Annotated in this window: 50 protein-coding genes, 1 tRNA gene and 4 pseudogenes (1 of these 55 only partly in view); 29 read left to right on the top strand and 26 right to left on the bottom strand. The window is 70.2% G+C overall.

Features of this window, described 5'->3' with window-relative positions:
* Positions 1–967, top strand: the 3' portion of a protein-coding gene (locus tag BLW32_RS01800) for an NAD-dependent epimerase/dehydratase family protein (RefSeq protein ID WP_068740427.1). The gene continues 50 nt to the left of window position 1, outside the view; only the last 967 of its 1,017 coding nucleotides appear in the window; its start codon lies beyond the left edge, outside the window; its stop codon occupies positions 965–967.
* A gap of 11 nt (positions 968–978) precedes the next feature.
* On the opposite strand, the gene rfbC is transcribed toward BLW32_RS01800, so the two are convergent.
* Positions 979–1,533, bottom strand: a complete 555-nt coding sequence (rfbC, locus tag BLW32_RS01795; protein WP_068526558.1) for a dTDP-4-dehydrorhamnose 3,5-epimerase — start codon at positions 1,531–1,533, stop codon at positions 979–981.
* A gap of 14 nt (positions 1,534–1,547) precedes the next feature.
* Here rfbC and BLW32_RS01790 point away from each other — a divergent pair, with 14 nt between their 5' ends.
* From BLW32_RS01790 to BLW32_RS01780, 3 genes are read left to right on the top strand one after another with little or no spacing between them, the layout of a single operon-like run.
* Complete coding sequence (locus BLW32_RS01790; RefSeq protein ID WP_068740425.1) at positions 1,548–2,660, top strand: class I SAM-dependent methyltransferase; 1,113 nt, start codon at positions 1,548–1,550, stop codon at positions 2,658–2,660.
* On the top strand, positions 2,657–4,009 hold the full coding sequence (locus tag BLW32_RS01785) for a glutamate-1-semialdehyde 2,1-aminomutase (protein WP_068740422.1): 1,353 nt from the start codon (positions 2,657–2,659) through the stop codon (positions 4,007–4,009). Before BLW32_RS01790 ends, BLW32_RS01785 begins: the two co-directional genes overlap by 4 nt.
* Positions 4,006–5,103 (top strand): glycosyltransferase family 4 protein, encoded by a 1,098-nt coding sequence (locus tag BLW32_RS01780; RefSeq protein WP_068740420.1) that lies wholly within the window; start codon positions 4,006–4,008, stop codon positions 5,101–5,103. Before BLW32_RS01785 ends, BLW32_RS01780 begins: the two co-directional genes overlap by 4 nt.
* Here BLW32_RS01780 and BLW32_RS01775 read toward each other — a convergent pair.
* From BLW32_RS01775 to BLW32_RS01765, 3 genes are read right to left on the bottom strand one after another with little or no spacing between them, the layout of a single operon-like run.
* Positions 5,069–6,097 (bottom strand): glycosyltransferase family 4 protein, encoded by a 1,029-nt coding sequence (locus BLW32_RS01775; RefSeq protein WP_068741193.1) that lies wholly within the window; start codon positions 6,095–6,097, stop codon positions 5,069–5,071. The two genes, BLW32_RS01780 and BLW32_RS01775, sit on opposite strands and share 35 nt — an antisense overlap.
* Before the next feature lie 8 nt (positions 6,098–6,105).
* Entirely contained in the window at positions 6,106–8,079 is a 1,974-nt protein-coding gene (locus BLW32_RS01770; protein ID WP_068740418.1) for a glycosyltransferase, read from the bottom strand.
* Positions 8,079–9,476 (bottom strand): flippase, encoded by a 1,398-nt coding sequence (locus BLW32_RS01765; protein ID WP_082791242.1) that lies wholly within the window; start codon positions 9,474–9,476, stop codon positions 8,079–8,081. Before BLW32_RS01765 ends, BLW32_RS01770 begins: the two co-directional genes overlap by 1 nt.
* Positions 9,477–9,694: 218 nt before the next feature.
* Between BLW32_RS01765 and BLW32_RS01760 the strand changes: the two genes are divergently transcribed.
* Positions 9,695–10,642, top strand: coding sequence for a glycosyltransferase family 4 protein (locus BLW32_RS01760; RefSeq protein ID WP_231857309.1), 948 nt, complete (start codon positions 9,695–9,697; stop codon positions 10,640–10,642).
* Here BLW32_RS01760 and BLW32_RS01755 read toward each other — a convergent pair.
* Positions 10,602–11,399, bottom strand: a complete 798-nt coding sequence (locus tag BLW32_RS01755) for a WecB/TagA/CpsF family glycosyltransferase (RefSeq protein ID WP_068740417.1) — start codon at positions 11,397–11,399, stop codon at positions 10,602–10,604. The genes BLW32_RS01760 and BLW32_RS01755 overlap by 41 nt on opposite strands.
* 273 nt (positions 11,400–11,672) lie before the next feature.
* Between BLW32_RS01755 and BLW32_RS01750 the strand changes: the two genes are divergently transcribed.
* From BLW32_RS01750 to BLW32_RS01725, 6 genes are all read left to right on the top strand, one after another.
* The gene (locus tag BLW32_RS01750) at positions 11,673–13,229 is read left to right on the top strand and encodes an O-antigen ligase family protein (protein ID WP_139286017.1); all 1,557 of its coding nucleotides are present in this window, start codon (positions 11,673–11,675) and stop codon (positions 13,227–13,229) included.
* Between the two features lie 1,302 nt (positions 13,230–14,531).
* Entirely contained in the window at positions 14,532–15,170 is a 639-nt protein-coding gene (locus BLW32_RS01745) for a hypothetical protein (protein WP_068740407.1), read from the top strand.
* Positions 15,167–16,087 (top strand): glycoside hydrolase family 5 protein, encoded by a 921-nt coding sequence (locus tag BLW32_RS01740; protein ID WP_139286016.1) that lies wholly within the window; start codon positions 15,167–15,169, stop codon positions 16,085–16,087. Before BLW32_RS01745 ends, BLW32_RS01740 begins: the two co-directional genes overlap by 4 nt.
* A 29-nt stretch (positions 16,088–16,116) precedes the next feature.
* Positions 16,117–16,944: a heparin lyase I family protein gene (locus BLW32_RS01735; protein WP_068740402.1), complete on the top strand. Its 828-nt coding sequence runs from the start codon at positions 16,117–16,119 to the stop codon at positions 16,942–16,944.
* A 155-nt stretch (positions 16,945–17,099) separates the two neighbouring features.
* On the top strand, positions 17,100–18,143 hold the full coding sequence (locus tag BLW32_RS01730) for a Wzz/FepE/Etk N-terminal domain-containing protein (RefSeq protein WP_068740401.1): 1,044 nt from the start codon (positions 17,100–17,102) through the stop codon (positions 18,141–18,143).
* Between the two features lie 114 nt (positions 18,144–18,257).
* On the top strand, positions 18,258–19,361 hold the full coding sequence (locus tag BLW32_RS01725) for a GGDEF domain-containing protein (protein ID WP_068740399.1): 1,104 nt from the start codon (positions 18,258–18,260) through the stop codon (positions 19,359–19,361).
* 35 nt (positions 19,362–19,396) lie between these two features.
* Here the strand turns inward: BLW32_RS01725 and BLW32_RS01720 are convergent, their stop codons facing one another.
* From BLW32_RS01720 to BLW32_RS01710, 3 genes are all read right to left on the bottom strand, one after another.
* Entirely contained in the window at positions 19,397–20,377 is a 981-nt protein-coding gene (locus BLW32_RS01720; protein ID WP_068740397.1) for an NAD(P)H-dependent flavin oxidoreductase, read from the bottom strand.
* 179 nt (positions 20,378–20,556) lie between these two features.
* A complete protein-coding gene (locus BLW32_RS01715) occupies positions 20,557–21,468 on the bottom strand; it encodes a metal-dependent hydrolase (protein ID WP_068526546.1) in 912 nt (303 codons plus the stop codon).
* 98 nt (positions 21,469–21,566) lie between these two features.
* Positions 21,567–21,896 (bottom strand): hypothetical protein, encoded by a 330-nt coding sequence (locus BLW32_RS01710; RefSeq protein ID WP_068740395.1) that lies wholly within the window; start codon positions 21,894–21,896, stop codon positions 21,567–21,569.
* A 403-nt stretch (positions 21,897–22,299) separates the two neighbouring features.
* On the opposite strand from BLW32_RS01710, the gene BLW32_RS01705 reads away from it, so the two are divergent.
* Entirely contained in the window at positions 22,300–23,613 is a 1,314-nt protein-coding gene (locus BLW32_RS01705; RefSeq protein WP_068740393.1) for an MFS transporter, read from the top strand.
* Positions 23,610–24,587 (top strand): alpha/beta hydrolase, encoded by a 978-nt coding sequence (locus BLW32_RS01700; protein WP_068741190.1) that lies wholly within the window; start codon positions 23,610–23,612, stop codon positions 24,585–24,587. The genes BLW32_RS01705 and BLW32_RS01700 overlap by 4 nt, the downstream gene beginning before the upstream one ends.
* Before the next feature lie 12 nt (positions 24,588–24,599).
* Here BLW32_RS01700 and BLW32_RS01695 read toward each other — a convergent pair whose 3' ends face one another.
* Positions 24,600–25,130: an FAS1-like dehydratase domain-containing protein gene (locus BLW32_RS01695; protein WP_225536075.1), complete on the bottom strand. Its 531-nt coding sequence runs from the start codon at positions 25,128–25,130 to the stop codon at positions 24,600–24,602.
* 195 nt (positions 25,131–25,325) lie between these two features.
* Between BLW32_RS01695 and BLW32_RS01690 the strand changes: the two genes are divergently transcribed.
* Positions 25,326–26,288, top strand: coding sequence for a cyclopropane mycolic acid synthase family methyltransferase (locus BLW32_RS01690; RefSeq protein ID WP_068740391.1), 963 nt, complete (start codon positions 25,326–25,328; stop codon positions 26,286–26,288).
* 60 nt (positions 26,289–26,348) lie between these two features.
* On the opposite strand, the gene BLW32_RS01685 is transcribed toward BLW32_RS01690, so the two are convergent.
* Both BLW32_RS01685 and BLW32_RS01680 read right to left on the bottom strand, forming a co-directional pair.
* Entirely contained in the window at positions 26,349–26,930 is a 582-nt protein-coding gene (locus BLW32_RS01685) for a TetR/AcrR family transcriptional regulator (protein WP_170181054.1), read from the bottom strand.
* Between the two features lie 249 nt (positions 26,931–27,179).
* Positions 27,180–27,262, bottom strand: a tRNA-Leu gene (locus tag BLW32_RS01680).
* 212 nt (positions 27,263–27,474) lie between these two features.
* Between BLW32_RS01680 and BLW32_RS01675 the strand changes: the two genes are divergently transcribed.
* From BLW32_RS01675 to pknB, 7 genes are all read left to right on the top strand, one after another.
* The gene (locus tag BLW32_RS01675; RefSeq protein ID WP_068740385.1) at positions 27,475–28,611 is read left to right on the top strand and encodes an FHA domain-containing protein; all 1,137 of its coding nucleotides are present in this window, start codon (positions 27,475–27,477) and stop codon (positions 28,609–28,611) included.
* Positions 28,612–28,706: 95 nt separating this feature from the next.
* Complete coding sequence (locus tag BLW32_RS01670; RefSeq protein ID WP_068526518.1) at positions 28,707–29,171, top strand: FHA domain-containing protein FhaB/FipA; 465 nt, start codon at positions 28,707–28,709, stop codon at positions 29,169–29,171.
* A complete protein-coding gene (locus tag BLW32_RS01665) occupies positions 29,168–30,622 on the top strand; it encodes a PP2C family protein-serine/threonine phosphatase (protein ID WP_068526517.1) in 1,455 nt (484 codons plus the stop codon). Before BLW32_RS01670 ends, BLW32_RS01665 begins: the two co-directional genes overlap by 4 nt.
* Positions 30,619–32,040 (top strand): FtsW/RodA/SpoVE family cell cycle protein, encoded by a 1,422-nt coding sequence (locus tag BLW32_RS01660; RefSeq protein ID WP_068740382.1) that lies wholly within the window; start codon positions 30,619–30,621, stop codon positions 32,038–32,040. Before BLW32_RS01665 ends, BLW32_RS01660 begins: the two co-directional genes overlap by 4 nt.
* Positions 32,037–33,551: a peptidoglycan D,D-transpeptidase FtsI family protein gene (locus tag BLW32_RS01655; RefSeq protein WP_068526515.1), complete on the top strand. Its 1,515-nt coding sequence runs from the start codon at positions 32,037–32,039 to the stop codon at positions 33,549–33,551. The genes BLW32_RS01660 and BLW32_RS01655 overlap by 4 nt, the downstream gene beginning before the upstream one ends.
* Positions 33,551–34,993 carry a serine/threonine-protein kinase gene (locus tag BLW32_RS01650; RefSeq protein WP_068740377.1) on the top strand — a complete coding sequence of 481 codons (1,443 nt, stop codon included), beginning with the start codon at positions 33,551–33,553 and terminating at the stop codon, positions 34,991–34,993. Before BLW32_RS01655 ends, BLW32_RS01650 begins: the two co-directional genes overlap by 1 nt.
* Before the next feature lie 18 nt (positions 34,994–35,011).
* Positions 35,012–37,003 carry a Stk1 family PASTA domain-containing Ser/Thr kinase gene (gene pknB / locus BLW32_RS01645; RefSeq protein WP_068740375.1) on the top strand — a complete coding sequence of 664 codons (1,992 nt, stop codon included), beginning with the start codon at positions 35,012–35,014 and terminating at the stop codon, positions 37,001–37,003.
* Between the two features lie 46 nt (positions 37,004–37,049).
* Here pknB and BLW32_RS01640 read toward each other — a convergent pair whose 3' ends face one another.
* Positions 37,050–37,691, bottom strand: coding sequence for an aminodeoxychorismate/anthranilate synthase component II (locus BLW32_RS01640; protein ID WP_068740373.1), 642 nt, complete (start codon positions 37,689–37,691; stop codon positions 37,050–37,052).
* A gap of 81 nt (positions 37,692–37,772) precedes the next feature.
* On the opposite strand from BLW32_RS01640, the gene crgA reads away from it, so the two are divergent.
* Together crgA and BLW32_RS01630 are read left to right on the top strand one after the other, a co-directional pair.
* Positions 37,773–38,066 carry a cell division protein CrgA gene (gene crgA / locus BLW32_RS01635; RefSeq protein WP_068526287.1) on the top strand — a complete coding sequence of 98 codons (294 nt, stop codon included), beginning with the start codon at positions 37,773–37,775 and terminating at the stop codon, positions 38,064–38,066.
* A gap of 54 nt (positions 38,067–38,120) precedes the next feature.
* Positions 38,121–38,525, top strand: coding sequence for a PH domain-containing protein (locus tag BLW32_RS01630; protein WP_139286015.1), 405 nt, complete (start codon positions 38,121–38,123; stop codon positions 38,523–38,525).
* A gap of 1 nt (position 38,526) precedes the next feature.
* Here the strand turns inward: BLW32_RS01630 and BLW32_RS01625 are convergent, their stop codons facing one another.
* Both BLW32_RS01625 and BLW32_RS01620 read right to left on the bottom strand, forming a co-directional pair.
* On the bottom strand, positions 38,527–39,015 hold the full coding sequence (locus BLW32_RS01625) for a C40 family peptidase (RefSeq protein WP_068526285.1): 489 nt from the start codon (positions 39,013–39,015) through the stop codon (positions 38,527–38,529).
* 345 nt (positions 39,016–39,360) lie between these two features.
* Positions 39,361–39,894, bottom strand: a complete 534-nt coding sequence (locus tag BLW32_RS01620; RefSeq protein ID WP_068740369.1) for a peptidylprolyl isomerase — start codon at positions 39,892–39,894, stop codon at positions 39,361–39,363.
* Between the two features lie 102 nt (positions 39,895–39,996).
* On the opposite strand from BLW32_RS01620, the gene BLW32_RS01615 reads away from it, so the two are divergent.
* On the top strand, positions 39,997–40,515 hold the full coding sequence (locus BLW32_RS01615; RefSeq protein WP_068526283.1) for a hypothetical protein: 519 nt from the start codon (positions 39,997–39,999) through the stop codon (positions 40,513–40,515).
* A gap of 2 nt (positions 40,516–40,517) precedes the next feature.
* Here BLW32_RS01615 and BLW32_RS27340 read toward each other — a convergent pair whose 3' ends face one another.
* The 9 genes from BLW32_RS27340 to BLW32_RS01580 form a co-directional block, all read right to left on the bottom strand.
* Complete coding sequence (locus tag BLW32_RS27340; protein ID WP_156486381.1) at positions 40,518–40,691, bottom strand: hypothetical protein; 174 nt, start codon at positions 40,689–40,691, stop codon at positions 40,518–40,520.
* Positions 40,692–40,793: 102 nt separating this feature from the next.
* Entirely contained in the window at positions 40,794–41,549 is a 756-nt protein-coding gene (locus tag BLW32_RS01610) for a CbtA family protein (RefSeq protein ID WP_068740367.1), read from the bottom strand.
* An 11-nt stretch (positions 41,550–41,560) separates the two neighbouring features.
* Positions 41,561–41,773, bottom strand: a complete 213-nt coding sequence (locus BLW32_RS01605; protein ID WP_068526281.1) for a CbtB domain-containing protein — start codon at positions 41,771–41,773, stop codon at positions 41,561–41,563.
* A 165-nt stretch (positions 41,774–41,938) separates the two neighbouring features.
* Positions 41,939–42,934 carry a CNNM domain-containing protein gene (locus BLW32_RS01600; protein ID WP_068740364.1) on the bottom strand — a complete coding sequence of 332 codons (996 nt, stop codon included), beginning with the start codon at positions 42,932–42,934 and terminating at the stop codon, positions 41,939–41,941.
* Entirely contained in the window at positions 42,927–44,282 is a 1,356-nt protein-coding gene (locus tag BLW32_RS01595; RefSeq protein WP_068740362.1) for a hemolysin family protein, read from the bottom strand. Before BLW32_RS01595 ends, BLW32_RS01600 begins: the two co-directional genes overlap by 8 nt.
* 285 nt (positions 44,283–44,567) lie before the next feature.
* Positions 44,568–45,029 carry a DUF6262 family protein gene (locus tag BLW32_RS26620; RefSeq protein WP_220270942.1) on the bottom strand — a complete coding sequence of 154 codons (462 nt, stop codon included), beginning with the start codon at positions 45,027–45,029 and terminating at the stop codon, positions 44,568–44,570.
* Positions 45,026–47,026 carry a tyrosine-type recombinase/integrase gene (locus BLW32_RS01590; protein WP_223120764.1) on the bottom strand — a complete coding sequence of 667 codons (2,001 nt, stop codon included), beginning with the start codon at positions 47,024–47,026 and terminating at the stop codon, positions 45,026–45,028. The genes BLW32_RS26620 and BLW32_RS01590 overlap by 4 nt, the downstream gene beginning before the upstream one ends.
* A complete protein-coding gene (locus BLW32_RS01585; RefSeq protein WP_225536077.1) occupies positions 47,013–48,068 on the bottom strand; it encodes a tyrosine-type recombinase/integrase in 1,056 nt (351 codons plus the stop codon). Before BLW32_RS01585 ends, BLW32_RS01590 begins: the two co-directional genes overlap by 14 nt.
* A 65-nt stretch (positions 48,069–48,133) precedes the next feature.
* The gene (locus BLW32_RS01580; RefSeq protein WP_225536078.1) at positions 48,134–48,862 is read right to left on the bottom strand and encodes a hypothetical protein; all 729 of its coding nucleotides are present in this window, start codon (positions 48,860–48,862) and stop codon (positions 48,134–48,136) included.
* Between the two features lie 276 nt (positions 48,863–49,138).
* Between BLW32_RS01580 and BLW32_RS01575 the strand changes: the two genes are divergently transcribed.
* Together BLW32_RS01575 and BLW32_RS01570 are read left to right on the top strand one after the other, a co-directional pair.
* Entirely contained in the window at positions 49,139–50,239 is a 1,101-nt protein-coding gene (locus BLW32_RS01575; protein ID WP_225536079.1) for an ImmA/IrrE family metallo-endopeptidase, read from the top strand.
* 20 nt (positions 50,240–50,259) lie between these two features.
* Positions 50,260–50,607, top strand: coding sequence for a hypothetical protein (locus tag BLW32_RS01570; RefSeq protein ID WP_068526275.1), 348 nt, complete (start codon positions 50,260–50,262; stop codon positions 50,605–50,607).
* Positions 50,608–50,715: 108 nt separating this feature from the next.
* Here the strand turns inward: BLW32_RS01570 and BLW32_RS01565 are convergent.
* Positions 50,716–53,719: pseudogene (locus tag BLW32_RS01565) on the bottom strand (MMPL/RND family transporter).
* Positions 53,720–53,830: 111 nt separating this feature from the next.
* Positions 53,831–54,445 carry a TetR/AcrR family transcriptional regulator gene (locus BLW32_RS01560; RefSeq protein ID WP_068526274.1) on the bottom strand — a complete coding sequence of 205 codons (615 nt, stop codon included), beginning with the start codon at positions 54,443–54,445 and terminating at the stop codon, positions 53,831–53,833.
* Between the two features lie 93 nt (positions 54,446–54,538).
* Between BLW32_RS01560 and BLW32_RS01555 the strand changes: the two genes are divergently transcribed.
* A complete protein-coding gene (locus BLW32_RS01555; protein WP_068526273.1) occupies positions 54,539–55,015 on the top strand; it encodes a PaaI family thioesterase in 477 nt (158 codons plus the stop codon).
* 5 nt (positions 55,016–55,020) lie between these two features.
* Here BLW32_RS01555 and BLW32_RS01550 read toward each other — a convergent pair.
* Positions 55,021–56,044, bottom strand: a pseudogene (locus BLW32_RS01550) (AraC family transcriptional regulator).
* A 99-nt stretch (positions 56,045–56,143) separates the two neighbouring features.
* On the opposite strand from BLW32_RS01550, the pseudogene BLW32_RS01545 reads away from it, so the two are divergent.
* Together BLW32_RS01545 and BLW32_RS01540 are read left to right on the top strand one after the other, a co-directional pair.
* Positions 56,144–56,463, top strand: a pseudogene (locus BLW32_RS01545) (2Fe-2S iron-sulfur cluster-binding protein).
* Positions 56,464–56,489: 26 nt separating this feature from the next.
* Positions 56,490–57,468: pseudogene (locus BLW32_RS01540) on the top strand (cytochrome P450 family protein); the annotation flags it as partial.

Here is a 57,468-nt window from a genome sequence, read left to right as displayed (position 1 = left end):
GCCGATCCTGCGCGCGGCGGGCCACGAGGTGACCGGACTCGACTCCGGGCTCTTCGCCGACCGCGTGCTCGGGCCGGCCGTGGCCGACCCGCCGACGCTCACCACGGACCTGCGCGACGTGACCGCGGCGGAGCTGGAGGGCTTCGACGCGGTGATCCACCTCGCCGCCCTGTCCAACGACCCGCTGGGCTCGCTGGCGCCCGAGATCACCTACGACATCAACCACGCCGCGTCGAGCCGGCTCGCGCGGCTGTCCAAGGAGGCGGGCGTCTCCCGGTTCCTGTACGCCTCCACGTGTTCCGTGTACGGCGCGGCCGGCGACGGCCTCGTCGACGAGGACGCGCCGCTCAACCCCATCACGCCCTACGCGATCAGCAAGGTGCGCGTGGAGGACGACGCCGCGGAGCTCGCGGACGCCGACTTCACCCCCGTGTTCCTGCGCAACGCCACGGCGTTCGGCTTCTCGCCGCGGCTCCGCGCGGACATCGTGCTGAACAACCTGATGGGCTACGCGGTGCTCACGGGCGAGGTCCTGGTGCTCTCCGACGGGACGCCGTGGCGCCCCCTGGTGCACGCACAGGACATCGCGCACGCCTTCGCCACGTGCCTCACCGCGCCGAAGGAGACGGTCTCGGCGCGCGCCTACAACGTCGGCACCGAGCGCAACAACGTGACCGTCGCCGAGATCGCGCAGGCCGTGGTCGACGTCGTGCCCGGCGCCGCGGTCCGGATCACCGGCGAGGCGGGGAACGACCCCCGCTCGTACCGGGTCGACTTCTCCCGTGCCCGCGAGGAACTGGGCTTCGAGGCGCAGTGGACGGTCGCGGACGGCGCGGCCGAACTGCACAAGGCCTACACCGAGTTCGGGCTCACCGAGCGCGCCTTCCACGACGACTTCACCCGGCTCGCGGTGCTCAAGGAGCTGCAGGCCGGGGGCGCCATCGACGCCTCGATGCGCCGGCGATGACCGGGTCCGGGTCAGCCCAGGCGGGAGCGCAGGTCGGCCCAGGAGCCGGCCGCGCGGTCCCGCGCCGAGACGATCGACGCGGCCAGCGGCCACTGCAGCGCGAGCTCCGGGTCGGCGTGGTGCACCGCGAGGTCCTCGGACGGGTCGTGCGGGCGGTCGATCCGGTAGCAGACGTCCGCCACGTCGGTCAGCGCCTGGAAGCCGTGCAGGAAGCCCGGCGGCACGTACAGCGTGCGGAAGGCCTCGTCGTCCAGGCGGAAGGCCTGGCTCCGGCCGAAGGTCGGCGAGTACGGTCGCGCATCCACCAGGACGTCGTGCACGGCGCCGTGCGCGCAGCGCACGAGCTTCGCCTCCCCGCGGCCCGAGCGGCCGTGCATCCCGCGGAGCACGCCCCGCATCGAGCGCGACTGCGAATCCTGCACGAATCGTGCGGCGGCGCCCGGCTCCCCCAGGTGCGCGTCGAAGATCTCCGCGTCGAAGGTGCGCGTGAACAGGCCCCGGTCGTCGGCGTGCGGGGTGGGAACCAGCAGCAGGACGTCGGCCAGGTCGGTCTGCTCGATGCGCATGAGGACATGCTGCCATGAGACACGCACGCGCGTGCCGCGCCTGCGGCTCCGTCAAACTCACCCGGGTGCTCGACCTGGGCCGCGTCCCCGCGGCGGATCACTTCCCGCCCGCCGGGTCCCCGGTCGACCCCGGCGAGTCCGCGCATCCACTCGCGATGGACCTGTGTGCCGCATGCGGCCTCGCACAGCTCGCCGACGACGACACCGTCACCGACGAGCCCCGGGGCGTGGAACCGCGCGCGCTGCGCGAGCAGGCCGCCGACGCGGTGGCCCGCGTCGCCGAGGCCGGCCTCCTCCGCGGCACGACGGTGCGCGAGTTCGGCAGCCCGCACGGCGGCACGTGGCTGCCGCTGCTCGCCGACCGCGGCTTCCGCGAAACCGACTCGGCCACCGTCGGTGCCGACGTCGTTCTCGACAGCTTCGGGATCATGCACGAGCCCGACCAGCGGGCGGCCTTCGCCGCTCGCGCCGCGGCCGTCGCGCCCGGCGGCGTGCTGCTGCTGCAGTACCAGCCGCTCGGCGGCATTGTCGACCAGCTGCAGTGGACCGCCCTGCGGCACGGCCACTTCGGCTACTACACGCTGACCGCCCTGCTGCGGCTGCTCGCCGCCGCGGGCCTGGAGCCGGTGCGCGCCTTCGAGTTCGACCTGTACGGCGGCACCGTGCTGCTCGCGGTGCGGCACTCCGGCGCGGCCGACGTCGTGCCCGGCGCGGGCGCCGCCGATCCCACCGTCCGCCGGATCCTCGCCGCGGAGGCCGCCGCCGGCCTCGGCACGCCCCGGGGCCTGCGCACGCTCAGTGCCGCGCCCGCCGACCAGGCGCGCGCGCTGCGGGAATGGGCGCAGGGGCACGCCGCCGCCGGCCGCACCGTCGCGGCCTACGGCGCCGCCTCGCGGGCCGTGGCGCTGTTCGCGCTGGCCGGCCTGGACGCGGGCCTCGTGTCCTGCGTCGCCGACGCGTCACCGTCGAAACAGGGTCGCCGCATGCCCGGCACCGACATCCCGATCGTTCCGCCCCAGCACCTGACCACGCTCGACGGCCCCGTCCTGCTGACCCTGCCCGACCTGCACGACGAGGTGCTCGAGGCCTGGCCGGCCCTCCGCGGAAGACTGGTGAACCAACCATGACCGGACCCGACTTCACCCGCTCGCGGGACCTGCAGGACCGCCTGCACCGACTGGTGCCCGGCGGCGCGCACACCTACGCCCGCGGCGCCGACCAGTACCCCGAGTTCATGCCGCCCGTGCTCACGCGCGGCCGCGGCGCACGCGTCTGGGACGCGGACGGCAACGAGTACGTCGAGTACGGGATGGGGCTGCGGGCCGTGACCCTGGGCCACGCCTACCCGCCGGTCGTCGAGGCCGTGCGCGCGTGCCTCGACGACGGTCTCAGCTTCAGCCGGCCCACGACGACGGAACTCGATGCCGCCGAGGACTTCCTCGCGATGGTGCCCACCGCCGACATGGTGAAGTTCGGCAAGAACGGCTCCGACGCGACCACCGCGGCCCTGCGCCTCGCGCGCGCCGCCACCGGCCGCGACCTCGTGGCGGTGTGCGACCAGCCCTTCTTCTCCGTCGACGACTGGTTCATCGGCGCGACCGACATGGCGGCCGGGATCCCCTCCGCGATCAGCGATCTCACGGTCCGCTTCGCCTACAACGACGCCGATTCGCTGCGGGCCCGGTTCGCCGAGCATCCCGGCCGCATCGCCGCCGTCTTCCTCGAGGCCGCCACGGCCCTCGCGGAGCCCGAACCCGGCTTCCTGGAGGCGGTGCGGGCCCTGTGCGACGAGCACGGCGCGGTGCTGGTCTTCGACGAGATGATCACCGGCTTCCGCTGGTCGCCGCACGGCGCGCAGTCCGTGTACGGCGTCACGCCCGACCTGTCGTGCTGGGGCAAGGCGATGGGCAACGGCTTCCCCATCGCCGCGCTCGCCGGGAAGCGCGAGCTCATGGAGCTCGGCGGCCTCAACACCGACGCCGAGCGGGTGTTCCTGCTGTCCACGACGCACGGCCCGGAGTCGGTCTCGCTCACCGCGTTCCGCGCCGTCGCGCGGGCCTACCGCGAGGGCGATCCGGTGGGCGCGATGGAGCGCGCCGGGCGCCGGCTGGCCGACGGGGTGAACGCCGCGGCGGACGCCGCGGGGGTCGGCAACGCGGTGCGCGCGATCGGCCGCCCGTCGTGCCTGGTCTTCACGACCCGCGACACCGACGGTGCGCCGTCGCAGGCCTACCGGACCCTGTTCCTGCAGGAGCTGATGCGGCGCGGCGTGCTCGGACAGTCCTTCGTGATCTCCGCCGCGCACACCGACGCCGACGTCGACCACACCGTCGACGCGGTGGCGCAGGCCCTCGTGCCGTACCGGAAGGCACTGGAGGCGGGCACCGTCGACGGGCTGCTCGAGGGCCGTCCCGTCGCGCCGGCCCTGCGCCGGACCGCGGCGCCGCGGCGCCTGCCCGGCGGGGCACCGTCGTGACGACGCCGATCCGCGTCCTCGTCGTGGGCCCCCCGCCCCCCGGTCCCCTGAGCCGGGGCGGCATGGCCACCGTGGTCGGTCACATGGCGGCGCAGCCCGATCCGGCCATCGACGTGCGCCTGGTCGCCACGTACGTGGACGGCACCGTCGGGCAGCGCCTGCGAACCGGTCTCGGCGGCATGGCGCGGAGCACCGCGGCCGTGCTCCGCGGCGACGTCGACGTGGTGCACGTGCACCTCTCGCACGGCGGCAGCGTCGTGCGCAAGGCCCCCGTGCTGTGGGCGGCGCGCCTGCGCGGCGTCCCCGCGGTCGTGCACGGCCACAGCTTCGACTTCGGCGGCTGGGTCACCCGGCTCCCGGCCCCCGCGCGGACCCTCGTGCGGGCGGCCCTGCCCGCGGACCGCTGGTTGGTGCTGGGGACGGGCCTCGCCACGGAGTACGCGGCCGCCCTGGGCCTCGCGCCCGAGACGGTCGAGGTGCTCTACAACCCCGTGCCGCCCCTCCCGGCCCGGCCCGCCGAGGGCCTCGCGGCCGACGGCGCGGACGAAAGCATCGTCCGCGCGGTCGCGCTCGGGCGGCTCGGCGTCCGGAAGGGCAGCTACGACCTCGTCGCGGCGGTCGCCGCGCTGCCGCCCGACGTCCGGTCACGGCTGCACCTGACCCTGGCCGGCGACGGCGAGGTGGACGAGGTGCGCGCCGCGGTCGCGGCGGCCGGCGTCGAGGAGGCGGTGACGGTCCGCGGTTGGGTGGACCCGGCCGGGCGCGACGCGCTGCTCGCCGCATCGCAGGTCTTCGCGCTGCCCAGCTACGACGAGGGCCTGCCGATGGCGCTGCTGGAGGCGATGGCCGCCGGCCTCGCGCCGCTGACCACCCCCGTGGGCGCGATCCCCGACGCGATCACCGACGGCGACGACGGGCTCCTCGTACCGCCGGGGGACGTCCCCGCGCTGGCCACCGCGCTCACGCGGTTGGTCGAGGATCCGGTGCTGCTATCCCACCTCGCTGTCGGGGCCCGTTCCCGTGCGGCCGATTTCGACCTCGTGGAGTGGCATGCCAGGCTCAGCGCGCTGTGGTCCGCGCTCGCGCGGCGATGACTCGCTCCACCTCCGCCGCGAGCGATCTCGCCGACACCGGGGCCGCGAAAACGCGGTCGTAGTGATCGCGGGCGGCGCGCCCCCGCGCCGCCGCGGCACCGGGATCCGCCAGCGCGTCGAACGCGAGCGCGAGGCCCTCGACGTCGTCCACACCCACCGGATGCTCCCCGGGGGGCTGGAACTCCGGCAACGCGCCCTCGGGCGAAACGATGGGCGTCACGCCCAGTTGCATCGCCAGCACCTGGACTCCGCTCTGCGTGGCCCTTCGGTAGTGCACCACCGACGCCTTCGCGCGTGCCATGGGAGCGATCACGTCGGCGTACGCGTACGGCCCACGATGCCATCGCACCGCCTTCCCGACGCGCCGATCGGGACCATCGCCGATCAACACGAGTTCGTCGCCGCGCCAACCCGGCCCGGCGACGTGGCGCTCCCACGCCGCGAGCGTCACGTCGAGATTCTTGTACTCGGTGAGCCGCCCGACGGCGACGAAGTCCCTGCGATCCGACGCCGCCACCACCGGGGGTACGGCCGCGTCGTCGAGATCGCTGGTCAGCGGCACGACCGCGTTCGCGGATACCGCATCGGCCACGTAATCGCTGAAACAGACCGTGGAGGCGGCGGTTCCGTTCCACCGCCCGAACAGCCGGCGTTCCCACCCGGGTAGTTCCTCGTCGGCGCCGTGCGGCCGGTCGTCGTGGACCAGGTTCACCCGCGGAGCACCTCCGGCGAGCGCGATCCACCGCGGATCGCGCACCAACTCGGTGATCACGACGTCGGGCCGGAACGACCGGACCGCGCGCAGCTCCCGGACGAACGCGGGCCAGGTCGACGGGGTCTTCGGGCGCGGATCGAGGACCCGCTCGTAGGCCCGCTGCACGTCCGACTCCGGATGCTGGTCGGAGGTGACGAGCACGACCTCGAAGCCGGCGTCGATCAGGCGCTCGCAGTACACCCGTGCGAGCGGCCGCATCCACGGCGAGAGCCACAGCACCCGCACCGTCACGGCCGCACCGCCGTGAACGCCGCCTCGTAGGCGTCGGCCATCGCCTCGACCGTGTAGTGCTCGCGCATCCGCTCGAATCCGCGGTCGCCGAGCGCGGCCCACTCCTCCGGCCGTGCCAGCAGTTCACGCAGGGCCTCCCGCCATCCCTCGACGGTCACGTCGTGCACCAGGGCGCCTACGGCACCGTCGTCGAGCATGTCCGGGACGGCGCAGACGGCGGACGCCACCACCGGTAGGCGCCGGGCCATCGCCTCGAGGATCACCATCGGGAACGCCTCGGAGCCGCTCGGGACGCACGCCAGGTCGGCCTCGGCGAAGGCGTGCTCGGGCCCGGGCGACCAGCCCCGCCACCGCACCCGCCCCGCCAGCCCAGGTGGGGTGAGTGCCTCGAGCCGCTCGCGGTCGGGACCGTCGCCGAAGATGTCGAGCTCCCAGGGCAGGTCCTCCAGCCCGGCCAGCGCCTCCACCAACAGGTGCGGATTCTTGTGCTCGACGATGCGGGACAACATCACCAGGCGCGGCACGTGGCCGACACGGGGACGCGGCGGCACCTCGTCGAGATCCGCTCGCCGCGCCACACCGTTGGGCGCGACGAAGTGCCTGCGGCCCAACGTCCGATGCGCCGTCGCCTCCGCCCAGTGCGCCGGAGAGAGCGCCACGAAACCGTCCGCACGCCGCATCGCGGCGGCCAGCGGAGCGGAGTACGTGGGCCCGTCCGGCTCCGGCGGGATGTGTGCCCCCACCAACCACGTCCGATCCCGGCCCCCGGCCCGCCAGAGGGTGGCGAAGCCGGTTTCGGTGTTGGTGTCGCCGCTGATCAGGATGGTCGGGCCGGCAGGTAGGTCCAACAACGGCCCCCACCATGGCTGGCGTACCACGCGCACGCCCGCCGGGGCCTCCTCGATCAGCGGACCGAAGCGCTGCAGGCAGACGACGGTCACGTCGTAGCCGCGGCGCTGCAGCTCCCCCGCCAGCACGAGGTGGTGCCGCTCGGCCCCTCCGAAGACCAGCCGGTTCACCGTGAAGACGATGCTCGGCCGCTCGCTGCGCGGGATCGCTGCCCGGCTCGCGCGCTTGCTGCGCTGCACCCGGTCGAGCAGCGAATCCCCCAGCAGGAAGACGCCGGCCGCGCGGGCACCCGCGGCATGCTCGATGTTGAGGGCCATGTTCGCACGCAACAGGTCGGCCGAGCGCCGCCAGGCGACCGCGTCGTCGCGGACCGTACCGTGCCCCGAATGCTCGACGCCCGCATCGCCGGTCAACTCCAGCGACCAGCCCGCGTCGAGGGCGCGCCGCTGCCAGTCGGTCTCCTCGCCGTAGAGGAAGAACTCCTCGTCGAACGGACCCAACGCATCCCAGGCGTCGCGGCTGATGGCCAAACACGCGCCCGTCAGGTAGCCGTCGACCCGCTCCGGCGCTGCCGGGTACAGGTCCGAGATCGGCGTGCGGCGCAGCGCCTCGGCGTACCCGGCGCGGGAGACGAGGCCCCGCAGCACGCCCCGGCGGCGGTGCGCGACGTCCCACGGGCGGCCACGCCCCGTCGTGTCGTGCACATCGTGGACCGCGGGGGCCGCCGCCGCCACCCCGGGCCGCCGCAGCGCGGCGCGGGTCTCCTCGAGTCCGCCGCGGAGCAGGGCGTCGGGGTTGAGCAGCAACAGGTCGTGGTCCGGAGCGAGGGCCGCGAGCCGGTTGACCGCCGCGGCGAAGCCCAGGTTGCGACCGTCACCGTGCCAGGCGACAGCCGGGAACGCCTCTCGCACGTCGGCCATCCCCGGATAGTCGGGACCCGAGTTGTCCCAGACGAGCACCGGAACACCCGGCAGGTGCTTCGCGACGGCGGCGAGGCACTCGGCGACATCGCCCGGCACGCGGTAGGCGACGATCAAGACCGCCGGATCACGGTGCGTCGGCGTCGCCGGCGGCGGCGACTGCCGGAGCCCCCCTGCCAGGTACAGGCGTTCTGCAGTCATCACGGGTTTCCTCCCTCGGAGCTGAGCAGTCCACGCGCGTCGTTCAGGCGCACCGGCCCGAGCAGCAGGTTCACCGCCACGTAGACGACCGCCGCCAGCGCGCCGGTCAGGAGGACCGGAAGAGAATTCCCGACGAGGCACACCGCCGCCGCCGCCGCGACGGGCGGCGCCAATCGCACCAGGAACAACCAGGGCGTGCGATACGGTGTGCGGCCGGTCAAGCGCCACGTCGCGACCGCCAGGCCGAAGAACTCGCTCGCGACGAGAGAAGCCGCGGCGCCCTTCGCGCCGAACTGGGGGATCAACGCGACGTTCAATCCGATGTTGAGCACCAGGCTGACGATGTTGAGCCGCAGGAGGAAGACCTGGTCGTGCGCGGCGAACAGTCCCTGGCTGAGCGTGCCGGTGACCAATCGGATCGCGACGGCGACGAACAAGAGCCCCAACGTGCTACCACCGGCGGCGACGAAGTCCTCCGATCCGAGGAGCCGGACCAGCTCCGGCGCGAGCAGCACGCCCACGACCGCCAGGGGCATGGACACGAACAGCATGGCCTGGATGCTGCGCTCGGTGAACCGGGCGAAGCGCTCACGGTCGGTGGCGAAGAGGTTGGTCATCGTCGAGAGCGTCGACCAGAGGAAGACGCTGGAGATCACCGTCGCGTTGAAGGCGACCGTGTACGCGAGGTTGTAGGCGCCCGTCTCCTCCTTGGTACTCAGCACCGAGAGCAGGACGCCGTCCGAACGCCAGTACAGCGCCGCGATGATCAGGACGCCGGTCTGCGGCAGGCTCTCGCGGACGAGCTCCCAGCTCTCGCGGACCGAGAAGATCGGCCGGATGTCGACGATACGACGGGCGACGCCCCCCTGGATGACCAGCACCACTAGCGGCGGGACCAGTTGGACCACGGCGTACCAATACAGGTCGGCCCCGACGTGCACCAGCACGAAGGTCAGGCCGAAGGACAGCAGGCGGCCGACGAGATCAGACAGCGCGACCGCGCCGAAGCGGACGTCCGTCACGAACACCGGCTGCACGCAGCTGCTCAGCGTTGTGAGCACGAGGCTGCCGCTGATGATCGCGATCATCACCACGACGAGCGGATCGTCGCGGTACAGGAGCCAACCGGTGAGCGCCGCGGCCGCGCCGAGCGGAAGGCAGTAGGTCAGCGAGAATCCCGCATTGACCCGCACCAGGCGCGACAGGTCGCCCGTACCGCTCGTCACGCGGCGCACGATCACCGAGCCGATACCGAGTTCGGTGAGGCTGCTCCACAGGCCGATGAACATGATCGCGGCGGACAGCTGCCCGTAGGGTCCGGGGCCGAGCGACCGCGTTGTCAGGGCAACGGTGCCGATCGACGCGACCAGGCCAAGGATCCGAGCGACGAACTGCATACTGAACGCCCGAGCGATGCGCCCGCCCGAGGCACGCCCACGCAAGCTCAGTTCACCCTCGGCGCCGATCGCAACACCCTCGGCGCTAGTCTCGTCGGCGAGAGGGGGTTCCGATGCGAGTAGTGGTTCCGTTGGCCGGTGGCCTGTCACCGGCCGACTGGGCGGATCGCCATCGCTCCGGCGAGGTTCCCGATCGCTCACCGTACGGCCTCGATCGGATGGCGGATCACGGCATCGAGCTGCGGTTCAGCTCGACGAACCCGGCCGACGAGCCGTGGCCCGTCCGACGGCTGGCGCAGTCGGTCCGACATCGGACCGGTGGGTACGAGCTCGTCGAGGCGATGCGCGCGAAGCCGAAGGTGCCGGCAGACGCGGTCCTCGCGTACGACGAGCGCACGGGCGTACCCGCCTTGCTGAGCGGGGACATACCGGTCGCCGCCGGCGTCGGCTGGCTGACGACGCGCGCGGCCGCCGGTCGGGTGCACGGCGCGCTCGCGCGACGCGCGCTGCCCCGCGCCCGCACGGTGTGGGCGCAGTGCTCGGCGGTCCTTCCGCTCATGGCGAGCGAGTGGGGCGTGGCCCCCGAACGACTGCACTTCGTCCCCCTCGGGATCGACACGGACTTCTACTCGGAGCAACCGCAGGCCTCCGCACCGCACACCGTGATGAGCGCCGGTGAGGACCGCTTCCGCGACCACGCGACCCTGGTCCGCGGCGTGGCGGCCGTGCGGAGCCGGATCCCCGACGTCCGGCTGGAATTGGCGTCCAGCCTCCCGGTGGATGCGACCGACGGCCTCGTCACCGTGCACACCGAACGACTGAACGGCCGGATCCGCGAACTCTACGCGCGCGCCGGCATCGTGGCGATCGCGCTGCACCCGACGGTCACCGGTTCCGGCCTGACCGTCGTGCTCGAAGCGATGGCCAGCGGCCGACCCCTCGTCGTCACCGACAACCCCGGAGTCGCGGACTACGTTCAGCACGGCGAGACCGGCCTGCTGGTGCCACCCGGGGATGTCGATGCCTTCGCCGCGGCCATCGAAGTGCTCGCTCGCGACGACGACATGCGGATCGAGATGGGACGACGCGCCGCTGTCGTCGCCAGGACCCGGTTCACGAGTGAGATCATGGCGCGCCACCTGGCTGAGATGCTGCGGGCCATGTGACTTCGGTCAGTCGGGCCCGCCGCAGGCGCAGAAGCGCGGGCGGCCCCTGGACCAGGTAACGCCGCGCCAGTCGGCGCGGTTCCTGGAGAAGCCGATAGAGCCACTCGGCACCCGCGCGCTGCCACCGTTCCGGCGCCCGCACCACCATTCCGGCCATGAAGTCGGCGGCGGCGCCGAACGGAAGCAGCACCGCGGCACCGGTGTGCGGGCCCGCCTCGTCGATCCACCGTTCCTGGCGGGGCTTCCCGAGCCCGACGATCAGCACCGTCGGAGACGCCGACCGAACCTCGGCCACGATCCGTTCCGCGACGTCCCGGTCGTCGAGCTCCGCGCGCTCCGGCGCCCAGAAGCCCACCACCGCCAGCGTCGGATACTCCTCCCGCAGCACGGGGCGCAGGCGATCGTGCATCTCCGGCGTACCGCCGACGAACCCCACCCGCCAACCACGCTCTGCAGCGCGGGCGATCACCTGCGGCAACAAGTCGGCTCCGGTGACCCGGGGCCAGTCACAGCGCGCGAGCATGGCACCGCGGCGGGCGATGGGGGCCCCGTCCGCGACCGACAGCCAGTCCACGTCGCCGCCGAGGCGCCGGCCACCTGGACCGAAGTGGTGCAGATGGTCGACGTTGACCGAGCACACACCCAGCGGGCGCGTACCGCCCTCGGCGATGCGTCGTTCGATCCGATCGAGGACGTCCGCGCCGCTCACACACACGATCGGGGAGTCATCCACGAGCAGCGCGGGGCGCGTGCTCATTCCGCCCCTCCTGCGCAGAGGGGGACGACGGGCGCCGAGGCGGACCATCGGTCGATCGCAGCGCACCTCGTCGAGCACCGGCGCGCGCACACAGGATTGGGGCTCACAAGTTCATAGTATGGTGAATCCCTAGATCGCTGTAATTGCAACCTCACATCATCTCGATCGGGTCGGCAGATACGGCCGGATCCGATGGAACGGGGTACCGATGAGCGCAGTGCACTTCCCCGGTCGACGCGCGTGACCGCCGCGCCGACCGCGCCGGAACGGACGGTGAGGAACCGCGGCGACCTGGGCGCCACGGTGGTCTTGGCTATCGTCGCCGGCGCCCTGGTCTTTCAGGCCGTCCAGGATCCGAGCATGTTCAAGTACGCCCTGGCGGGGTGTGCGATCCTCGTCGTCACCCTGGTGCATCCGCGCTGGTACATCTACCTCACGATCGTCTTCGCGTTCTTCACGTTCCCCGCCGCAGTGGCCTTCGGCCGCGATCTCGGGCTCTTCACGATCCTCCCGTACGAAGTCGCGGCGATCATCGCCCTTCTCGTGCTGCTCCGCGACCGCGTCCAGGTACGGCCGATCGACGTGATCCCCGCTCTCTGTTTCCTCGGGATGGTGGCGGCAGCCGCGTTCCACGGCCACGATGTGGGGAACGACTCCTTCCGCATCGCCCGCGAGGTGCAGTTCCTCTTCGACACCGTCCTCGGCTATTTCTACGGTCTCGTGGTCGTCCGCGCCGGCCTCGTGTCGAAGCTCGCCAAGGTGTGTGTCCCCGTGCTGTGGGGCTCCGCGGCCATGATCGCCATCGCCTCCGTGACCGGCCTCGTCCTCGAGGGACGGGCGGACGACCTGGCGAAGGAGAACGCCGCCGAATCGGGCATCCGATACATCACGAACGTCCAGATGGCCGCCACCGCGGTCCTCTGCGTCGGGGCGGCGTGCTTCCTCCTGAAGCTGCCTGGACGGCGGTTCTTCCTCTGGGCGATCCCGCCGACATTGTTCATCATCCTGATGTCGTTCAGTCGCAACACGATCATCGGACTCGCGGTCACCCTGGCGGTCTGCGTCGTGTTCGGCGGGACGCTGCGCACCCTGCCGCGCGCCGCCGCACTCGCGGCGGGCGGAACGCTGGGGATCGTCGGTGCCACCTCGGCGCTGTTGTTCCTCGGACAGGGAACTCCGGTCGGGAAATGGCTTTCCACCACCGTCGAGAGCTTCCAAGGGCGCGTTCTCGGAGGCGTTTCGGCCCAGTACCTGGCCACGGACAACTCCCTGAACGACCGGCTCGTGGAGAACTCGAATCTCATGAGCAACTTCACCAAGGAGCCGTGGTTCGGGCACGGCGCCGGGTTCGCCTACAAGTCGCACTTCGGCACGCCCCGTAACTTCGTCCCCGCGCCCGACAGCTCCTACGCCCACAACTTCTACCTGTGGTGGCTGGTCAAGGCAGGCGTCATCGGGATGGTGTTCTTCGTCGCCTTCGCCCTGATCCCCCTGTACCGGGCACTCCGTTCCCGACGCCGGCCGGCGATCGCGGCGGCCGCGATCTCCACCGCACTGATGGCGATCTCCGTCGTCGCGCCGCTGCCGCTCGATCCCGCGAACTCCCTGTTGTTCGGCATGGCCCTCGGTGCGGCCGCGGGGTACTCCGCAGTCCCCCGGACTGCCGTCCCCCCCGGGATACCGCCGGAGGCTAAGCGGCTTCCTCCGGCTCCCGACGTGCTCGCCGCGATCGGTAGCGGTCCAGCAGCCACACCACAACCAGAACGACGCCGATCGCCGCTTCGATCAGGAGGATCGCGTCGAGGGGCTGGCGGAACCTCGTCCGAGTGAAGAAGAGGGCCATGAACGGACCGTTCGCGACGAACAGTCCGACGACCAACCACTCGACGGGCTGTACCGACAGTCGCCGGTGGAGACCGAACCGGACGCTCGTCGCCGCGATCAGCACGACGAAGGCCAGTACCACGAGCGCGATCCGCGCCGTGCTGTCCGTGCCCTCGACAGCGGTCGTGGGGGCGTTGTACGGCGAGAAGTAGTTGACCGTTTTCGCCACGTAAAGGCGCAGGGCAGCGACCGGATCGCTCAGGATCCAGTCGATCGCCGACTGCCGGAGGTAGGCGTCTCGGTCCGGTTCGCTCATACCCACGGCGGCCTCGAGGTACCGGTCGATGTCCACGTCCACGCCGGAGTCACCCGTCGCCGACGGGTTGTTCCCGATCAGTAGGTTCTGCCCACCGCTCGTGCTGATCAGCACCGGCGTGCCGAACCTGACGGTGTTGAACGCGGTCCACGCGAGGACGGGCAGAGCGGCCGCCGCGCCACCGATCGCCGCGAATCGCACCCTGTTCCCCTTCTGGCGGACCAGGATCCATGCGCCGACGACCAGGGCGGTGAGCGCCATCGTCGGCACGGAGAGCACCTCGACGGCCATCAGCAGACCGACGGCCGCGCACGCCAGGACCGACAGGGGCGCACCGTCCTGTGCACGCGTCGCGAGAAGGACGAGGAGCGCGAGGCCTGCGGTCGCGAGCGCCTGCGGGTACAGCGTGGTCGCCGTGTACGCGTCGATGGGGTACAGCAGTACCGCGGGTGCCGCGAGCGCGCCGAGCGGACGACCCGAGATCCGGACGGCGGCGACGCCGGCCGCCGCCGCCGCGATCACCAGGAGGATCGCGGGCACGACCGGCAGGAGCCACGTCGGCAGCCCCACCGCCAGGAAAGCGGCAAGCAGCAGCGGCCAGGCGGGAGGCCGGTACGCCGACTCGGCGCCGTACAACCGGTACCCCTGTCCGTCGACGATCCCCTGCGCGATACCGACGTACTCCTTCTCATCGCCGTACCGCAACGGGGTACCAACGCGTATTGCATACGCGACGAGGACCAGCGCCAGGACCAGGAATCCGATCCCCGCCACGCGCTGGGACGGGCTCAGGCGTGACAACGCACTACGTCTGCTGGTCATCGGGCTCCCTCCGGCTACTATTGCAGCTGCATCATCGCAGTGTGGTCCGGCGACCCCTCCCCCGAGGGCCGCTTCGCGCTCACGCCCGGTCTCGCCGGCCCGACGACGGCCCGGCGGCGCGGCGGCGGCGAACGACTCCGCCGGTGGCGCCACGACGAGGAAGCGAGCAGATGGAGTCGAAGAAGCAGGCCGGTACCTCCGCGACGCCCGCAACCCGCGGCAGCGGAGGGCGTTCCGGCGCGAACCGCAGGCAGGTACTGGTGGGATCCGCCGCTACTCTCGCCGGAGCGACCGCCGCCGGACTGGTGGGCTACCGATTCGGCGACACGGAGGACGAGGCCTCGGTAGCCGTGGGTGATCGGCAGTTCGTCGCGGTGTCCGCGTTCGAGGGCACCACGCGCGTCGTCGACGGATGGCCCGCCCTCACCTTCGGTCCGGACTCGGAGACCAACGCCATCGCGACGGTGGGGCTTCCCGAGGGCGCAGCACTGGTCAGTGTCGACCTCGTGTGGATCGCCCCCCAGCCGGGGCCCGGTTCCGTGCGGTGGACGGCGGGCATGATCCGCGCCGAGCGCACGGTCCCGCTGGGCGAGCAGTCGAACCGCACCTGGCTCGCCGCGGTGGCCGCGGTGAAGGAGCCCGCGGGTGCCGTGATGACCACGCGGATCGGCGAGTATCCCGTCAGTCCGGACATGCCCGCTGTACGCCTGATGGTGACGCGGGAGGCCGCGGCCGCCGAGGACGACTTCCGCGGTCCGGTCCATCTCCTCGGTGTGACCATCACGGTGGTGAAGACGTCTTTTACGTGACCCCGGCAGGCGTGGCGATTCCGCCGTCGCTGCGCCTGCGCGGGGTGAACATCAATCCGAGCTTCTTCTCCGGCGTCGCCGCCGACGAGGTGTGGAGCGAGTTCTGGCGGCGTTGGGACTACGAGACCTGGATCAGACCGATGATCGATGACGCGGCGTCGATCGGGGCGAACGCGATCCGCGTGTTCGGCAACACCGCCGTCGTGTCATCGGGCGCCATCACCCTCGACGAGTACCTGCGCAGGTGGAAGCAGGTCCTCGACCACGCGACCGGCGCCGGCATGTACATACTGCCCTGCGGGGGCGACCTCTCTCACTGGGGACCGGACACGACGCGCTCCGCTGCGGAGCGCATCTACCGCGCGTGGGCCCGGGAGCTGCGGCGCTACCCCCGGGTGATCGGCATCGACGTCACCAACGAGGCGAACGACCAGAGCCGCACGCGGACCACCCTCGGCTACGACCAGCCCGAGCCGTGGCTGGACACGGTGCACCGGCTCGGCGACATCGCGCGGAGCGCATCGGGCAAGCCCGTCACCCACTCGCGGAGCGTCCGGTCCAAGTTCGAGTGGCGGAGCGGCTCCGTCGCGACCGACGCGCTCAGCGACTTCCTCAGCATCCACTGCTACTACGCACCCGCACCCGAGGACCCGGACGTCCTGCGTACGACGCCGTGGGGTGCGGGCAAGGACGTCGTCATCGGGGAGTTCGGCACGGACGCCGGCGCCCCGCGGGCGGTCTGGGAGGAGCGGTTCGCCGCCGTCGCGCGGCTCACCACCGGCTCGCCCACGCGTGTGGGCTCCTTCCTCTGGCCCACCTACGACGCGACCCCGGACGCGTCAGCCCCCTTCCACTCGCCCGGCGCCCCCCGGCCGGCGGTAGCGACGGCGTTCCGCACGCTCCCCCTCGACCGATGAAACGCGATCCCCAACGAGGTAGCACTGACATGGTTCCCCCCCTCCGCGTCCGCAACGTCCGCCGCCGGCTGTCGTGCCTGTCCCTGTGCATCGCGGCGACGGTCCTCGCCGGTTGCGGCGATGCCGCCCCGGCACCGCTGTGGAGCGGCGACTTCGAGACCGGGTCGCTGTCGGAGTTCGCCGCTCCCACCCCTGGGACGGAACGCCAACCGACACCGACGCTCGAGTCCGGCACCGTCGCCGCAGGACGCAACGCCGTCGCGTTCACGCTGGAGGGCGACCAGACGGCCACCTCGCTCCTTCCCGGGACCAACAAGACCGCCTCCCTGGCGGAGGGGGACGACCTGTGGTTCTCCTGGTACCTGCAGCTCGACCGCGACTTCCCGCAGGCCCCGGAGGGATTCCAGATCCTGTCGGAGTGGAAGAACTCGGGCCTGGGCACGGCGCCCCTCGCCTTGGTCATCGACCCGTCGGGCACGTTCAAGGCGCAGGGCGGCTTCGGCCACCCGGACGGGAATCGCGCCTCCGCCGTCGACCTGGGAACCGCCCGCCGCGGCGCATGGATCGCATGGACCTGGCACGTGGTCTTCTCCACCGATCCGCAACGAGCGCGGGTGTCGATCTGGATGGACGACCAGGAGGTCGCGAAGGACTGGCAGCCACTCGGTGGCACGCTGTACCCGGCGACGAACGCGCGGGGAGAGAATCCGAACAAGGCCGACGGTCCGTTCAGCACGTGGCGGATCGGCTACTTCCGGCCGACCGCGGTCGAGACCAAGGGCACGGTCTACTTCGACGCGCTGCGGGTGGGTACCAGCCGGGAGTCCGTGAAGCTTCCCACGCTCAACTCCCGCTGAGGTGCACACAGCCTCCGGCGCCAAGGGGGCAGCTCACAGCCTACGCAGATGCAAATATCATTCACCCTCTGTATCATGACCATGTTCCGGCGCAAAGACACATGCCGGTACCGCCCGGGCTCCGTTTCCGGGAACCCGTACCGAAAGGCCGCCAGGTGAAACTCACTGATCTGCCCCGCGTCGCTCGCGATCACTGGATCCTCGTGACGGTGACCGTGATCGTTGCTCTCGCGGTCGGCGTGGGCGCCTCCCTCGCGACGCCGCGGGAGTACCGCGCCGCGACCCAGCTGTACATCTCGGCAGGCCAGGACACGTCGGGCCAGGAGGCCTACAACGGCGTCGTCATGTCCCAGCAGCAGGTCGCGTCGTACGCGATCCTCATCGCGAGCGAGGAGACGGCCTCTCGCGCCCTGCGATCGATCGGCTCGAACGAGAATCCGGCCGAGCTGGCCAGTCGGATCACCACGTCGTACATTCCGGAGACCGTGATCCTCAACGTCTCCGTGACGGACTCGGACGCCAAGCACGCCGCCGACCTGATCAACGCGGTATCCCGATCCTTCGTCAAGTATCTCGACGAGCTCAACCAATCGTCGGCCAAGGACATCAAGGCGTCGCGCGCGACGCTGGTGCGGCAGGCTGACCCGCCCGCTGCGCCGGAGAGCAGGTACGTCGCGCGTAACGGCGCACTCGCTCTCGTGCTGGGGCTCCTCCTCGGCCTCGGCTTCGCCTACGCCCGCGAGTCGTTCCGCCGGGGGCCGAGCCCCGCCGTGCCCGCACCTTCCGCCGACGATGCACCCACCTCGCCCATCGCCGCTACCGGCGCTGAAGCGGCCGCCCGAGGCACGCCGCGCCTGGTCGCCGTCGTCGCTGCGCCCGACGAAGCCCCGTCGACCGACTCCCCGCTCGCCCGGATCACGCGCAACGTGCCCGTGGGGCCGGTCGCAATGCCGGCCCTCCGCCCAGGGGATCGTGAATCGAGCCGCGCGATGACCCGGTGGCGCGATCGAGTCGAAGAGGTGCCGGAGGAGGACGAGCTCCCCTTGCCCGTCCTCGAGGAGAAGTCATCGGACGATGCGCCCGACGAGGTCGCGAACTCCGCCGCTCCCGACACCGCCGACAGCGAAGAGACGGCGGCCGACGAGACAGGCGCCGAGAACGAGGAACGAGATCTCGGGAACGCTCGCAAGGCTTTGTGATCCTGCGCGGCGGATGCGGCATGCGCGGGGACCCGAGATCGGCCCGGCAAGGCGCCCGCCGATCGGGACCAGGACCTAGGAGTTCGCCCGGCGGATCGCTATCCTGACCGCATCGTGAACGCCCGCCCCCACCTCCGCACCCGGCTGCCCGCGCTCGTCTCCGCATGGTGGTACGACGGCCCCACCTACGACGAGCGGATCTCCTATCTCCGCAACCGCTCGCTTCTCGGCATGGTGCGCGCGGTGGTCAGCATCTGCGCGTTCCTGCTCGGGCTGATGTCGTTCGCGCTGATGCTCGGCATCGAGCCGCTGACCACACCGATCGTCGTGCGCCTGATCGTCTGCGGCGTCGTGGCCGTCGGCTGGGCGGTGCGCTGGCAGGTGGGCCCGATCCCCACGGCGCGGGAGGCGGCGATCTTCGTCGGCACGGCGATCATCGCGATCTACGCGGCCACGTCGGCCCAGACCGACCCCGTGGCCGCCGCGCTGGGGATCGCGAGCCTGGCGATGATCGCGACCTTCGGCGCGCTCATCCTCTCGACCCGGGCCTTCGTCCTGAACTCCCTGCTCGTCGCGGCCGCCATCGCCGCGTCGGCGCCGCCGGTCGCCGCGGAGCACGGCGCGCTCCTGACGACGATCGGGACGGGGATCCTCGTCGGCGCCACCATCGGCGTGCCGGCGACGATGCAGTTCGGCATGTCCTTCTCCTGGCTCGACACCGCGGAGGCGGGCACCGACCAGCTGACGGGCATCCCCAACCGCCGGGGCCTCAGCACGCGCTGGTCGACCTGGGCGATGCGCCGCATGCCGTCCGCCGCGCACGTCGGCGTCCTGGTCCTGGATCTCGACCGGTTCAAGGAGATCAACGACCGACAGGGCCACGCCGCCGGGGACGAGGTCCTCGTACGGGTCGCGCGCGTGCTGCGCGTCGAGGGCGCCGCGGACGACGCGATCGTCGCCCGGCTCGGCGGCGACGAATTCGCGCTGCTCGTCATGGGCCGGAGCACGCCCGCGTGCCTCGCCCTCGGCGAGCGCATCCGGCGCGGCGTGGCCGCGCTCCCCGGTTCCGGCGGGATCACGGTCACGGCGAGCGTCGGCGTCGGCGTGGAGGAGCACCCCGTCGTCGACGCCTCCCTGCTCGAGACGCTGCTCGCGCGGGCCGACCGGGCGATGTACACCGCGAAGCGGACCGGGGACGCGGTCGTCCTGGCCTCCTGACCCGACGGTGCCGCACCGTCGGGCCCGGGAGGCGGTCAGTCGCGGACGAGGCCCGGGAGGCGGCGGGTCATGATCTCCTCGGCGTCGCCGACGACCTTGTCGACGACGGCGGCGACGGTGTCGACCTCGTCGACGAGGCCCTGCGTCTGCCCGGCCCACCACATCCCGTCCTCCATGCGCCCCTCGGCGAGGACGTTGGCGCGGCCGCGAGCGCCGGAGGCGAGCTCGGCGACGTCGTCGAAGGTCGCGCCGGGGCGCTCGCCGATCTCGACGATCTGCTCGGAGACGGTGTTGCGCACGACGCGGGCGGTGTTGTGGAAGTTGCGGAAGACGAGCACGGTGTCGCGTTCGGAGTTGGCGACGATCTGGTCCTTGACGTTCTGGTGGATCGGGGCCTCGACGGTCGCCATGAAGCGGGTGCCCATGTTCACGGCGTCGGCGCCGAGGGCCAGCGCCGCTGCGAGGCCGCTGCCGGTCGCGATGCCGCCCGAGGCGATGACGGGAATCGTCAACTGCCGCACGGCGGCCGGGATGAGGACCAGGCCGGGCACGTCGTCCTCGCCCGGGTGGCCGGCGCATTCGAAGCCGTCGATGCTGATCACGTCGACGCCCTTGCGCTCCGCGGAGAGGGCGTGCCGCACGCTGGTGGCCTTGTGGATCACCTTGACGCCGGCGGCCTGGAAGTCGGGCAGGTGCGGCGCCGGGCTCGACCCGGCGGTCTCGACGATCGTGATCCCGGACTCGACGATCACGGCGCGGTACTCGTCGTAGGGGACGGGGTTGATCGTGGGCAGGATCGTCAGGTTCACGCCGAAGGGCTTGTCCGTGAGGTCCTGGGTGCGCTTGATCTCCGCGGCCAGCGCCTCGGGGCTCGGCTGGGTCAGCGCGGTGAGGAAGCCCAGCGCGCCGGCGTTGGCGACGGCCGAGATGAGCGGGGCGGTGCCCAGACCCGTCATGCCGCCGCAGACCACCGGGTGGTCGATGCCGAACATCTCCGTGATGCGTGTGCTGATCATGCGCGGTCGTGGTCCTCTCGGGTATGGCCTGTGAACCCTCACAGTCTGGACGAAGCGGGCCGTGGGCGCCGTGGTTCGCCGCCCCGTCGCCGCGCGGGGTCGACGGTGCCCGGGCACAACCGCGCCCGACGGTGCGAGGGGCGCACTGAGCGCGCCGCCGCCGCGGTGAGAAGCGGGGGTCAGGCCTCGGCGGCGCGAGCGGCGGGCGACGTGGCGAGGTACGCCACGGCCTGCGCGGTCGACCCGATCGAGGCGGGATCGAAGCTCGGCTTGAAGTAGAGCAGCGTGTACTTGATGACACTGCGGATCTTGGGCAGCAGGCCCTTGTGCGACGCCTTGAGGTACTCCCACCACAGCCGCGGGTACGAGTAGCTGAAGTGCGGGTCCGTGCGCAGCATGTAGCCCGACGACCGGTGCAGGGTGAGCCCGAGGAAGAAGACGATGGTGAGCATCGCCCGCACCCGGTGCAGGTAGCCGGGGTCGAAGTAGTTCGCCACGTCGTGCGCGACGGACCGGTGCTCGACCTCCTCGGCGCCGTGCCAGCGGCAGATGTCGGCCATGACGGGGTTGACGTCGTACGCGTCCCAGGAGTTGTTGAGCGCGAAGACGCCGAGGATGGCCGTGTAGTGCTCGATGCCGGCGATCAGCCAGAGCCGCTGCACCATGTCGTTGTACTGGGCGCGGTCGGAATGGTAGCGGCGCGGCGCCAGGATCTTCCGGAAGGTGTACTCCATCTGGCGCGCGAGGGGCGCGGTGTCGATGCCGCACCGCTCCAGGTACTCGGACAGCGCCCGGTCGTGCGACTCGGCGTGCATCGCCTCCTGGCCGATGAAGCCGCGCATCGTTCGCGCGAGGTCCTCGTCCTTCACGTACGGCAGCGCCTCGGTGTACACCTCGCAGAACCAGCGCTCCCCCTCGGGGAGGATGACGTGCAGGATGCTGCTGACGATGTCGCTGGCCACGGGCTGGCCGGGGATCCACTCGAGCGGGACGTTCTCCCAGTCGAACTCGACGTTCCGGGCATGGATCTCCACGCCGACGGGTTCAGCGGCCTGTGCCTTCGCGCCGGCCTTGTTGCTGAGGGACACCATGCTCGACTCCAGCCCTGTCGGATCGATTCGTACAACGATGTAGGAACTGATTCCGAAGTCTGCTGCGCCCGCGGTGATATGTCAAGCGCTGATTTCTATCACGTCGCCGGGGTGTCGGCCGTCAGGTCGGAGGAGTCGGCGAAGACCAGATCGCTGGCGGCCGTGAGCACCGCCCACCGTCGGGCGGGCTCGGCGATGCGCTCCCCGTCGTACTCGGTGGCGACGGGGGTGAAGTCGCCGAAGTCGTCGACGATGCGGCCCGCCGACTCGCGGTCCGTACCGGCGAACGCGACCACGGCCGCGCCGACCTCGATCGCAGGACCGTCGGAGGACGGGGCATCGGGCGCGGTCGCCTCAGCGGTGTCGACGGCCTCGCGGCCGGCTTCGGGATCGGGGGCGGTGGCGGTATCGGTCTTCGACCTGCGCATGGCGTTCGTGCCTTCCGTGAGGGCTGCTCGGCCCGGGTACGTGCCCGGGCCCGACGGTCCGCGGTGCTCCCCGCCGGCTGCTCGACGGATGTCGATCCTGCAGATTGCCAGTCGATGACGGCAATCATGTTCGTGATCTTCGAGGAGAAGATAAGCACACCAGCCAGGACGAGCGGAACCTCGTGCACCAGCGGTGACCGCAATTCCGCCCATTCCGCCCCGATCCGGGCCGGTCCGCCCACGGGTGTTCGCCGCACGATGCGATCGCGCAGGTCAGCGTGTGCGAGCCTTGCGGCCGGGCCGGGGTCGTGCTTCCCTGGCTGCAGCGCGGCGTGCCCGCGCCGCGGTTCCTGTTCCGTCCGGGGATCGTCCTTCACTCCCGTCAGGGCGGCCACGAGGCCGCATGTTCCGTCGCACTCCCCTCCGCCCGTGTCCCCTTCTCGGGCTCTGGCTCGTCTTCTTCGTCAACGGTGCCGTCCTGTCCAGCTGGGCGCCGCGCATCCCCGAGGTCAAGGACCGCCTGGCCCTCTCCGATCCCGCTCTGGGCACCGCCCTGTTCGGCGTCGCCGCGGGCTCGCTGCCCGCCCTGTTCCTGACGGACCGGCTGCTGCGCCGGGTCGACGGCCGCGTCGTCTGCGTGGTGTCCGCGGTCGTCTTCGCGGCGGGCCTGCCGGCGATCGCGGCGGCGACGGGGCCCGTGTCGCTGGGGCTCGTGCTCGCGGCCCTCGGCGCGGCGTCCGGCGTGCTCGACGTCGCGATGAACACCGCCGGCATCGAGTACCAACGGCGCCGGGCGGGGACGCCCGTCATCGCCCGGCTGCACGGCGGCTACAGCCTGGGCGTGTTGTCCGGGGCCGCGGGCGGGGCCGCCGCAACCGCCGGCGGCATCTCGGTCGCGGCGCACTTCGCCGCCGCAGCAGCGGGCCTCCTCGTGCTGCTCTCCGTCGCTGCGCCGCACGTCCCGCGGATCTCGGGGCTGCGGTCCGCCGCGTCGCGCACCGTCGCGCCCGACGGGATGCCCGACGGCCCGTCGGGCGCGCCCGGCGCCCGGATGTCCTCGGCGCGCACCATCACCCCCGCGGTCGCGGCGGTGGCAGTGGCGGGGCTCCTCCTCGAGGGCGTGCTCACCGACTGGTCGGCGCTGCTCGTCGCGCGGGACCGCGGCGCGGGGTTCGCCGTCGGCGCGACGGTCGTGGTCGCGTTCAGCCTCGCCATGTTCGTCTCCCGCTCGGCGGGCGACGGGATGCTCCCGCTGCTCGGCCGTCGGCGCTACCTCCTGCTCGCCGGACTCGCGGGCGGGGCCGGTACGGCCGTCGGACTCGTCGTTCCCGGCTGGTTCGCGACGTACGCGGGGGTCGTGGTCGTCGGGCTGGCCCTCGGGCCGGTCTTCCCGCTCGCGATCGACCTCGCGGCGGAGCGGTCACCCGGTTCCGTGGCGGGTGCGACCGCCGCGGTGAGTGCGGTCGGGTACCTGGCGTACCTCGGCGGGCCGCCCCTCGTGGGCCTGCTCGCGCGGCCCGTCGGCCTGCCGATGACGGTCGCGCTGGTCGGCGCGGTGGCGGGTGCCGCGCTCGCCGGGGCTGCGATCGCCCTGGCCGCGTCTCGGCGTCTTCCGGTGGGTTCGACCGAGATGGGCCATGATCGAGGGGGAGCTGTCCGGGTTGTGCACTCGCAACCGCAGCCGGACGGAACAGCGGACCGATGGAGGCGACGATGAGGGCTCGATGGATCCTGCTTCCCGTGCTGGGCGTGGCCGGGACGGCGGCGGCCCGGGCTCGCATGCTCCGCGGCGTGGCGCCCGGGCTGCGGCACCCCGCCGCGGCGGTGATCCCCTCGATCGGACCCGTCACGCTGCGGGCGGCGCGGGCGGCGCGCGGACCGTCGGGCATGCCGGCCGGGGGCGGGGTCGCCGTGCGGCGCCACGACGTCGACGGCGGGCAGGACGTCTACGTCTACACGCCCGCGGAGCCGAACGGCGCTGCGCTGCTGTGGATCCACGGCGGCGGCACGATCATCGGGGCACCCGAGATCGACCACGCGCGCTGCATCCGGATGGCGCGCGACACCGGCACCGTCGTGGTGAGCACGCGGTACCGCCTCGCTCCCGAGCACCCGTTCCCCGCCGGGCACGACGACTGCTACGCGGCGCTGCGGTGGCTGCACGACGGTGCCGCCGAGCGCGGGCTCGACCCGGCGCGGGTCGGCGTCGGCGGGGCCAGCGCGGGCGGCGGACTCGCCGCCGGGGTGGTGCAGCGCGCCGTCGACGAGGGCGTGCCCGTGGCCTTCCAGCTACTGGTCTACCCGATGCTCGACGACCGCACGACGACTCGGCCCGCCGATCGTCGCGGCGCCCTCGTCTGGACGCGGCGGTCCAACGCCTTCGCCTGGGACGCCTACCTCGGCGCGGGGCACGCGGAGCGGGACGTGCCCGCGTACGCCGCGCCCGCCCGGCGCACCGACCTCACCGGCCTGCCGCCGGCGTGGATCGGGGTGGGCGAGCTGGATCTCTTCCACGACGAGGACGTCGACTACGCGCGCCGGTTGGAGGCCGCCGGGGTGCCGGTGGAGCTCCTCGTCGAGCCCGGGATGTACCACGCCGCCGACCTTCTCGCGGCTCGCGCGGCGCCGATGCGCGCCTTCGCCCGGTCCGCGATCGGGGCCCTGCGTCGGAACCTGGCGCCGCGGGACTGACCCGCCCGGGGGTCACACCGGCTCGGCCCCGGCCGTGTAGGCGTCGCTGTCGGACGGGCCGGTGCCGGCGAGCATGATGCGGTCCGCCACCGCGTCGAGGTCCACCTCGGGCCCCGCGGACGCGGAGTGCGCGATCGTGATGACCGCCTCCACGTGCGGATCTCCGTCGGCGTAGGCGGTCACGTCGATGACGATGATGTCGGTGCTCGCCTTGACGACGTGCGAGGCGAGCCGCGCCCCGAAACTGAGCCGCTGCCCGATCCGCAGCGGACGGCGCACCGTGAACTGCTGGGCTGCGTGCACGATGCGGGACAGGTTGCACTGCGGAATCGAGCGGCTGACCAAGGCGGAGGCGGCGTCGAACATGGGCGCCGCGAGCAGCGTTGCCGGTACCGGGGTGTCGGCGGGGAGTATCCCGCGCGCCCCGTACGGGACGTGGGGATCGCGGACCGCCCGGGCGAAGCCGCGGACCACCTCGGCGCTGACTTCGTAGGCATCGTCGTACCAGATCTCCCACCCCTCGGGGCGAGTGGATTCCGGCACGTTCAGAAGGGGGATCACACGACGTTCTTAGCGCATTCCGGGCACCGTTGCACACCGATGAATTGTCGTACGACGAAATCTAATTCCGCACTGCGCGAAGGACGTTGAACTCGTCTACCGTCCTGTTCCAAGCGCCCGGTTCGTCGCGCGGAACACTGCCCGTCGCGCCCGACGGGCCGAACGATGGGAACCCTCATGACCGGTCTCGATCCGCACTTCGACGACGTCCAGGCTCACTACGACCTGTCCGACGAATTCTTCGCCCTGTTCCTGGACCCGACGCGGACCTACTCCTGCGCGTACTTCGAGCGCGACGGGATGACGCTCGAGCAAGCGCAACTCGCCAAGATCGACCTCTCCCTGGGGAAGTTGGACCTGAAGCCCGGCATGACACTGCTGGACGTCGGCTGCGGCTGGGGTACAACGATGCTGCGCGCACTCGAGAGGTACGACGTCCACGTGATCGGCCTGACTCTGTCGAAGAATCAGTACGAAACAGTCGGCCGCCGGCTGGAGGAATCACCGTCCGGGCGATCCGCGGAGGTCCGCCTCCAGGGCTGGGAGGAGTTCGACGGCCCCGTCGATGCGATCGTGAGCATCGGAGCGTTCGAGCACTTCACCCACGAGCGTCATCTGGCGTTCTTCGATCGCGCCTTCGATATCCTGCCCGCGGGCGGCAGGGCGATGATCCACACCATCATGACCCTGGGAATGGACACATTCCGGGGAGCCAGCCGTGTGACACGGGCCGACTTCGACTTCTTCCGATTCATCCGCACTGAGATCTTCCCCGGCGGGGAACTGCCCATCACCCGATATTTCCCGCTGCTCGCCGAAATGGGCGGTTTCGACGTCACTCAGGTGCAGAGTCTTCAACCGCACTACGCGAAGACCTTGGACATCTGGGCCGCGAATCTCGAGGCAGCCCGTGAGCGCGCGCTGGCGATCCATCCCGAGTCCGTCTACGACACCTACATGCGGTACCTCACCGGGTGCGCCGACGCGTTCCATCGCGGCCTGATCGACGTCCGGCAGCACACACTGGTGAAGCCGGCGCACGGCGGCAGGCACCGCTCGCTCGAGGAGGTACTGGAGATGCACCCCGAGATCGACGCCACTGCCGGCACCACCGCGGCACGCTTCATACCGTCGCGGTAGCACGCCGCGGCGGGCGAATGCCGGATCCGAATCCGCCGGCGCCCGGGGGACCGCGTCGGGTCAGCCGGCGGAACGGCGGCGGTGCGCCCTGGTGAGACGCCCCGCCAGGTAGCTCTCGACCGTGTCCGCCAGCGAGCGATCGGACGACGGTAGGGGGCGAACGCGGAACCCTCCGTCGACGCCGGCTTCGGCGCCGCGGTCGTCGACGACGGCGATCAACGGTGTGGAACGGATCAACGCCTCACCCAGTGCTATCCGCCAGATGCCGCGGACCGTCTCCGTGGCATCGTCCGCATCGAAGCCGAGATCGCGGACGCTGTCGGTGAGTTCTCGCAGGTGGCTGTCCGTGAACTCCTCGACCCCGATGCAGCCGTCCACGATCCCCGCGAGCGCCCACGACTGCGCTTCGAGGAAGCGGACGACGGCCTCCGACGTCTGCACTGCACGCTCGAACGGGTCCTGCGATTGCGGCGCGCGCCGGTAGTCGTCCAGGCCGCTGTGCCGGCTGAACAGGAAGCCGAGCAGCTCGTTCTTCGACTCGAAGTAGTAGTAGATGCCCATGGGGCTCGTTCCGAGTCGGCCGGCGAGGTAACGCATCGAGAGCTTGGCGTACCCCTCCTGCGTCACGATCTCTATCGCCATCGCGACGATCTTGTCCCGGCTCAACCGGGGTGGCCGCCCTGCGCGACCCTTCGTCTCCATACGGTGCGGTGCCTCCTGATCGGAACCATGTCACCGAGTATTCGGAGCCGAAGCCGCCGGGGATGGAATCGATTCGCGATCGGGCCGCTCAGACAGGGAGCGCGGCACCGGCGGGCGTACATCGACGACGAAAAAACCCGAGGCCGCGACTTCGCGACCTCGGGTTCCGCAGTTCCGAGAACTGTACTGTGGGCGAAGGGGGACTTGAACCCCCACGTCCCGAAGGACACTGGCACCTGAAGCCAGCGCGTCTGCCATTCCGCCACTCGCCCGAGCGACCGGAGAAGATTAACACGAGACGTCGGACGGTGTGAAATCGGATCGCGACCTGGGGCTCCTGCCTTGCCGGGGCACCGTCGTACGTGCTACCAAAGGGACAGTTGGGACCAATGGGGTTACGCTGACTTCGCCGTGCCCCGATCGCGGCTATCATCATTGGTCAGAACATGCATCACGACACGCTGAGGAAGGGGGAAGTCGTTCCATGGGAATCCTGCAGCGGTTCGAGCGCAAGCTCGAGGGCGCGGTGGGCGACGGCTTCGCCCGCGTCTTCGGCGGCAAGGTGGTCCCCCAGGAAGTGGAGGCCGCTCTCCAACGCGAGGCTGAGGATCAGCTGCAAACCCTCGGGGACGGGGCGTACCTGGTACCGAACAAGTACGTCATCGCCGTCTCCCCCACCGATCAGGAGACCTTCGAGGCGGACCGCGAGCTCGCGATCCGTGCCTTCTCGAAGCACCTCGACGAATACATCCATGACAACGGCTGGCAGACTTATGGTGACGTGGTCGTGCACTTCGAGCAGTCACCAGGCCTGCACACGGGCCAGTTCCGGGCCCGCGGCACCGTGGATCCGGATGCAGTCCCCCAGAACCTTGTACCCCAGCGACCACCTGCAGAATCAGGAGCCGATTCGATGAGCAACAATCCCGGATACGACCAGGGACGGCACGGCGGCCAATACGACCAGGGCGGCTACCAGCAGCAGCAACAGCCGGGGTACGACCAGAACTACGGTCAGCAGCAGCCCGGCTACGACCAGAACTACGGCCAGCAGAACTACCAGCAGCCCGCGTACGACCAGGGCTACCAGCAGCAGCCCGGCTACGACCAGGGCTACCAGCAGCCGGCGCAGGGTTACGACCAGGGCTACCAGCAGCCCGGGTACGACCAGAACTACGGCCAGCAGAACTACCAGCAGCCGGCCTACGACCAGGGCTACCAGCAGCAGCCCGCGTACGACCAGGGCTACGGCCAGCAGGGCTACGACCAGGGCGGCTACCAGCAGCCCGGGTACGACCAGGGCTACCAGCAGCCGCAGGGCGGATACGCCCAGCCGCAGGCGGTGACGCTGTACCTGGAGGACGGCTCCAACCGCACCTTCGCGCTGCGCGAGGGCACCAACGTCATCGGCCGCGGCCAGGACGCCCAGTTCCGCCTCCCCGACACGGGCGTCTCGCGCCGGCACGTGGAGATCCGCTGGGACGGCTACGCCGCGGTCCTCAACGACCTCGGCTCCACCAACGGCACCTCCGTCAACGACGTGCCCGTCTCCAACTGGGAGCTCGCCGACGGCGACCGGATCCGCGTCGGCCACTCCGACATCGTGGTCCGCTTCCAGTAGATTTCACTTCGGGCACGCGAAAGCAGACCCGCAGAAGCGCCCGCACACCGGGCGCCGGACGAGTGTGCGTCGAATGAGACCAGGAGGGAGGCACCGTGCAGGGACTCGTGTTGCAGTTGACCCGGGCGGGCTTCCTCCTGTTGCTGTGGCTGTGCATCTGGCTGGTCATCAGCGCGCTCCGGTCCGATGCGCGCCTGGCGTCGGGCCTGCGGCCCCGGCAGAAGGAGGCCAAGGCACCCCGTCGGGCCCTGTTCTCCCGCACCAGCAAGGTCGCGAAGTACCTCGTGGTCACCCACGGCCCGCTCGCCAACACGCGGATCACGCTCGGCCAGCAGCCGGTGCTCATCGGCCGCGCCGACGACTCGACGCTCGTCCTCAACGACGACTACGCGTCGACCAGGCACGCGCGCCTCGCCCGCGACGGTGACGACTGGTACGTCGAGGACCTCGGCTCCACCAACGGCACCTATCTGGCCCGCAACAAGGTCACCACTCCCACCCGCGTCCCGCTGGGCACTCCGGTGCGCGTGGGCAAGACAGTGATCGAGTTGCGCCCGTGAGCCTTGTCCTTCGATACGCCGCACGCTCCGACCGGGGCCTCGTCCGCAGCAACAACGAGGACTCCGTGTACGCCGGGGCCCGCCTGCTGGCGCTGGCCGACGGCATGGGCGGCCACGCCGCCGGCGAGGTCGCCTCGCAGCTGATGATCAACGCCCTCGCGCCCCTCGACGACGACGAGCCCGGCGGCGACCTCCTCGACACCCTCGAGGAGGCGATGGTCGCCGGCAACGAGACCATCGCCGAGCAGGTGGCCGAGGACCCCGAGCTCGACGGCATGGGCACGACGCTCACCGCGATCCTCTTCGCCGGCTCCAAGCTGGGCCTGATCCACGTGGGCGACTCCCGCGGCTACCTGCGGCGCGACGGCCAGCTCATCCGCATCACCAAGGACGACACCTTCGTCCAGACCCTCGTCGACGAGGGCCGGATCACCGCCGAGCAGGCGCACACCCACCCGCAGCGCTCGCTCATCATGAAGGCGCTCACCGGGCACGAGGTGGAGCCCACGCTCACCCTGCGCGAGGCGAAGGCGGGCGACGTCTATCTGCTGTGCTCCGACGGCCTCTCCGACGTGGTCAGCGACGAGACCATCGGCGAGACCCTCGAGCTGGCGACCGAGGACGTCAGCGCCGCCGCCGACCGGCTCATCGAGCTGGCGCTCAAGTCCGGCGGCCCCGACAACGTCACCGTCGTGGTGGCCCGCGTCGAGGACACCAGCTTCGGGCAGAGCCGCCCCATCGTCGGCGGCGCCGCGAACGACGACGACGAGGACTACGTCCCGCCGGCCAACACCGCCGCCGGCCGGGCCGCCGCGCTGCGCCCGCCGAAGAAGGCCCCCCGCCGCGTCGTCGCGACCGACGTCGACGAGGAGCCCGAGACCGGCTCGCGCCGCAAGTGGATCGCCCTCGGCGTGCTGCTCGTGCTGCTCGTCGGCGGTGCCATCGGCCTCATCGTCACCCGCTCCGTGGTGAACTCCAGCTACTTCGTCGCGGCCACCGATAAGGGCACCATCGCCATCTCGCACGGCGTGAAGGTCTCGATCTTCGGGCGGAAGCTGAACTCGCAGCAGGAGGTCGTCTGCATCGCGGAGACCACGGGCGCCGCGGAGCGCGCCCCGCAGGGCTGCACCCCGCTCACCGTCGACGACCTGACGCCGCGCGGCCGCGCCAACCTGGCCGGACTGCCCTACGCGAGCTCGCTCGACGACGCCCGAGAACAGGCCCGCAACCTCACCGACCGCGACAACCTCATGGAGCGGTGCGCGATCACCACGGAGATCGAGGCGCCCGCCCCGCCGGCGCAGGCCCCGCACGACCCGACCGTCCCGGCACCGTCGACCACGCCTGCGCCGCCCGCCGGCGAGACGCTCGCGCCGCCCCCGGCGCCCGTCACCAAGGTCGTGACGCAGACGTCGACGCCGGAGCGGCCCTGCCGCGGAGGCCCCTCGTGACGTCGGGCGTCATCACTCCCGGTTCGGGCATCGCGCTCGACCCGAACCGACGTTCCCGGACCTACGAGCTGGTCCTCCTCGGCGCCGCCACGGTGGTGACGGGGACCTCGCTCGCGCTGGTGGAGTGGGCGCAGGAGCAGCGGGTCACGCTCGACCTGGCGAAGTACGTGGTCGCGTTCGTCGTGCTCTACGGCGCCGCGCACTACGCGGTGCGGCGGTTCGCCCCGTACGCCGACCCGGTCATCCTGCCGGTGGTCGCGATGCTCAACGGCCTCGGCCTGGTGCTGATCCACCGCCTCGACCTGGGCAACGCGCACGCCGAGAACGGCCGCGTCACCGAGACGCAGGAGGCGAACCAGCAGATCCTGTGGACCCTGCTGGGCCTCGCGGTGCTGGTCGCGGTGCTCGCGCTGCTGCGGGACCACCGGACGCTGTCCAAGTACGCGTACACGATCGGCCTGGCCGGCGTGGTCTTCCTCGCGCTGCCGGCGCTGCTGCCGTCGAGCCTGTCGGAGATCAACGGCTCGAAGAACTGGATCAAGACGCCGCTGTTCAACATCCAGCCGAGCGAGATCAGCAAGATCCTGCTCATCATCTTCACCGCGGCCTTCCTGGTGTCCAAGCGCGACCTGTTCACCTCCGCGGGCCGCCGCATCCTGGGCATCGACCTGCCGCGCGCCCGCGACCTCGCGCCGCTGCTGCTGGTGTGGATCGTGGCGCTCGGCGTGCTCGGCTACGCCAACGACCTCGGCACGCCGCTGCTCATCTTCTTCACCGTCCTCGCGATGGTGTACATCGCCACCGAACGCATCGGATGGATCATCGTGGGCCTGAGCCTCGCGGTGATCGGCGCCGTGGCCGCCTACGAGCTGTTCCCGCACCTGCGCGTGCGCGTCGAGGTGTGGCGCGACCCGTTCGCCGCGTACGAGACCATCGGCTACCAGCCCGCGCAGGCCCTGTTCTCCCTGGCCACCGGCGGCCTCGCCGGCACGGGCTTGGGCTCCGGCCGCCCGACGATGGTGCCGTTCGCCTCGACCGACTTCATCATGGCCGCGGTCGGCGAGGAGCTGGGGCTGATCGGCCTCGCCGCCGTCCTCATGCTGTTCCTGGTGCTGATCTTCCGCGGCTTCCGCGCGAGCCTGACGGTGCGCGACAGCTTCGGCAAGCTGCTGGCCGCCGGCCTGGCCTCGACGATGGCGATCCAGCTCTTCGTCGTCGTCGGCGGCGTCACCAAGCTGATCCCGCTGACGGGCCTGACCACGCCGTTCATGAGCTACGGCGGCTCGTCGCTGCTCACGAACTACGCCCTCATCGCGCTGCTGCTGCGCATCTCCAACGCAGCCCGCGAGCCCAAGGTCGCCCGCAAGCCCGGCGCGCCGGTCCCCGACCGGCCGACCGAGATCGTGAAGCGCGTATGAACGCACCGATCCGCCGCATCTCCCTCGTCGTGGTCCTGCTCGTGGTCGCGTTGCTCGCCAACGCCACCTGGGTGCAGGTCTTCCGCGCCGACGATCTCCGCGCCGACAGCCGCAACGAGCGCGTGCTCCTCGACGAGTACGCGCGCCAGCGCGGCTCCATCCTGGCCGGCGGCCAGGTCATGGCCCAGTCGATCAAGACCGACGACCGGTACAAGTACCTGCGCACCTACCCGGAGAACATGGCGCGCGCGTACGCGCCGCTCACCGGCTACTACTCGATGATCTACAGCTCCAGCGGCCTTGAGCACGCCGAGGAGTCGGTCCTCAACGGCAGCGACGACCGGCTGTTCGGCCGGCGTGTCGTCGACCTGCTGTCCGGGCGCGACCCGAGCGGCGGCAACGTGATCACGACGATCAACCCGACGATGCAGCGCATCGCCTACGAGAAGCTGACCACGGCGTGCGGCTCGAACGGCCCGTGCCACGGCGCGGCCGTCGCGATCGAGCCGTCGACCGGCAAGATCCTCGCGATGGTCTCGACCCCCAGCTACGACCCGAATCCGCTGTCCTCGCACGACACGAGCGCGGTCAGCACGACGTGGGAGCAGCTCAAGGACGACCCGGACAAGCCGATGGACAACCGGGCGACCAGCTGGACCTACCCCCCGGGCTCGACGTTCAAGGTGATCACCACCGCCGCGGCGCTGGCCCAGGGCAAGGGCGTCGACCTGTCGACCCGGCTCACGGCCGACAAGCAGATCACGCTGCCCGGCGGCGGAAACACGACGCTGCAGAACTACGCGGGGATGACGTGCCCCGAATCCTCGGGCGGTACCGTCAGCCTGTTGCAGGCGTTCCAGTACTCGTGCAACACCGCGTTCGTGGATCTGGCCACGGCGAAGATGCAGGACGGAGGCGACGCGATCAAGGCGATGGCGAACAACTTCGGAATCAACTCGACGCCCGACCCCATCCCGCTGCGGGTCGCGCAGTCGGTGACCGGTCCGCTGTCCGACGGTGCCCAGACGGGCCAGTCGGCCATCGGCCAGCTCGACGTGGCGATGACGCCGCTGCAGAACGCGGTGATCGCGGCGACGCTCGCCAACGGCGGCGTCCGCATGCAGCCGTACCTGGTCGACTCCTTCCAGGCTCCCGACCTGACGAGTTTCGGCAGCACCAAGCCCAAGCAGCTGGGGCAGGCCATCACGCCGCAGGTCGCGGCGCAGATGCGGGAGCTGATGATCGCGTCGGAGCAGCACACGAAGGGCTCGGGCGGCCGGGTGCAGATCGCCTCGAAGACGGGCACGGCGGAACACTCCCAGGGCCAGCGCGGCGGCGAGGCGCCGCACGCGTGGTACATCGGGTACGGCCCGGTGAACGATCCGAAGGTAGCGGTGGCGGTCATCATTGAGAACGGTGGAAATCAAGGCGAGGCGGCGACCGGTGGGTCGCTCGCAGCGCCGATCGGACGAGCGGTGATTGGCGCCGCGGTGAACGGGCAGGGGAACTGATGAGTCTGCAGACCGGATCGGTGATCGCCGACCGCTACGAACTCCTCCGGCTCATCGCCACCGGTGGCATGGGCCAGGTCTGGGAGGCGATGGACACGCGGCTCGACCGCCGCGTCGCCGTCAAGGTACTCAAAGCGGAATTCTCCGAGGACCAGGAATTCCTCGCCCGCTTCCGCAACGAGGCCCGCACCACCGCCGCCCTCAACCACCCCGGCATCGCCGGCGTCTACGACTACGGCGAAACCGCCGACCAGGCCGGCGGCGCACCCCTGGCGTACCTGGTCATGGAACTGGTCAACGGCGAACCCCTCAACGCCGTCCTGAGCCGCCTCGGCCACCTGAGCCAAGCCCAGGCCCTCGACCTCCTCGAACAGACCGGCCGCGCCCTCCAAGTCGCACACACCGCCGGCCTGGTGCACCGCGACGTCAAACCCGGCAACATCCTCATCACCCCCACCGGACAGGTCAAGATCACCGACTTCGGCATCGCCAAAGCCGTCGACGCCGCACCCGTCACCAAGACCGGCATGGTCATGGGCACCGCCCAGTACATCTCCCCCGAACAGGCCTCCGGCGAGGACGCCACCGCCGCCTCCGACGTCTACTCCCTCGGCGTCGTCGGCTACGAATGCCTCGCGGGCAAGCGTCCGTTCTCGGGCGACGGTGCCATCACCGTCGCGATGAAGCACATCCGGGACCAGCCGGAGCCCCTGCCGGGCGACCTGCCGGCGCCGGTGCGCGAGCTGATCACGCTGACCCTCGGCAAGGATCCGCGGCAGCGTTACGCGAACGGCGGCGAGTTCGCCGACGCGGTCGCCGCGGTCAAGGCCGGGCAGCGTCCGCCGATGCCGCGCGGTTGGACCGGCGCCGCCCCCGCGGCGGCCGCCGCCGCGACCGGCGTCCCCGAGACGGCCGCCACGGCCATCGTGCCGCCCGCGGCCCGCCCGGGCCCGCAGCCGGTCTCCCGCAGCTCGAACCCGACGCCGCGGGCCGCTGCCCCCGCCACCTACTCGGACGGCGGCGGCTGGACCAAGGCGCAGAAGACGATTCTCGGGGTCTCGGTGGCGCTGCTGCTGCTGGCCGCGGCGATCGTCGGCGGCTACTTCATCACCCGGGACACCGGCAACGAGACGCCCCTGCCGTCGACGAGCACGTCCGACACGGGCACCGTCGCGCCGCCGCCGACGGGGACCTCCACCGCGGCCCGGCCGGTCCCGCCCCGGCCCACGACGGAGCCGCCGAAGACGGTGACCGAGACGTCGACGGTCGAGCCGACCACGACGCCCCCGCCGCCCAAGCCGACGACGACCCCTCCGCCGACCACCACGACGCCCCCGCCCACGACGACGGAGACGACGGACCCGCCGGTCACCGGGGGCGAGCCGACGACGAAGCCGCCGTGTACCGGCATCTTCGGGATCCCCCTCCCCTGCAACAACTAACGGATAACGGACAAGCAGATGACTACCCCGCCGCGTCGCATCAACGACCGCTACGACCTGGGCGAGACGCTCGGGTTCGGTGGCATGTCCGAGGTGCACCTGGCCCGGGACACGCGTCTGTCGCGCGACGTCGCGATCAAGATCCTCCGCGCCGATCTCGCCCGCGATCCGAGCTTCTACGAGCGGTTCCGGCGGGAGGCGCAGAACGCGGCGTCGCTGAACCATCCGACGATCGTGCAGGTCTACGACACCGGTGAGGCTCAGACCTCGTCGGGGCCGCTGCCGTACATCGTGATGGAGTACGTCGACGGCGAGACCCTGCGCGACGTGTTGCGGCGCGACGGGACCATCGCCCCGCAGGCGGCGATGACGTGGATGGCCGACGTCTGCGCGGCGCTGGACTTCAGCCATCGCAACGGCATCGTGCACCGCGACATGAAGCCCGCCAACGTGATGCTCACCCGTGCGGGCGAGATCAAGGTGATGGACTTCGGCATCGCGCGGGCGATGAGCGACCCGTCGGCGGGCATGACCCAGACGGCCGCCGTGATCGGCACCGCGCAGTACCTCTCGCCGGAGCAGGCCCGCGGCGATTCGGTGGACGCCCGCTCGGACGTCTACGCCGCCGGCTGCGTCATCTTCGAGCTGCTGACGGGGCAGCCGCCGTTCACCGGCGACTCGCCCGTCTCCGTGGCGTACCAGCACGTCCGCGAGGACCCGCCGACCCCGTCCGCGATCCTGGACACGATCCCGCCCGAGCTGGACTCCATCACGCTCAAGGCGCTGTCCAAGAACCCCGCGAACCGGTACCAGACGGCCGGCGAGATGCGGCAGGACCTCATCCGGGTGCTGGCGGGCCGCAAGCCCGAGGCGCCGATGGTGCTCTCCGACGAGGAGCGCGACGCGCTGCTCACCGAGCCGGCCAAGTCGCGGCGCCGCGCGGCCGCGCCCGTCGCCGCTGCCGCCACCGCCGGGGCGGCCACCGCCTCCGGCACCGAGCCCTCCGACGACGACCCGCCCACGGCGATCGTCGACACGACCGCCCCCGCGGACGCGCCGGCCCGGCGCCGGCACTCGACGCCCGCGAAGACCGGGGGCCGGTCGAAGCTGCTCATGCTGCTCTCGGCCGCCGTGATCGCGCTGGTGCTGATCGGTGGCACCACCTGGTACCTCCTCAACAGCCGCGGCGGCGAGCAGAACGCCACCGTGACCTCGCAGATCGGCGAGCCCGCCGCGGACGCCCAGGTGGCGCTGCAGAAGCTGGGATTCACCGTCGAGGTGCAGCGCCTGCCCGACAACGCGGTGCCCGCCGAGCACGTCATCTCGACGCTGCCCGGCCCCAACGCGAGCGTCGCCAAGGGCTCGACCGTCGTCCTGCAGGTCTCGACGGGGCCGAAGATCGCCGCGGTGCCCGATGTCGCGAACAAGCCCGAGAAGGAGGCCCGCGAGATCCTCGAGAAGGCGGGCTTCACCGTGGCCAAGGACGTCAAGAACGACCCGTCGCCGACGGTGGTGAAGGGCAACGTCATCTCCACCAACCCGGCGATCGGCACGAACACCCAGCAGAACACGCCGATCCAGCTGACCGTCAGCTCCGGCAAGGAGCAGGTGCGGGTTCCCGACGTGACGAGCACGCAGGTCGAGCAGGCCACGTCGAACCTCAAGGGCCTCGGCTTCGACGTCCGGGTCCAGCAGGTCGACAACCCGGCCGCGGCGGGCACCGTCGTGGGACAGAACCCGACCGGCGGGTCCAACGCCGACAAGGGCAGCACGGTCACGCTGCAGGTCGCCCGGGCGAAGCCGATCACCATGCCGAACGTGATCAATCAGGACCAGAACGCGGCCATCGCGGCCCTCATCCAGGCCGGCTTCTCGCGGGAGAACATCCGCACCGTGGTCGACGCCCCGTCGGGACTGTTCGACCGGGGCCGGGTCTGGCGCACCGATCCGGACGTCGGCGCCCAGGTGGACTCGTCGTCGACGGTCGTCCTGCACGTCCGTCGGTCCTGAGGCGAGGCCGGGACCCCCGGCACCGTCGTCCGACGGTCCGCGGTGCTCAGGCGAGCGCGGCGGCGACCTCCTGCTCGAGCTCGGCGACGCGGGCCTCGGCGACCTCGTAACCGCACACGGCGAGCCAGTTCGCGAGCATGCGGTGGCCGCCCTGCGTGAGCACGGACTCGGGGTGGAACTGCACGCCGTGGATCGGCAGCTCGCGGTGCTGGAAGCCCATCACCACGCCGGAGCCGGTGCGTCCGGTGATCTCCAGCTCGTCGGGGATCGTGGGCTCGAGCACCGTCAGCGAGTGGTAGCGGGTCGCGGTGAAGGGGTCGGGCAGGCCGGCGAGCACGCCGTGGCCGTTGTGGTGCACCAGCGAGGTCTTGCCGTGCAGCAGCTCGGGCGCGCGGTCGACCGTCGCGCCGAAGACCGCGCCGATGGCCTGGTGCCCGAGGCACACGCCGAGGAGCGGGGAGCCGGCCGCGCGCGCGGCCTCGACCATCGGCATCGTCTGCCCCGCGCGCTGCGGCGTACCGGGGCCGGGGCTGAGCAGCACGCCGTCGTACTGCGAGGCGGCCGCGGCCGGATCGTCCAGTCGCGGATCGTCGTTGCGCCACACGTCCGCCTCCACGCCCAGCTGGCCGAGGTACTGGACCAGGTTGAACACGAAGCTGTCATAGTTGTCGACGACGAGGATCCGCACGGCGTCCAGCCTAGCGGGGTGGGGTGCCGCGGGTACATCCGATAACCTGGCAGGTGAACAGCACCCTGGTAGAAGGAAGCCATGCCGAAGTCGAAGGTCCGTAAGAAGACCGATTACACGATCAACACCGCCACGGATTCGCGCACGCCGGTCAAGGTGAGCGCCCCGTCGGGCCGGTGGTTCGTGGTCGCGTTCCTGGCGCTCATGCTCGCCGGGCTGGCCTGGCTGCTCGTCTACTACGTCGGCGCGGACCCCAACGGCATGGGCGCCCCCGGCAAGCCGCTGGAATGGATGGCGAACCTCGAGGCGTGGAACTTCGCCATCGGTTTCGGCCTGATGATCACCGGTCTGTTGATGACGATGTGGTGGAAGTAGCTCTGACCATCGAAATCACACCGATGTCATTCATCCCCAGCTGTGGATAATCCTGTGGATAACTGGAGCGCCCCGCGCGGCGTGGGCGTCGTCCTACTCGTCGCGGGAGTCCTCCTCGGCGCCGCGGCCATCGGCTTCCAGGCGATCAAGGACCCCGTCGGCATGGTGCTCGTCGGGATCGGCGTGCTCGCCCTGATCTACCTCGGGGCGCAGGTGCTGGTGCTGCGCCCGCGCCTGTCCGCCGACGCTGCGGGCGTCGTCTACCGCGGCGCCTTCGGCCGAAAGGTCTTCCCGTGGGACGGCCTGGAGATCAAGCGCACGACCACGCGGCACTGGGGCCGCGAGTCGGTGCTGCTCGAGCTCACCCGCGGCGACGATCTGCTGTTCCTCGGCCGCTGGGAGCTCGGCGAGGCGCCGACGCTCGTGGCCCAGCAGCTCGAGGCCCTGCGACCCGCCTAGGTCAGTAGCGGCGGGCCGTGACGAAGCCGCGGATGCCGGCCACGCGCACGGGCACGCCGGAGGTCACGGCCTCGACCACCTGGCCGTTGCCGACGTACAGCGCGGCGTGGCCGCCGCCGTTGGTGATCACCACGTCGCCGGGGCGGAGCTCCGCCTGCGAGACGGGAGTGCCGGCGCTCATCAGCGAGTAGCTGCTGCGCGGCACGCTGACGCCGGCCTGGTTCATGGCCCAGGAGACGAGGCCCGAGCAGTCGAAGGAGCTGGGTCCGGCGGCGCCGTAGGAGTACGGCATGCCGACGCGGGTGAGCGCGGCCTGGACGACCGACGAGCGGTCCGGCCCGGCGATCCGAGCGGCCTGCCCGACGGGTGCCTGCGGGGCGGGCGCGGGGGCGGCCTGCGCCACGGCGGGTGCGGCGACGATTCCGATCACGGCGGCTGCGGCACCGAGGGCCGCGCGCATCGTGCCGCGGCGGGTGCTGCGGCCGGTCATGGTCTTCGTACTGTCGCTGGACACTTTCGTCGTACTCCCGACTCCGTGGAGCGGCGTGTCGGTCACGCCTCGGTCTCCACAAGATCACGGCAACGTTACGAAGGCCGGACGACGGGTGTCCATCTCAGAGGGCCCGATGTGCCGTGAAGATGCTCACCGACCTGCGTCGATGGAGACGGGGCTCACACGAATCCTTGTCCCATCGGCAATTCCGTGCAGATTCTGATCCACACTGATGGAGCAGTTAGGCGAAGTAAATTCACTCGGGAGGTGCGGTGCGACAGCCCCAGGAGACACGAAAGCCCGGCCGGATGACCCGGCCGGGCACACGTGCGGAGGGAGCGGCTACTCCTCGACGGTGATGGAGTTGATGGTGACCTCCTTGACCGGGCGGTCCGCACGGTCGGTCTGCGTGCCGCCGATGGCGTCGACCACCTTGCGGCTGGCCTCGTCCTCGACCTCACCGAAGATCGTGTGGCGGTTGTTCAGGTGCGGCGTCTTGCCGACGGTGATGAAGAACTGCGAGCCGTTCGTCGCCGGACGACCGATGTTCGCCATGGCCAGGATGTACGGGTGGTCGAAGCGCAGCTCCGGGTGGAACTCGTCGACGAAGTCGTAGCCCGGGCCGCCGGTGCCGGTGCCGGTCGGGTCGCCGCCCTGGATCATGAAGCCGTCGATGACGCGGTGGAAGATCGAGCCGTCGTAGAACGGGCCCGAGTCGCCGCCCGAGGCGTTCGTGGTCGTGTATTCCTTGGTGCCCTGGGCGAGTCCGAGGAAGTTCGCCACGGTCACGGGAGCGTGATTGCCGAACAGCGCGATACGGATGTCGCCTTCGGAGGTGTGCAGGGTCACGTGGGCGGTAGCGTTGGAGTTGGTCACACCGCCATTCTGCCATTCTCTGCACGTGCAATCCCGTGAAGATCGGATAAGAATCGGCGGTGGAACGATGCACTCTCGTCCGCTGAAAGGATCACGCCACCGATGGCCACCACCCCTCTGCTCGACGACGCCCCCGTGACCGACGCCGCCCCGGCACCGTCGGCCCCCTCGAACGTGCAGCGCCTCGTCTCCGGCCTCGGCCAGAGCATCGTCGGCCCCGCCAACATCCTCCGCGCGCTGTCGGGCCTAGGCCTCTCCCTCGCGGGCAAGGTGCTCGCCGGGGTCTACGGGCTGGTCCGGTCGTGGATCGCGCCCGCCGAGGTGGATCCGGAGCAGGCGATCACGCTCTCCGACGGTGCGCCGTCCCGCCCGGCCTGGCGCAAGCCCCTGCTGATCAGCGCGGTCGTCGCGCTGGTGCTGGCCGTGGGCGGCGTCGCCTTCAAGCTCCTGCGCACCCCGAAGGCGCCGCCCGTCGCCGCCGAGCCGCCCCGCGTGCGCCCGGCCAGCGGCGCCACCGGCGACAGCGCCCCCGTCGCGGAGCTGGAACAGGCGGAGGAGATCGAGGAGGACGCGGCGGTCGAGTCGCCCGCCGAGGAGGATCCCCGCAAGAAGGGCGAGTAGCCCTACCCGCGCCAGCCCGCGGGCTGGTGCGCCTGGATGGCGAGCAGCGACCAGGCCAGCGCGATCACGAAGAACAGGCCGTCGAGGCCGCCGCTGCCCCCGCGGTAGTGGACGGTGGCCGAGACGATGATCGAGATCAGCGCGGCCACCCAGCACAGAGCGCAGCGGCGGTTCATACCCCCAGGGTATGCCGCCGCTGCGTCGTCTCCCACCCGAGCTTCGGTGCGTGTCGGCGACGACACGCCGCCGGTCCGCCGCAGTCTTCCACCGAACCTCGGTCAGGCGGTGGCGGGCTCCAGCCCGGAGCCGCTGCGGACCGTCAAGCGCTGCAGCAGCTCCGCGCCGACCAGCCCGATCGCGCCCCACAGGACCGCCTGCGCGTGGAACGAGTAGGTCCGGAACCAGTACAGGTCGTCGGGATCGAAGCCCTCCGGTGTCGCGACCGTCGCCGGCAGCACCAGGCAGGCCACGACGAGACCGACGAGCACCACCGCCCCGCCGGCCAGGGCCGCGCCGTACGCCCCGAGCCGCGGCACCGCCGCGAGCCCGATCACCCAGGCGGCCGCCACCAGCGCGAGGCAGATCGCGACCATGAGCAGGTACGCGCCGGTGCGTTCGCGGATCGTCTCCGGGTCGCCCACGACGGGCGGGTTCGGCGGGTACTTCAGGTACGGCAGCGCGTAGACGCCGGCGAAGAGCGAACCGGCCACGGCCAGCGCGACGGCCCGCGGCGTCCACTGCGCCAGCTTCGGCGCCGCGACGCAGTAGGCCACCCCGAACAGGGCGCCCATCGCGATGCCGAACAGGATGAGGCCGGCGCCCAGCCCGACGTTCTGCTGGACGGCGCGGGTGAACAGCTCCGGCTCGTCCATCACCATGCCGGGGTGGGCGGCGCGCTCCGCGGCATTGCGGGCCTCCTCGAAGTCGATGGCCCGGCCGATGATCGGCTCCACCATGATCCGCCCGAAGACGAACGCGAGCAGTCCTCCGATCGCCCCGGCGAGTGCGCCGCGGGCGATGACGTGCTTCTCCATGTCTCCCCCGATCAGTGGCAGGGGAAGCCCAGGAAGTGCCGGGCGTCGTGGAAGAACTCGTGCACGTGCATGTCGTTCCCGAACACCGACACGGCGCCCTGGTCGATGCCGATGAAGTAGTAGGCCAGCACGGCCAGGATCAGGGTGGCGCTGAGCCAGATGGCCCTGCGGGAGACGTGCAGGGAGAGGTCCCCGGCGTGTGCGGTGGTGGATGCGTTCGCCATGCGCGGCGCTCCTTCGTCCGGGGTTTCGCGCCCGGGTAGGTGATTCGACGGTGCCCGGTCGCCCGGGCGTGCCGGTGCGGGTCTGGCTTCACAGTGGCGCGACCGCTCCCCGAGGGATTCCGCATCCGGCCCGCGAAGTGTAACCCCGCGGGCCGTCGACCGCGCTCAGACCGGCATGAGCCTGCCGAGCAGGTCGGAGAGGGTGACCACCGCGAGCACCCCGTCGCGCTCGACGACGGCGAGGTGCGTGCGCGACTCCCGCATGGTCCCGAGCGCGGCGTAGGCCGGCTCGGCGGCGTCGAGGACGAGCACCGGGCGCATCAACGCCCGGGCGATCGCGCCGGGTGCGGCCGCGAGGCTGTCCCGCACGTGCACCACGCCGGCGACGGCGGCACCGTCGTCGACGAGCAGCCGCAGGTGCCCCGTCCGGTCCGCGACGGCCCGGATCACGTCGGGTGCCGCTGTGCCGGGCACCGTCGACGGCGCGACGTCCCATCGGGCGATCTCGCCGACGGTGAGCGCCTCGAGCTCGAGGGCACTGGTCAGGTGGCCGGACTGCTGCTCGTCGAGCGCCCCGACGGTGGCCGAATGCTCGACGAGGTGCCGCAGCGCGGCCGGGTCCTGCCCGGTCTCGACCTCGTTGACCGGGGTCACCCCCACGCGTCGCAGGCACGCGTTCGCGGCCTCGTTGAGCACGATGAGCAGCGGCCGGAAGACCGTCATGAAGGCGCGCATCGGCAGCGCCAACAGGATCGCCGAGCGCTCGGGGTGGGCGATGGCCCACGACTTGGGCGCCATCTCCCCCACCACCAGGTGCAGGAAGGTCACGATCAGCAGGGCGAGTGCGAAGCCGCCGACGTCGGCGATCCACCCGGGCATGCCCGTCGCCGCGAGCAGCGGCGTGAGCCACCCGTCGACGGCGGGCTTGGTGATCGCGCCGAGCGCGAGCGTGCACACGGTGATGCCCAGCTGCGAGCCCGCGAGCAGCAGCGACAGCTCCGACGAGCTGCGCAGCGCGGCGCGGGCGGAAGCGCTGTGCGCGGCCTCGTCCTCGAGCCGGTGCCGGCGGGCGGCGATGAGGGAGAACTCCACGGCCACGAAGAAGGCGCTGGCCGCGATCAGCAAAGCGGTGATCGCCACGACCGTCCAGGGGCTACTCATCGTCGGCCTCCGTCCCGTCAGTGGTTTGCAGGCTCAGGTGCACGGCCGCCGGTACCCGTCGTTCGACGGTGCGGACCTCGGCCCGGAGCGCACGCCGGGCGGACCCGGGCGCAGCCGCGGGGTCCGGGGTCAGCGGCAGGTCCGCGACGTCGCCGGGGCGGGGCAGCGTGCCTAGCCGCGCGGTGACGGCGCCGCCGAGGGTCTCCGCGTCGCCGGGATCGAGGTCCACGTCGAGCAGCCGCTCGACCTCGTCGAGGTGCACGTCGCCGCGCACCAGCCAGCCGTCGCCCTCGGGTACGGCGGGTGCCGGGTCGGTGCCGTCGTGCTCGTCGTCGATCTCGCCGACGAGCTCCTCGGCGATGTCCTCGACGGTGACCACGCCGTCGAAGCCGCCGTACTCGTCGATGACGAGGGCCATCTCCTGGCCCGCGTCCTGCAACCGCGCGACGACGGCGGGCAGCGGCATGGACCCGGGCACGATCACGGCGGGCCGGCAGCGGGAGCGGGCGGTCCCCGAGGGGTCGCCGAGCAGGTCGTGGAGCGTGATGACGCAGATCAGGTCGTCCGCGGTCGCACCGATCACCGGGTACCGCGTGTGGCCCTCGGCCATCCGGTCGAGCACGGCGGCCGCGGCCTCGTCGGCGGCAACCACGTCGACCCGCGAGCGCGGGATCATCGCGTGCTCGGCGGTGTGGCCGGGGAAGTCGAGGATCCGGTCGAGCAGCGTCGACAGCTCCTGCGGCAGCTCGCCGGCGTCGCGCGAGGCGGCGACGATGTGCTCGAGGTCCCGGGGGGTCGCGGAGTGCTCCACGTCGTGCACGGGCTCGATCCGCACGGCGCGCAGCAGCAGGTTCGAGGCCTGGTCGAAGAAGCGGATGAGCCAGCCGAAGGCGCGCAGGTACAGCGTGGTGGACAGGGCGAGCCGGCGCGCGACGGGCTCGGGCCGGGCGATGGCGAGGTTCTTCGGGAACAGCTCGCCGAAGACCATCTGCGCGACCGTCGAGAGGCCGACCGCGAGGACCGCACCGATGCCGATGCCGACGGCGGTGGGAACGCCCACGCCGCCGAGGAGGGTGCCGACGCCCTGCCCGATCAGGGGCTCGGCGACGTAGCCGACGAGCAGGCCGGTGACGGTGATGCCGAGCTGGGCGCCGGAGAGCATGAAGGAGGTGCGGCGGGTGACCTGCAGCGCTCGGGCGGAGGCCTCGTCGCCCGCTGCGGCGCGCGCCGTGAGCCGCGACCGGTCCACGGCCATGTACGCGAACTCCTGGGCCACGAAGTAGCCCGTGAAGGCGGTGATCACGAGCACGACGACGACGCCGGCCAGGATCGTGAGGAGGGTGATCACGCGGCGACCCCTCGGTGGGGCGCGGGTTCAGCGGTTCCGGGTCTTCGTCGTTTGCGCGAGGCGCGTCTCATCGATTCTCTCTGTGTCGGGCCCGCCGCGTCGCGGGTCACTGAGTAAAGAGTAGGTCAAGATCGCCGATCTGGCATCGTCGCAGGTCGCATACGACGAAGGCGGCCCCCCGGGAGACCGGAAACCGCCTGTGATCGCATGCGAAGTGTTTGTGGAGCCTAGGAGATTCGATATCTCTAGGAGCCTCCTGACTGTCCACGACGTGGCTGACGGGTCTCATCGTGGCTGTTGTGGCCCTGTGGCGGACGGATTATCTGCATGTTCTCCTCGACGGGCTTCTTGTTTGGCCGGCGGCCGGGTTCCCAGTTCGAGGAGTCGGCTTCGGAGCGCCTCGTTCTCGGTGTGTAGTTGCTCGAGCTGTTCGGTCAGTTCGCGGTTGCGGTCGATCGCGGTTGCGAGCTTGGTGCGGAGGGATTCGGCACTGGCTGCCCTGGAGCGTTCTATTCCGGCGGTGGCGGTGCCGCGCTTCGCGTCGATATCCTGCCGGAGCTGGGTTTGCTTGTAGAGGAAGCTGGTTGAGACGTCGGCGGCTCTGGCGACAGCGACGAAGGTGACGGGTTGTCCGGTGTTGTGCAGCCGGGTGATGGCTCGACGTGCGCGGGCGGTCGCGCTGGTTGTGCGGGCGGCGGCGGCCGCGGTGAGGCGTGCAGTGCGGTGATCGCGGTCGCCATTGCTCACCTGGATTCCTGCGTGTCTGAGTCGATTTCGTCGATGAGCCTGGTGACCTTGTCGAGCATGGTCTTGTTCAGGTCCGCTGCCTGGCGGTCGCCGTTGTCTTGTGCTTGGGCGGCGAGCTGTCTGAGCTGGTCGCGGTGGGTGATGTGTGCGCCGAGGAAGGTGCGGCCGCCGGGGTCGTGGAAGGAGCAGTCGATGCAGGGGTTCGGGCGGAACTCGCAGCGCTGCGTCGCGGGGAGCGTGCAGAACCCGTTGGGCAGTGCGGTGGTGAAGCGGGCGCGCAGGCGCTCGACGGTGGCGTCGACGCCCTTGTCGGGGTTGGTGTCCCAGAATTCGCGGGCTTTGCGGGCGAGGGTGTCGTCGGTAATGCGAGCGTAGGTCGCGGTCATGGTGTCGCTGTGGTGGCCGAGGAAGTCGCGCACTTCCGGTTGGGTCCATCCGTTGTTGAGCAGGTGCATTCCGATGGTGTGGCGGAAGCGGTGGACGTCGCCTCCGGAGATCTTCTCGCCGGTGGCGACGGACGTGGTGATGCCGTGCTCGCGGAACAGTGCGGCGAGGCGGTGTCGTAGCCCGCTGGTGGACCAGGGCTGGGTGCGGCCGGCGATGGCGCTGGACCGGGCGCCAGGGAAGAGGTGCTCGGCGTCGGGGCCGTAGGTGTCGCGGACGCGGGTCTGCTGGTCGCGGATGATCTCGGCGAGGCTTTCGGGGACTGGAAGCCGCCGCCAGGCGCTGGTTTTGGTCATCCAGTATTCGATCCAGTGGCCCTGCTCACTGTGTTGGAGGCAGTCGATCGGGAGGGCGACGAGTTCGGATATGCGGCACCCCGCCCATCGTGTGGTGGCGATCATCGCCCGGAGGGTGGGGTCGGTGGCCGGGTTGTCGACGATCAGGGTGTCGATGCGTTCGATGACATCGGGTGGAAAGGGCCTCGGTCGGCGGGTCTTGCGGTGGACGTTCTCGCCGCGGCGCAGGAAGATCGCTGATCCCAGGTCGTCGACGAGTCCGCAGTCGCGCAGTGTTTCGAGCAGGTAGGCCGCGGTGTTCGCGAGCTGGGGGCTTGCCTTGGTGTCGGGGCGGCGCGTCCATTCGAGGTAGTCCAGGAACGCCGTCCGAGTGACCGCAGACGGTTCGGGAACGGTTCCGTCGAGCGTGAGGAACTGGGCGAGCTGGCGGGTGGCGCGCAGCCACTGGGTGAGCGTTCCCCAGGACATGCGGGAGGTAGACAACTGTTGGCGGGCCAGGCTTTTGACGGCCTCTTTGAGCCAGGGCACCGGGATGGTGGCCCAGTCGACAGCGGTTCGTGTCGCCCCGGCTTGGGTGGCGTCGAGGACGAACTCGAATCCGTCGCGCCACCGCCAGTGATCCGCGGCCCATGGGTCGGGGTCGGTGGCCCCGTGAAGGAGTCGGAAGAACCTCCGGATGTAGGGAGCGCAGAGGGAGTCGAAGTTGGTGTAAGGCCAGTGCTGCCTGCACAGCAGCAGCCAGTCGTCGACGGGGCGTTCGGTCAGGGAGCTGGTGATACGCCCGTGCGCGACCTCGATGAGGACGATCAGGGCGCGGCGCAGGCCGGCGTTGGGGGTCCAGTCGCCGCGGCCGATCTTGGTTGCGGCGACGAACCGGACTTCGTCGGCGGCCGCCGCTGGGATGCGGCGGAAGTCGACGACCTGCGTGGTGGCGGGCCGTCCACGGGGCACGCCGACGGGCAGAGCGCTGGTGGTGGCCCAGGCGTCAAAGTCGGCGGGCTGTCCAGCGCGGAACCACTGGAAGTAGTGGGCATAGCACAGCCCCGAGGTGGCGGCTGCGCGTCCACCGGGGCCGCCGAGCCAGTACCGCTCGCCGTCGCAGTCGGAGACGGCGCACGGGTCGGTGGCGGCGCGGCGGCGGTCGCCGGCGATGTCGACGACCGGCCACGTCGATGCGCACCAAGGCCCGTCCGGCACCTGCAGAGCGGGGACGCCGCGGGGCCCGGACCGGGCGCGCTCGCCGTTACCGCGCGCCATCGCCGTCTCCCTTCAGTCGGTACTGCTGCGGTTCTCGCCAGACCAGATGCTCGGTGGTGCGGAGCTTTTCGGCGAGGTCGTCGCTGGCGAGGTGAATGTAGACGTCGGCGCTGGCCGAATGGGATTGGCCGAGGCGGGCAGCGATCTCGGCCGCGGTCCATCCGGCTTTGGCCAGGGCGGTGGCGTGGGTGTGGCGGAGCATGTGCGGGTTGAGGTCGTCGATCCCGGCGGCGGCGCCGATCCGTTCGATGAGCTGGTAGGCGTTGGAGTAGGTCATCGGACCACCGACGGGTGGGCGTGAGAGGTTGACGAACACGTAATCGCTGTCGACGTGGGCGATCTCACCGAGCAGGTACGCGGCATACAGGTCGAAGAACCGCCGCGGAGCCTCGACGATGAATTGGGTCTTCTGCTTTGATAGCGCCCCGTTGGCGTTGTCGTCACGCCGGCGGATCATCACCTGCCTGCGCATCGGGTTCAAGTCGCCGTGGCGCAGGCCGAGCGCTTGGCCTACCCGCAGGCCCAGGTCGTACTGCGCCGACAGCAGCAGTCGGTCACGGGTGGTCGACGCCGCGGCGAGCAGCTTGGCGAAGTCGGTCTCGAAGTCGATGACCTGCACGGTCTCTGCCGACTGCCGGTCGGGCCGGGCCAGGCGGGAGACTTCGCGCGGACGGCGGTGTTCGAGGTGCGCAAGGAAGCTGTGCGCGCGCCGCGGCAGCTTCGACGGGTTGCGGGTCAGTACCAGATCCTGCGGTCCCCGGCCCTCGACGCGGTGGAACTCGTAAAACTCCCGCACCGCGGCGCTGACCGCTTTCACCGTGCCGGGTGCACGGCCCCCGCACCGCGACGGCAGCGGCGGCAGTCCAGCGGTGAGAACGGCGACGAAGTCACAAAGCTGCCGGAAATCCAGCTCATCCCAAACGATTCCCCGCGCAGCCAGCCAACGATAGAACTGACTCAGGTGCCGCGCGTACGAGCGGACGGTGTTCTGAGAACGTCCGATCGCCCGCTGCCAATGCAGGAACTGCTCGATCTCGAGCACCGGCAAACCCTGTTGGTCGACGACGGTCCACGACCGGACCCCGTGGACCGTGACCGGGGCGGCCCTCATCGCTGGTCCTCGAGGCCGTCGGCGCGGCGCGGCCGGCGGGTCGTGATGTCAGTGCGCCGACGCTGCTGTTCGTCACGCACATCGATGACCACGTCATCGGCGATCGCGGCGTCGGCGATCGACGCAGCGGGCAGCCGCCCGGGCAGCCAGCGCACGTCCCGCTTGCGCCACGCGGCGTACCTCTGCTGCACCTGGTCCATCGGGATCTCGAACCGTTCCCACTGCACCCCGGGGGCGCTGACCCAGATCCGCCGCACGTGCGAATCGGTCGCCGCGTCGTAGTCCCAGGTCAGCTCGCAGTGCGTGGGATCGCCCACCAGCTGCAGAGTCTGCGAGTCCTGCTTGATGAAGGCCTTGCGCCGAGTGTTGGTGCCCTCCATCTCCTTGTGATGGATCGCCAGGTAAGTACGGCCGTGACTACTCACCTCGGACCACTGATACGGCCGCTTGACCAGGTGCCCGGGCGGGTGCATCCCCTGGGTGCTCAGCCACACGTTGGTGCCGGCGGAGACAAACGCCGCAACGTGACTACCCCGCAGCAGCGGCTGCAGCACCGTCCGCAAGTGCGCCGGCTGCCCCGCGGTCAGCGTGTTCCAGTGATCGACCGCGGCCAGCAGCAGCGCGCCGACGCCGATCGTCACCGGGCGCAGGATCCGCTGCGCCTCCTTCCGAGAAACCGCTCCCGCGTCGAGCGGGTTGATGTCGTCGTCCATGAGTGCCGTCACGATCTGTCTCCCATCGATGTAATTACTTGCATGGAATCTTGCCTAACGTGGTACAGTTCTCAGCAAGACAACACGCCGTGACCTGCAGAATTGGCCAAACCGTCTCGCCTCGCTCTCGCGAGCGAGACGGACGTCACATCAGTCACTTGCGTTTCGGATGGAGATAACCGCGTCGGGCAGAAAGTCGCAGTTCACACGGTGTTTCTGCGCAGATTTCGGCTGTTACCGCGATAGCGTGGAACGCAGGGATCGATCGAGGATATGGAGGCGATCTGGGTGACGGCACTCTTCTCGCAGGCCGAGGCGAACCCGGTGATGGTTGCGCTGACACGACTGGCGCACGGCTGGTCGAAGAAGCGGCTCGCTGAGGAGGCCGGGATCTCCGGATCGCACGTCACCCGGGTCGAGGCTGGCGCTCTGCCGCTGGCAGGTAAGGCGCTCGACGATTACGCCCGGGCGTTGCAATGCCCGGTCGAGGCGCTGTGCGTCGCGTTCGAGCGCTCACCTGCGCAGGGCACGCACTTCCGCGCCAACGCCACCACAGCGGAGTGGAAACGTGACCGCGTCTGGGCGCGCGCCAACCTGGTCGCGATGCGGCTAGGCCGGGTCGTCGCCCACACCGATCTCGATCCGGAACTGGCGCTGCCCGATCTCGACCCCGGGGACTACGCCGCCGATCTCGGCGAAATCACGGTCGCGCAAGTCCTGCGCCGGCTCTGGCGCATCGCCGGCCCCATCCGGTCGATGACCGAACTGCTGGAAGCGGCCGGGGTCTTCGTCGTCGTCGAGGACTTCCACGACCGCGAGATCGACGCGGTCACCCTACGCGCCACCGCGCATCACCCGCACCTGGTGTACGTCAACGCCGCACTACCGCCGGACCGGATGCGCATGACCCTCGCGCACGAACTCGGGCACCTGGTGATGGATGCGATGACCCTGGTCAGCCCCACCGAAACCGAGCGACGGGCAAATGTCTTCGCCGCCGAGTTCCTCGCCCCGGTCGACGACATCGGCCCGGCGCTGGACCGGGTCTCGACCCGGACCGTGCACGAGCTCGACGAGCTGCGCCTGGACTGGGGCGTGAGCGAGTCCTCGCTCGTTGTCCGAGCACGCGAGCGCGGCGTGCTCTCCGACCGGCAGTACCGGGCGATGTTCCGACTACTCAACGAAACCGGCCGGATGTACGGCACCCGGCCCGGTGTCCCGACCGAGACACCCGAGCTCGCCCGCGATGTTCTCGCCCAGCTCGCCACCGACGGATACAGCACCACCGAGCTCGACGCCCTGACACTGCTCACCGCCGAGAACCGCACCAGCCTGTTCGGCGCACCCGAGGGTGCCACCGCCGGCAGCCGTCACCTGACCGTCGTCTAACAGCGCGGGGGACGCCAGGGATGTCACGGTGGGGCTGGAACAGCAAGGACGCGGTCAAAGACCACCACTGGCGCGTCCCGCACGGGTCGAACAAGGCAGTGCAGGCCAAAGAGCAGGACGACGCCGCAGGCGGCCGCCACAACCGTGCCATCCGCACCGCACCGAACGCGCTGGGGCGGGTGGTCCTCCGGTGCCAGTACCGGCGCCTGTACGCGGAGCTGCGGTGGACCGATGCGACGAGGAAGCACGCCGAGTACCTCGGCGAGATGACCTGGCACAGCCGCGCCGACAACCTCGCCGCCGCCTGGCGCGAAGCACACGCCCGCGGTCTTACGACCAAGTCCTGCGACCGTCATCCAGTTATTTAATCTGTCGATCTTACGGTGTGCGTTATCAGATAGCGAGCTGGGTGTGGGGCCGACGGGCCGCGTGCCGACCGTTATGTTTCGTCGTCATGCGGGCGCAGTGGATTCGGGTCACCCGTGTTTGCCTGGCCACCAGCTCGCTGGTCCGGCCAGGGTGGCGATTGCGGGTACGACGATCGTTCGGACGACGAAGGTGTCGAGGAGTAGTCCGACACCGATGATGAGGCCGACCTGGGTCATGATGGCGATCGAGCCGACCATCAGTCCGAACATGCTTGCCGCGAAGATGAGGCCGGCGGAGGTGATGACGGAGCCGGTGTTGGTGACGGTTCGTAGGACTCCGATGCGAATGCTGCGGTGGGATTCCTCACGCAGCCTGGAGATCAACAGCATGTTGTAGTCGGCGCCGACGGCGACGAGCACGATGAACGCGAGAAGCGGTACAGGCCAGGCAATCTCGGTGCGAAGGATGCATTGGAAGATCACCACCCCCACGCCGAGGGCTGCAGCGTAGTTCAGGATAACGGTTCCCAGCAGGTAAAGCGGTGCAATGAGCGCTCGGAGTAGTGCGATCAGGATGATGCCGACGATGATGAGGGTGGCCAGGGCGAGTAGCCGGAAATCGTGGCTGAGCAGGCGTTGCAGGTCGGCGTTGATGGCGGGGAATCCCGCTAGCGACACCGATGCGTTCTGCAGGGCGGTGTTGGGTCTCGCTGTCTGGGCTGCGGTGGTGATGGCGTTGGTGAGTTCAATCGCCTGGCTGCTGTAGGGATCGGCGTCGGTTTGGATGGCATAGCGCACTGTCCGCCCGTCTGGAGAGACGAATTGTGCAGCAACGTCGGAAAACTTTTGGTTGACGAACGCGTCAGGCGGTAGGTAGAAACCCGTGGCGGCGTCCGAGCCGCGGGTTTCGCGGGCGGTGGTCTGTAGTTGCGCGGCAAGGGTGGCCATCCCGGCGAACTGTTGCAGGTTGCTGTCGACGAGTGCGGCGACTCCCCCGGCAATCGCGCGGGAGCCAGCAGCGAGTTGACTCACCCCGTTCTGAAGCTGGGCGAGTTGTGCGGGAGGTCGCGCGCGGTGACAGCACCCAGCGTTGTGTCCAATGTGTCCACTGCGGCGGTGAGTTGCGCGGTGATGGTGGTGATGGGTGTGCCGAGGTTGCCCAGTTGCCCGGAGAGAGCGCCGATTTGGAGGAGGAAGTTGGAATCCCGCAGTGTGCCCAGGGTCCGGAGTTGCTGTTGGACGGCGGCGCACTGAGGGATCGGGGCGCACCAGGGAGCGTTGTCGAGCAAGGGCCGCACGGCGGTCACGAGACTCAAGGCGTCGGATGCCTGCCTTGCCGCGGTGGCCAATTGCGGTGCCTGCCCAATGAGTTGGTCGAGTGCGGGTGCGGTTGTGCGGAGTTGACCGAGCAGTGGTCGGTATTGCTGGATCTGTTGTCCCGCGGTCGTGGCCTGGTCGAGAATTCGCAACAGCGGTGTCAGGTTGGCGCGGATCTGGCTGTCGAGCGTGGCAAGGCCGGTCGCGAGTTGGTCGGCGCCATCTCGAAGTTGGAACAGGTCGCCAGTGCGTGATCGGCCGTCACTGACTGCCGCGGCGAGTCGGTCACCGATCTGTCCGTTCTGCCACGACAGCTGGGCTTGTTCGAGGCGGCTGCCGGTGGGTCGGGTCACGCCGACAACCCGGGTCACTCCCGGGACTTGCGCGACGCGTGATGCCAGGTCGTCGAGGTCAGCCAGCCCTTTCGCGGTACGCATGTCGTTCGGGGATTGGATCACGAGGAATTCCGGGACGGTAGTGTTGGTCGGGAAGTGCCGGTCGAGCAGTGCGTAACCTCGTTACTGTCAGTGGTGGCGGGTTGTCCGCTGCGGTCGTCGTAGGTGATGGTGATGCCCAACGCCACTGCGCCGAGGGCGAGCAGAGCGACGAGTGTCATAGCCAGTAGCGAGGCGGGGCGCCGTACGACGAGTACCGCGATGCGGTTCCAGTAGCGCCGCGTCAGGTCCGCGCGGGGTGCACCCCACCCGAGGTGGGAGGCGGCGTGCAGGACCGGCGGTAGCAGGGTGACCGTGGCGAGGAACCCGATGACGATCGCGATCGCACATGCCGGCCCGAGAGTGGAGAAGACGCTCAGTTTTCCGAACACCATCGCCAGGAACGCCAGGGCGACGGTTGCGGCGGAGGCGAGGATGACGCGCCCGATCGTAGCGGTGGCGTCGATGAGCGCAGGTGCGTGCTCGGCGCCCGACCGTAATCGCTCGTGGTAGCGGCTGATGAAGAAGACCGTGTAGTCGACGCCGGCACCGAGCAGGATCACCGTCATGAACGCGACGGTGAACTGTGAAACGGGCATTCCGAACTCGCCCAACGCTGACACCACACCGCGACCCACCCCGAGGCTGATCCCGATCACCAGCAGGGGTACGAGCGCGGTGAACAGCGACCGGTAGACCACCAGCAGGATGAACGCGATCAGCAGAACCGTGGCCATGGTGATCACCACAAGGTCCTTTTCGGCCGTGACGATCTGATCGCTGAAGGTGGCGGTGGGCCCGGTGACGTGTACGGTTGTACCGGTGCCGGAGAACGAATGATAGGCGAGGTCGCGCACGGAATCCAAGGCGCGAGTCGCGGCGGGGCCGCCCAGCGTTCCGGTCAGCCCCACCGGCAGGTACCAGGCCGTCCCGTCGCGGCTCACCGCCTGCGACGCCGTCGTCGGATCCCCCACCAGGTCACGGACGGAAGCGACATCGGCGGTGGCGCCACGAAGTTTCTGAACAAGCTCGTCGTAGCGTACGCGCACCGTCGGGGTGAGGCCGCCACGGTTCTCCATGGCGATGAAAACCGTTGTCTTGGCGCCTTTCTCCCCGAACGCCGTACCCATCCGGTCGAAAGCCTGAAATGACGGCACTCCCGCAGGGATCGGATCGACCGATTGTTGGCGCACGACTGTCTCGAGCTGCGGGAACGCCAGCGCCAGCACCACACCCACCGCGAGCCACGCGCCGACGACGACAACCTTGTGCGCTAGCGCGTACCGAGCCACCCGCGCAAGCGTGGCGCTGTATTCCGCGCGTTCTGACCGCGCGCCAGCCGATCGCCGGTGCACCACCATCAACACCACTCCTGCCGAAACGGAACTACCTGGATCGGTACGCTACATGATGTAGCGAAAAGCGGTGGCGCGGTCGCTCGTCTTCGGACTCGGCGTGGACCGTGCGAGCGGTCAGGGCATGCGGCGATGCGCCGTCAGGAAGTCGTCGACGATGCGGCGGCGGTCATCGGCGTCGACGGCCCGGATGCCGGTGATTTTGGCGAAGATCAGCGGTCCGACGAGCTGGGTGATGGCCAGGGTCAGGTCGAAATCGTCGAGCTCGTCGACGGCACTGGCACTGGTGAGCAATCGGTCGAACGGTTCGCGGTAGTGATCGACCACCCGCGCACGCAGTGGGGCCAGGGCGTTGCTCTGCTCGCCGGCCCGTTCGGGCACCATCGCCAACCACGCGACCGTGGTGACCTGCAGCGGCGCCTGTTCGATGACGTCCGCCTGACGATCCATCAACCGGATCAAGTCCTCGCGCACCGACCCCGAGAGTTCGTGGCGATCGGCCTGGGGCAGCAAACGCTCGAAGGCAGCGGCGACCAGGTCGGTGGTACTGCCAAAGTGCCGGTAGAGGGTTGTGCGGGCAACCCTGGACAAGCTGGTGACCGCCTCGACGGTGACAGCCTCCACTCCCCCTCTGCGCAGCAACACCGCCGTGGCGTCGAGTAGACGGTTCCTGGAACGAACCCGCCGCGGATCGACGTCGTCGAGGCCATCGATGCTCACCGCTACCCGCATTCTTCTCGCTGTTGGTCCACGTATGTGGCATCCTGCCAACGATACCGTCAGTAGCGGTCCGCTACCGGCACGAGCATCGATTCGAGGACTGTGATGTCAGCACCCAGCAGACTGCCCGCGCACTCCCCATCGTGCATGGGCTGCGGGCCGGAAAATGCCAGCGGCCTGCAGCTCGAGGTCTACCGCGACGAGGACCGAGTCTTTGCAGATCACTCCTTCACCGAAAAGCATTCCGGTGGACCAGGTCTGGCGCATGGAGGGGCCATCTCGGCCGCGTGCGACGACATCATGGGATTTACGCTGTGGATCGCCGGCACCCCGGCCGTCACGCGCACGTTGACGGTCAAGTACCGCCGACCGGTACCCCTCCACGTACCAGTACGCCTCACGGCGTGGATCGACGAGGACGCCGATCACACCCTGCACATCGGGGCGAGCGGGACCGTGGAGGGCGAGACCTACTTTTCCGCCACTAGCGAGTTCGTGAAAGTCGATCTCACGCACTTCGCGCGCTACGCCGACACCTCCACGGTAGACAGCTTTTTCGTCAATTTCCTCCGCGCGGACTGACCTGCTCAGATGCCCGGCGCTGCCCGCTGATTCGACGGTGCGCGGCGGAACTGAGTCGGGGAGCACCCGACCCACCGTGTAAATGCATGGGAGAAACTGGCGACCTCGGAGTACCCCAGTTCTGCGGCTATCTCGCCGACACTGATGCCGGGATCCAGCAGTCGCGCGGTGGCTCGTTCTTGGGCGAACTGCTGCCGCAGGCGACGCAGGGTGGTGCCCTCGGCGTGCAGGCGTCGCTTGAGTGTGCTCACCGATGTCGCCAGCTCCGCCGCGATACGAGCGCCGTCAGCGCGCGCAGGGTCAGCATCGAACTGTGCGCGGACCAGCTGCGTGTAGGAATTGGGCCTGCGCTGTTCGTAGACGCGTCGAAGCTCGGCGATACCGATCCGGTAGGCCACGGGGTCGGAGAAGCGGCACACGTCGTAGAGCACGGCAGCCGGTATATGCACGAACGCCGCGCGCGCGTCGAAAAGGATCCGATGCCGATCTCACCCACGACGATCAGGTCTGCCGGCGCCTGGCATGTCAGATGAAGCTCCACGGAGGGGACGGCACCGGCGAGCATGTCCACCAACCGCAGGACAGCCAGACCACCGTAGGTGACGGCGAGACAATCGGTGCCGGGGCTATCTGTGCGCCCGGCCAGAGCGATCGTCAGTCCAGAGTCTCCGTGCTGGAACTCGGTGCTCAGCGCGGTCGATATCAGGGGCAAGAACCGAAGCAGTTGAACAACTTCGAGGACGGAACCCGCACTGACCAGCGGCAAACTGAGGGGGCCGAAAGAGGTCAGCTGGGCGTGCTCGGCGAACGCCACGCCCAACCGGAATCCCTGCTGGGCGTCCATCGCCGGATACACCTCGTGAAACCCCGGACAGGCACTTGGCCCTGTCGCGCAATGACGACCGCGAGATCGACGCCCTCGCGGGCCATGATGCGTCCGAACGCTCGCGTCTCCGCCGCGCCCAGGGCACCGCTGTCGAGGAGCTGCGCGAACGCTAGCGGCGGTATCCCCAACTCGACAAGGCTCACATGAGCCAATTTAACAAGACATCGCGACGTCCGAGCCTGGATCAAGCACATCTGCCGCGTGCACACTCACCTCTACGACCCACGAACAAGGAGGTGGCCATGGCCACGATCACTTACGTGACCCACGACGGCGAGGACTACCCCGCGCCGGTGACGCCCGGCAGGTCACTGATGCAGATTGCAGTCGACGAGGCGATACCGGGGATCGATGGCGACTGTGGCGGTGAGGCGGCATGCGGAACGTGCCACGTCGTCGTCGACAGCGCGTGGATCGACACCGTCGGACACAGCACAGACGTCGAAGAAGGCATGTTGAGTATGCACCCCGAACGTGAGGCCAACTCGCGACTGGCCTGCCAGATGACCGCCAACAACGAGTGGGACGGTCTGACGTTCGCCTTCCCGAGTTCCAGTTGTGAACGTCTAAAGCGAAAGAGCAACATCTATGAGCATCTCAACTGCCCTCGCCGACAAAGCGCAGTCCATGATCCCGATCGATCTACAAATCCGTGGCGCCCACGTCTATGACAAGGCCCGCCGGATCGTCACCCGAACCGACGGCAAAAAGATCTTCACCGAGACCCCCATCCCGCCTGTCGAGGAAGTCGAACTCACCGACATCGATCTGAGCAACCCATTCCTCTACCGACAGGGCAGGTGGCGGTCCTACTTCGAGCGTGCGCAATGAGGCGCCCGTTCACTTCCAGCCCCGCAGTCCCTTCGGGCCGTTCTGGTCGGTCACTCGACATGCCGACATCATCGCTGTCGACAAGAACCACGACGCGTTCTCCGCCGAACCGTTCATCATCATCGGTCGGCCGCCCCGCTTCATGGACATCGCGATGTTCATCGCCATGGACCGCCGCGGCACGACAAGCAGCGCGCCGCCGTCCAGGGAGTCGTCGCACCGAAGAACCTGCGCGAGATGGAGGGCCTCATCCGGTCGCGCGTCCGGGAAGTCCTCGACGAGCTACCGCTCGACGAACCGTTCGACTGGGTCCAGACCGTGTCGGTCGAACTGACCGCGCGGATGCTCGCGACATTGCTCGACTACCCCTACGAGCAGCGCCACAAACTCGTCCAGTGGTCGGATCTGGCCACGTCGATGGAGCAGGCCAACGGCGGACCATCAGACAACGACAAAGTTTTCCGCGAGATGGTCGCGATGGCACAGGGCTTGAGTGCGCTATGGCGAGACAAGGCCGCGCGGACCGCGGCAGGCGAGGAGCCTGGTTTCGACCTCATCACCATGCTGCAGAGCAACGAGGACACCAAAGACCTTCTCGACGACAGCCCCATGGAGTTCCTCGGAACCTCGTGCTGCTGATCGTCGGCGGCAACGACACCACCCGCAACTCGATGAGCGGCGGAGTGCTGGCTCTCAACGAGTATCCCGACCAGTTCGAGAAACTCAAAGCCAATCC

The sequence above is a fragment of the Tsukamurella tyrosinosolvens genome (genome assembly GCF_900104775.1).
GTDB lineage: Bacteria > Actinomycetota > Actinomycetes > Mycobacteriales > Mycobacteriaceae > Tsukamurella > Tsukamurella tyrosinosolvens.
The sequence above is the reverse complement of the archived record's forward strand: the minus strand, read 5'-3'. Positions and strand labels throughout refer to the sequence as shown.

Coding starts and splice junctions, on each gene's coding strand:
- rfbC (WP_068526558.1), bottom strand. CDS start 1,533: ATGCGCATCGAGCAGACCGACCTGGCCGACGTCCTGCTGCTGGTTCCC.
- BLW32_RS01790 (WP_068740425.1), top strand. CDS start 1,548: ATGAGACACGCACGCGCGTGCCGCGCCTGCGGCTCCGTCAAACTCACC.
- BLW32_RS01785 (WP_068740422.1), top strand. CDS start 2,657: ATGACCGGACCCGACTTCACCCGCTCGCGGGACCTGCAGGACCGCCTG.
- BLW32_RS01770 (WP_068740418.1), bottom strand. CDS start 8,079: ATGACTGCAGAACGCCTGTACCTGGCAGGGGGGCTCCGGCAGTCGCCG.
- BLW32_RS01765 (WP_082791242.1), bottom strand. CDS start 9,476: ATGCAGTTCGTCGCTCGGATCCTTGGCCTGGTCGCGTCGATCGGCACC.
- BLW32_RS01760 (WP_231857309.1), top strand. CDS start 9,695: ATGGCGGATCACGGCATCGAGCTGCGGTTCAGCTCGACGAACCCGGCC.
- BLW32_RS01755 (WP_068740417.1), bottom strand. CDS start 11,399: ATGAGCACGCGCCCCGCGCTGCTCGTGGATGACTCCCCGATCGTGTGT.
- BLW32_RS01745 (WP_068740407.1), top strand. CDS start 14,532: ATGGAGTCGAAGAAGCAGGCCGGTACCTCCGCGACGCCCGCAACCCGC.
- BLW32_RS01735 (WP_068740402.1), top strand. CDS start 16,117: ATGGTTCCCCCCCTCCGCGTCCGCAACGTCCGCCGCCGGCTGTCGTGC.
- BLW32_RS01720 (WP_068740397.1), bottom strand. CDS start 20,377: ATGATCAGCACACGCATCACGGAGATGTTCGGCATCGACCACCCGGTG.
- BLW32_RS01715 (WP_068526546.1), bottom strand. CDS start 21,468: ATGGTGTCCCTCAGCAACAAGGCCGGCGCGAAGGCACAGGCCGCTGAA.
- BLW32_RS01710 (WP_068740395.1), bottom strand. CDS start 21,896: ATGCGCAGGTCGAAGACCGATACCGCCACCGCCCCCGATCCCGAAGCC.
- BLW32_RS01705 (WP_068740393.1), top strand. CDS start 22,300: ATGTTCCGTCGCACTCCCCTCCGCCCGTGTCCCCTTCTCGGGCTCTGG.
- BLW32_RS01700 (WP_068741190.1), top strand. CDS start 23,610: ATGAGGGCTCGATGGATCCTGCTTCCCGTGCTGGGCGTGGCCGGGACG.
- BLW32_RS01690 (WP_068740391.1), top strand. CDS start 25,326: ATGACCGGTCTCGATCCGCACTTCGACGACGTCCAGGCTCACTACGAC.
- BLW32_RS01685 (WP_170181054.1), bottom strand. CDS start 26,930: ATGGCGATAGAGATCGTGACGCAGGAGGGGTACGCCAAGCTCTCGATG.
- BLW32_RS01675 (WP_068740385.1), top strand. CDS start 27,475: ATGGGAATCCTGCAGCGGTTCGAGCGCAAGCTCGAGGGCGCGGTGGGC.
- BLW32_RS01655 (WP_068526515.1), top strand. CDS start 32,037: ATGAACGCACCGATCCGCCGCATCTCCCTCGTCGTGGTCCTGCTCGTG.
- BLW32_RS01650 (WP_068740377.1), top strand. CDS start 33,551: ATGAGTCTGCAGACCGGATCGGTGATCGCCGACCGCTACGAACTCCTC.
- pknB (WP_068740375.1), top strand. CDS start 35,012: ATGACTACCCCGCCGCGTCGCATCAACGACCGCTACGACCTGGGCGAG.
- crgA (WP_068526287.1), top strand. CDS start 37,773: ATGCCGAAGTCGAAGGTCCGTAAGAAGACCGATTACACGATCAACACC.
- BLW32_RS01625 (WP_068526285.1), bottom strand. CDS start 39,015: ATGACCGGCCGCAGCACCCGCCGCGGCACGATGCGCGCGGCCCTCGGT.
- BLW32_RS01615 (WP_068526283.1), top strand. CDS start 39,997: ATGGCCACCACCCCTCTGCTCGACGACGCCCCCGTGACCGACGCCGCC.
- BLW32_RS27340 (WP_156486381.1), bottom strand. CDS start 40,691: ATGAACCGCCGCTGCGCTCTGTGCTGGGTGGCCGCGCTGATCTCGATC.
- BLW32_RS01610 (WP_068740367.1), bottom strand. CDS start 41,549: ATGGAGAAGCACGTCATCGCCCGCGGCGCACTCGCCGGGGCGATCGGA.
- BLW32_RS01605 (WP_068526281.1), bottom strand. CDS start 41,773: ATGGCGAACGCATCCACCACCGCACACGCCGGGGACCTCTCCCTGCAC.
- BLW32_RS01600 (WP_068740364.1), bottom strand. CDS start 42,934: ATGAGTAGCCCCTGGACGGTCGTGGCGATCACCGCTTTGCTGATCGCG.
- BLW32_RS01590 (WP_223120764.1), bottom strand. CDS start 47,026: ATGGCGCGCGGTAACGGCGAGCGCGCCCGGTCCGGGCCCCGCGGCGTC.
- BLW32_RS01570 (WP_068526275.1), top strand. CDS start 50,260: ATGTCACGGTGGGGCTGGAACAGCAAGGACGCGGTCAAAGACCACCAC.
- BLW32_RS01560 (WP_068526274.1), bottom strand. CDS start 54,445: ATGCGGGTAGCGGTGAGCATCGATGGCCTCGACGACGTCGATCCGCGG.
- BLW32_RS01555 (WP_068526273.1), top strand. CDS start 54,539: ATGTCAGCACCCAGCAGACTGCCCGCGCACTCCCCATCGTGCATGGGC.